Origin of the sequence: Pseudogemmobacter faecipullorum (genome assembly GCF_020539525.1) — a bacterium.
Taxonomy (GTDB): domain Bacteria; phylum Pseudomonadota; class Alphaproteobacteria; order Rhodobacterales; family Rhodobacteraceae; genus Pseudogemmobacter; species Pseudogemmobacter faecipullorum.
In genome coordinates this window covers 113975-170645 of record NZ_JACDXX010000007.1, presented here as the reverse complement: position 1 = coordinate 170645, position 56671 = coordinate 113975, and the positions used below count along the sequence as shown (strand labels likewise).

50 protein-coding genes, 3 tRNA genes and 1 other RNA gene (2 of these 54 cut by a window edge) are annotated in these 56671 nt (G+C 64.0%); 20 read left to right on the top strand and 34 right to left on the bottom strand.

Annotated features, from left to right (window positions below):
- The 5 genes from H0485_RS09585 to H0485_RS09565 form a co-directional block, all read right to left on the bottom strand.
- A protein-coding gene (locus H0485_RS09585; protein WP_226935147.1) for a hypothetical protein crosses the window boundary here: on the bottom strand, positions 1 to 15 show its 5' portion. It extends 177 nt beyond the left edge of the window; 15 of the gene's 192 nt are visible here — the first part of the coding sequence; its start codon is at positions 13 to 15; its stop codon lies off the left edge, out of view.
- On the bottom strand, positions 12 to 620 hold the full coding sequence (locus H0485_RS09580; RefSeq protein ID WP_226935146.1) for an N-acetylmuramoyl-L-alanine amidase: 609 nt from the start codon (positions 618 to 620) through the stop codon (positions 12 to 14). The genes H0485_RS09585 and H0485_RS09580 overlap by 4 nt, the downstream gene beginning before the upstream one ends.
- A gap of 563 nt (positions 621 to 1183) precedes the next feature.
- Entirely contained in the window at positions 1184 to 3508 is a 2325-nt protein-coding gene (locus H0485_RS09575; protein ID WP_226935145.1) for a Tex family protein, read from the bottom strand.
- 188 nt (positions 3509 to 3696) lie between these two features.
- Positions 3697 to 4011, bottom strand: a complete 315-nt coding sequence (locus H0485_RS09570; RefSeq protein WP_226935144.1) for a hypothetical protein — start codon at positions 4009 to 4011, stop codon at positions 3697 to 3699.
- A 443-nt stretch (positions 4012 to 4454) separates the two neighbouring features.
- Positions 4455 to 4531: transfer RNA gene (locus H0485_RS09565), tRNA-His, on the bottom strand.
- A 118-nt stretch (positions 4532 to 4649) separates the two neighbouring features.
- Here H0485_RS09565 and H0485_RS09560 point away from each other — a divergent pair.
- The gene (locus H0485_RS09560; protein WP_226935143.1) at positions 4650 to 4874 is read left to right on the top strand and encodes a DUF6324 family protein; all 225 of its coding nucleotides are present in this window, start codon (positions 4650 to 4652) and stop codon (positions 4872 to 4874) included.
- A gap of 1146 nt (positions 4875 to 6020) precedes the next feature.
- Here H0485_RS09560 and bmt read toward each other — a convergent pair.
- Both bmt and H0485_RS09550 read right to left on the bottom strand, forming a co-directional pair.
- Positions 6021 to 7034, bottom strand: coding sequence for a betaine--homocysteine S-methyltransferase (bmt, locus tag H0485_RS09555; RefSeq protein ID WP_226935142.1), 1014 nt, complete (start codon positions 7032 to 7034; stop codon positions 6021 to 6023).
- A 227-nt stretch (positions 7035 to 7261) separates the two neighbouring features.
- Complete coding sequence (locus H0485_RS09550; RefSeq protein ID WP_226935141.1) at positions 7262 to 7576, bottom strand: DUF1476 domain-containing protein; 315 nt, start codon at positions 7574 to 7576, stop codon at positions 7262 to 7264.
- Between the two features lie 282 nt (positions 7577 to 7858).
- Here H0485_RS09550 and H0485_RS09545 point away from each other — a divergent pair, with 282 nt between their 5' ends.
- A complete protein-coding gene (locus H0485_RS09545) occupies positions 7859 to 8641 on the top strand; it encodes a phosphoribosylaminoimidazolesuccinocarboxamide synthase (RefSeq protein ID WP_226935140.1) in 783 nt (260 codons plus the stop codon).
- Positions 8642 to 8729: 88 nt separating this feature from the next.
- A complete protein-coding gene (gene purS / locus H0485_RS09540; RefSeq protein WP_226935139.1) occupies positions 8730 to 8969 on the top strand; it encodes a phosphoribosylformylglycinamidine synthase subunit PurS in 240 nt (79 codons plus the stop codon).
- A gap of 172 nt (positions 8970 to 9141) precedes the next feature.
- Here the strand turns inward: purS and H0485_RS09535 are convergent, their stop codons facing one another.
- The 3 genes from H0485_RS09535 to H0485_RS09525 all read right to left on the bottom strand — a co-directional run bounded on the left by H0485_RS09535 (position 9142) and on the right by H0485_RS09525 (position 12575).
- Positions 9142 to 10509 carry a cytochrome P450 gene (locus tag H0485_RS09535; protein ID WP_226935138.1) on the bottom strand — a complete coding sequence of 456 codons (1368 nt, stop codon included), beginning with the start codon at positions 10507 to 10509 and terminating at the stop codon, positions 9142 to 9144.
- Positions 10506 to 11744: a hypothetical protein gene (locus tag H0485_RS09530; protein ID WP_226935196.1), complete on the bottom strand. Its 1239-nt coding sequence runs from the start codon at positions 11742 to 11744 to the stop codon at positions 10506 to 10508. Before H0485_RS09530 ends, H0485_RS09535 begins: the two co-directional genes overlap by 4 nt.
- A gap of 75 nt (positions 11745 to 11819) precedes the next feature.
- Positions 11820 to 12575: a cytochrome c biogenesis CcdA family protein gene (locus H0485_RS09525; RefSeq protein WP_226935137.1), complete on the bottom strand. Its 756-nt coding sequence runs from the start codon at positions 12573 to 12575 to the stop codon at positions 11820 to 11822.
- 101 nt (positions 12576 to 12676) lie between these two features.
- Between H0485_RS09525 and H0485_RS09520 the strand changes: the two genes are divergently transcribed.
- Positions 12677 to 12913 carry a sulfurtransferase TusA family protein gene (locus tag H0485_RS09520; protein ID WP_226935136.1) on the top strand — a complete coding sequence of 79 codons (237 nt, stop codon included), beginning with the start codon at positions 12677 to 12679 and terminating at the stop codon, positions 12911 to 12913.
- An 87-nt stretch (positions 12914 to 13000) separates the two neighbouring features.
- Here H0485_RS09520 and rnpB read toward each other — a convergent pair.
- The 5 genes from rnpB to gatC all read right to left on the bottom strand — a co-directional run bounded on the left by rnpB (position 13001) and on the right by gatC (position 16717).
- Positions 13001 to 13399, bottom strand: an RNA gene (gene rnpB / locus H0485_RS09515) — RNase P RNA component class A.
- A gap of 12 nt (positions 13400 to 13411) precedes the next feature.
- Positions 13412 to 14089: an N-acetylmuramoyl-L-alanine amidase gene (locus H0485_RS09510; protein WP_226935135.1), complete on the bottom strand. Its 678-nt coding sequence runs from the start codon at positions 14087 to 14089 to the stop codon at positions 13412 to 13414.
- A 9-nt stretch (positions 14090 to 14098) separates the two neighbouring features.
- Positions 14099 to 14842 carry a hypothetical protein gene (locus H0485_RS09505; protein WP_226935134.1) on the bottom strand — a complete coding sequence of 248 codons (744 nt, stop codon included), beginning with the start codon at positions 14840 to 14842 and terminating at the stop codon, positions 14099 to 14101.
- A gap of 112 nt (positions 14843 to 14954) precedes the next feature.
- Entirely contained in the window at positions 14955 to 16433 is a 1479-nt protein-coding gene (gene gatA / locus H0485_RS09500; RefSeq protein WP_226935133.1) for an Asp-tRNA(Asn)/Glu-tRNA(Gln) amidotransferase subunit GatA, read from the bottom strand.
- The gene (gene gatC, locus H0485_RS09495; RefSeq protein ID WP_226935132.1) at positions 16430 to 16717 is read right to left on the bottom strand and encodes an Asp-tRNA(Asn)/Glu-tRNA(Gln) amidotransferase subunit GatC; all 288 of its coding nucleotides are present in this window, start codon (positions 16715 to 16717) and stop codon (positions 16430 to 16432) included. Before gatC ends, gatA begins: the two co-directional genes overlap by 4 nt.
- Positions 16718 to 16892: 175 nt before the next feature.
- Here gatC and H0485_RS09490 point away from each other — a divergent pair, with 175 nt between their 5' ends.
- Complete coding sequence (locus tag H0485_RS09490) at positions 16893 to 17588, top strand: metal-dependent hydrolase (protein WP_226935131.1); 696 nt, start codon at positions 16893 to 16895, stop codon at positions 17586 to 17588.
- 87 nt (positions 17589 to 17675) lie between these two features.
- Here H0485_RS09490 and H0485_RS09485 read toward each other — a convergent pair whose 3' ends face one another.
- Positions 17676 to 18149 carry a nucleoside deaminase gene (locus tag H0485_RS09485; protein WP_255613466.1) on the bottom strand — a complete coding sequence of 158 codons (474 nt, stop codon included), beginning with the start codon at positions 18147 to 18149 and terminating at the stop codon, positions 17676 to 17678.
- Positions 18150 to 18237: 88 nt separating this feature from the next.
- Here H0485_RS09485 and H0485_RS09480 point away from each other — a divergent pair, with 88 nt between their 5' ends.
- From H0485_RS09480 to dtd, 9 genes are all read left to right on the top strand, one after another.
- Positions 18238 to 19905, top strand: a complete 1668-nt coding sequence (locus H0485_RS09480) for a pseudouridine synthase (protein WP_226935130.1) — start codon at positions 18238 to 18240, stop codon at positions 19903 to 19905.
- Between the two features lie 383 nt (positions 19906 to 20288).
- Positions 20289 to 21197, top strand: coding sequence for a 5-bromo-4-chloroindolyl phosphate hydrolysis family protein (locus tag H0485_RS09475; protein WP_226935129.1), 909 nt, complete (start codon positions 20289 to 20291; stop codon positions 21195 to 21197).
- Positions 21198 to 21220: 23 nt separating this feature from the next.
- Positions 21221 to 22402, top strand: coding sequence for a toxic anion resistance protein (locus H0485_RS09470; RefSeq protein ID WP_226935128.1), 1182 nt, complete (start codon positions 21221 to 21223; stop codon positions 22400 to 22402).
- 9 nt (positions 22403 to 22411) lie between these two features.
- A complete protein-coding gene (locus H0485_RS09465) occupies positions 22412 to 23371 on the top strand; it encodes a DUF2927 domain-containing protein (RefSeq protein WP_255613464.1) in 960 nt (319 codons plus the stop codon).
- A 121-nt stretch (positions 23372 to 23492) separates the two neighbouring features.
- The gene (locus tag H0485_RS09460; RefSeq protein ID WP_226935126.1) at positions 23493 to 24611 is read left to right on the top strand and encodes an SPFH domain-containing protein; all 1119 of its coding nucleotides are present in this window, start codon (positions 23493 to 23495) and stop codon (positions 24609 to 24611) included.
- A 3-nt stretch (positions 24612 to 24614) separates the two neighbouring features.
- Positions 24615 to 25703 carry a TFIIB-type zinc ribbon-containing protein gene (locus H0485_RS09455; RefSeq protein ID WP_226935125.1) on the top strand — a complete coding sequence of 363 codons (1089 nt, stop codon included), beginning with the start codon at positions 24615 to 24617 and terminating at the stop codon, positions 25701 to 25703.
- 118 nt (positions 25704 to 25821) lie between these two features.
- On the top strand, positions 25822 to 26802 hold the full coding sequence (locus H0485_RS09450; protein ID WP_226935124.1) for a phosphoribosylaminoimidazolesuccinocarboxamide synthase: 981 nt from the start codon (positions 25822 to 25824) through the stop codon (positions 26800 to 26802).
- Positions 26803 to 26863: 61 nt separating this feature from the next.
- Complete coding sequence (locus H0485_RS09445) at positions 26864 to 27790, top strand: carbohydrate kinase family protein (RefSeq protein ID WP_226935123.1); 927 nt, start codon at positions 26864 to 26866, stop codon at positions 27788 to 27790.
- The gene (dtd, locus tag H0485_RS09440) at positions 27787 to 28230 is read left to right on the top strand and encodes a D-aminoacyl-tRNA deacylase (RefSeq protein ID WP_226935122.1); all 444 of its coding nucleotides are present in this window, start codon (positions 27787 to 27789) and stop codon (positions 28228 to 28230) included. The genes H0485_RS09445 and dtd overlap by 4 nt, the downstream gene beginning before the upstream one ends.
- Positions 28231 to 28235: 5 nt before the next feature.
- On the opposite strand, the gene H0485_RS09435 is transcribed toward dtd, so the two are convergent.
- The 3 genes from H0485_RS09435 to H0485_RS09425 form a co-directional block, all read right to left on the bottom strand.
- Positions 28236 to 28805 carry a hypothetical protein gene (locus tag H0485_RS09435; RefSeq protein ID WP_226935121.1) on the bottom strand — a complete coding sequence of 190 codons (570 nt, stop codon included), beginning with the start codon at positions 28803 to 28805 and terminating at the stop codon, positions 28236 to 28238.
- Positions 28806 to 28956: 151 nt separating this feature from the next.
- Complete coding sequence (locus H0485_RS09430; protein WP_226935120.1) at positions 28957 to 30849, bottom strand: acyl-CoA synthetase; 1893 nt, start codon at positions 30847 to 30849, stop codon at positions 28957 to 28959.
- 153 nt (positions 30850 to 31002) lie between these two features.
- Positions 31003 to 32802, bottom strand: coding sequence for an ABC transporter transmembrane domain-containing protein (locus tag H0485_RS09425; RefSeq protein WP_226935119.1), 1800 nt, complete (start codon positions 32800 to 32802; stop codon positions 31003 to 31005).
- A gap of 214 nt (positions 32803 to 33016) precedes the next feature.
- On the opposite strand from H0485_RS09425, the gene H0485_RS09420 reads away from it, so the two are divergent.
- The 5 genes from H0485_RS09420 to H0485_RS09400 all read left to right on the top strand — a co-directional run bounded on the left by H0485_RS09420 (position 33017) and on the right by H0485_RS09400 (position 36083).
- Complete coding sequence (locus H0485_RS09420; protein ID WP_226935194.1) at positions 33017 to 33847, top strand: alpha/beta fold hydrolase; 831 nt, start codon at positions 33017 to 33019, stop codon at positions 33845 to 33847.
- Positions 33844 to 34842, top strand: a complete 999-nt coding sequence (locus tag H0485_RS09415) for a threonine ammonia-lyase (protein ID WP_226935118.1) — start codon at positions 33844 to 33846, stop codon at positions 34840 to 34842. Before H0485_RS09420 ends, H0485_RS09415 begins: the two co-directional genes overlap by 4 nt.
- A gap of 42 nt (positions 34843 to 34884) precedes the next feature.
- On the top strand, positions 34885 to 35670 hold the full coding sequence (locus tag H0485_RS09410; protein WP_226935117.1) for an alpha/beta fold hydrolase: 786 nt from the start codon (positions 34885 to 34887) through the stop codon (positions 35668 to 35670).
- 97 nt (positions 35671 to 35767) lie between these two features.
- A tRNA-Gly gene (locus H0485_RS09405) sits at positions 35768 to 35842 on the top strand.
- Between the two features lie 166 nt (positions 35843 to 36008).
- Positions 36009 to 36083, top strand: a tRNA-Gly gene (locus tag H0485_RS09400).
- A gap of 168 nt (positions 36084 to 36251) precedes the next feature.
- Here H0485_RS09400 and H0485_RS09395 read toward each other — a convergent pair.
- The 3 genes from H0485_RS09395 to H0485_RS09385 form a co-directional block, all read right to left on the bottom strand.
- A complete protein-coding gene (locus H0485_RS09395) occupies positions 36252 to 36905 on the bottom strand; it encodes a methionine ABC transporter permease (protein WP_226935193.1) in 654 nt (217 codons plus the stop codon).
- A gap of 19 nt (positions 36906 to 36924) precedes the next feature.
- Positions 36925 to 37989: a methionine ABC transporter ATP-binding protein gene (locus H0485_RS09390; protein WP_226935116.1), complete on the bottom strand. Its 1065-nt coding sequence runs from the start codon at positions 37987 to 37989 to the stop codon at positions 36925 to 36927.
- A gap of 72 nt (positions 37990 to 38061) precedes the next feature.
- Entirely contained in the window at positions 38062 to 38865 is an 804-nt protein-coding gene (locus H0485_RS09385) for a MetQ/NlpA family ABC transporter substrate-binding protein (protein WP_226935115.1), read from the bottom strand.
- Between the two features lie 336 nt (positions 38866 to 39201).
- Here H0485_RS09385 and H0485_RS09380 point away from each other — a divergent pair, with 336 nt between their 5' ends.
- Positions 39202 to 39558 (top strand): DMT family protein, encoded by a 357-nt coding sequence (locus H0485_RS09380; RefSeq protein WP_226935114.1) that lies wholly within the window; start codon positions 39202 to 39204, stop codon positions 39556 to 39558.
- A 79-nt stretch (positions 39559 to 39637) separates the two neighbouring features.
- Here the strand turns inward: H0485_RS09380 and H0485_RS09375 are convergent, their stop codons facing one another.
- From H0485_RS09375 to murB, 12 genes are all read right to left on the bottom strand, one after another.
- Complete coding sequence (locus H0485_RS09375) at positions 39638 to 42586, bottom strand: Rne/Rng family ribonuclease (RefSeq protein ID WP_226935113.1); 2949 nt, start codon at positions 42584 to 42586, stop codon at positions 39638 to 39640.
- 546 nt (positions 42587 to 43132) lie between these two features.
- Positions 43133 to 44461 carry a sigma-54-dependent transcriptional regulator gene (locus tag H0485_RS09370; RefSeq protein WP_226935112.1) on the bottom strand — a complete coding sequence of 443 codons (1329 nt, stop codon included), beginning with the start codon at positions 44459 to 44461 and terminating at the stop codon, positions 43133 to 43135.
- Between the two features lie 7 nt (positions 44462 to 44468).
- Positions 44469 to 46229 (bottom strand): sensor histidine kinase, encoded by a 1761-nt coding sequence (locus tag H0485_RS09365; protein WP_226935111.1) that lies wholly within the window; start codon positions 46227 to 46229, stop codon positions 44469 to 44471.
- Positions 46230 to 46275: 46 nt separating this feature from the next.
- Positions 46276 to 46944, bottom strand: a complete 669-nt coding sequence (purQ, locus tag H0485_RS09360; protein WP_226935110.1) for a phosphoribosylformylglycinamidine synthase subunit PurQ — start codon at positions 46942 to 46944, stop codon at positions 46276 to 46278.
- A 426-nt stretch (positions 46945 to 47370) separates the two neighbouring features.
- On the bottom strand, positions 47371 to 49041 hold the full coding sequence (gene recN, locus H0485_RS09355; protein WP_226935109.1) for a DNA repair protein RecN: 1671 nt from the start codon (positions 49039 to 49041) through the stop codon (positions 47371 to 47373).
- A gap of 83 nt (positions 49042 to 49124) precedes the next feature.
- Positions 49125 to 49973, bottom strand: a complete 849-nt coding sequence (locus tag H0485_RS09350) for an outer membrane protein assembly factor BamD (RefSeq protein ID WP_226935108.1) — start codon at positions 49971 to 49973, stop codon at positions 49125 to 49127.
- Positions 49974 to 50227: 254 nt separating this feature from the next.
- Complete coding sequence (gene lpxC, locus H0485_RS09345) at positions 50228 to 51172, bottom strand: UDP-3-O-acyl-N-acetylglucosamine deacetylase (protein WP_226935107.1); 945 nt, start codon at positions 51170 to 51172, stop codon at positions 50228 to 50230.
- A 225-nt stretch (positions 51173 to 51397) separates the two neighbouring features.
- Complete coding sequence (ftsZ, locus tag H0485_RS09340; RefSeq protein WP_226935106.1) at positions 51398 to 53116, bottom strand: cell division protein FtsZ; 1719 nt, start codon at positions 53114 to 53116, stop codon at positions 51398 to 51400.
- Positions 53117 to 53395: 279 nt separating this feature from the next.
- On the bottom strand, positions 53396 to 54730 hold the full coding sequence (gene ftsA, locus H0485_RS09335; protein WP_226935105.1) for a cell division protein FtsA: 1335 nt from the start codon (positions 54728 to 54730) through the stop codon (positions 53396 to 53398).
- Positions 54727 to 55680, bottom strand: coding sequence for a cell division protein FtsQ/DivIB (locus H0485_RS09330; RefSeq protein WP_226935104.1), 954 nt, complete (start codon positions 55678 to 55680; stop codon positions 54727 to 54729). The genes ftsA and H0485_RS09330 overlap by 4 nt, the downstream gene beginning before the upstream one ends.
- Complete coding sequence (locus tag H0485_RS09325) at positions 55668 to 56585, bottom strand: D-alanine--D-alanine ligase (RefSeq protein WP_226935103.1); 918 nt, start codon at positions 56583 to 56585, stop codon at positions 55668 to 55670. The genes H0485_RS09330 and H0485_RS09325 overlap by 13 nt, the downstream gene beginning before the upstream one ends.
- Positions 56586 to 56660: 75 nt before the next feature.
- A protein-coding gene (murB, locus tag H0485_RS09320) for a UDP-N-acetylmuramate dehydrogenase (RefSeq protein ID WP_226935102.1) crosses the window boundary here: on the bottom strand, positions 56661 to 56671 show its final stretch. Its footprint extends 913 nt past the window's final position; only the last 11 of its 924 coding nucleotides appear in the window; the start codon falls outside the window, past its right edge — the gene reads right to left on this strand; it ends in the stop codon at positions 56661 to 56663.

The window sequence follows — 56671 nt, the reverse complement described above, 5'->3', positions numbered from 1 at the left end:
CAGCACTGCGTTCATCTTCTGCCCTCCCCGGGGTTCTGCTGTACGGCCGCCGCCGCTGCTGCTTCGCGGGTTTTCTGCTCTGCGCTGCCTCCGCCCGCCAGCGGACGCAGGCCCGGGGGCAGCGCCGCCCCCTTCTGCCAGGCCACACCGATCATCTGGCGCAGCCTGTCACCAGCCAGGACCGGATCACCGGGCCGCTCCATCCCCGGCAGCCAGGTGATATCCCATTTGCCGCGCTGGACGATGCCCAGCACCGGCTGCACCTCGGCATGGGTCAGCACGGTTTCACGCCGCAGCGGAATGCCATATTCGTGCAGAAGAGCGGCACAAAGCCCGGCCAGAGCCGTGAGCTGGGTGGGCCGGACCGGGGCCGGGCCGGGATGAAAGGGTTGCTGGCGCGCGCCCTTCATCGCCGCCAGAGCCAGGCCGATCGCACCGGAATTTGCATTCAGTGTATGGGCGGCATAGCGGCCAGGCTGCAAAGGCGGCTGATTCGCACGGACCGGAAATTGCCCGGCACAGAGCGCACCGCTGCCATCGATAATATAGTGATAATGGCTGAGATCAGCGGGGCCAGGCTGATAACCCCCGCCGGTCCAGTGCAAAATGATCCGCTGCATGAGCCCTCTCCGCCGCGCTGAGCGGGAAAGACTGCCGGAGGAAAGCTAACATCTGGCAGCCACAGCGCCCGCCGCTGCACCGCCAGGTGCAACAGTGGCGCAATCTGTGACAGCCCGGGACCCGCACTGCGCCCCCGGGCCGTGCTTCAGGAGCGTGCTGCGCCAGACCCACGGCACCACACCGGGCCTGGGCTCCCGGCCTCGGCCATACCTCGCCTCTCAGCCCCCGCTGCGAAACAGGCCCCGGGCGCCAGCTGACTTACGGACAGTCCCTCAGAGAAGAGCGCTGCTCGAAAGAGACCGCTCCATCACCTGCGCAAAGCATCATCCTGCATCTTACATCAGCAAGTCCCGCCCACCGCGCCGAAGCCATGCCCCGACACGCTCCCTTCGATTGGAATCGTCACAGCCGCGCCCCGCAGCAGCTTTCAGCAGGCACTCCTCTGGAGAGGGTTGCCAGAAACGCGCCCTCACCCGACAGCGCCGAACAACTTCCTGCCAGGCCCCTCAGGCTGACCTCGCAGGCCCTGCCACCCGTGGCCCGGGCCCCGCAGCAAATCAGTTCAGCGCCCGAACTTACCCTTCAGCGCCTCGGCAAAAGCGCCACCACCTGTGGCGGCGTCACGCGGCGCGGCCGAGGTCGGAGCGCGCCCGCCACCGGGCTTTGCCCCCCGATCCGGCCGGCTGCCCCGCTCCTCGCGCTGCACCTTAGCCGAGGCACCGCCATCTTTTTTCATCGTCAGCCCGATACGTTTGCGCGGGACATCTACCTCAACCACGGTGACGCGCACGACATCGCCCGCCTTCACCACCTCATGCGGATCACTGACAAATTTATCCGCAAGCTGGCTGACATGCACCAGACCATCCTGATGCACCCCGATATCCACAAAGGCGCCAAAAGCGGCCACATTGGTCACCGTTCCTTCCAGCACCATGCCCGGCTTCAGATCCGAGATCGTCTCAACCCCTTCGGTGAAGCTCGCAGTCCTGAATTCCGGGCGGGGGTCACGTCCGGGCTTCTCCAGCTCGGCCAGAATATCCTTTACCGTGGGCAGGCCGAATTTTTCATCGACGAACTGCGCTGCATTCAGCTGGCGCAAAGCCGCCCCATCCCCCATCAGCTGCCGGATATCGCGGCCACAGGCAGCGATGATTTTTCGGGCAAGCTCATAGGCTTCGGGATGAACCGAGCTGGCATCCAGCGGCTCTTTGCCATCGGTGATCCGCAAAAATCCTGCGGCCTGCTCATAGGCTTTCGGGCCAAGTCTTGCCACTTTCAGCAGCTCACGCCGACTGACAAAGGGGCCATTGGTATTGCGATGCGTCACGATGCTCTCGGCAAGCGAGGGGCCAAGGCCCGAGACCCGGGCCAGCAACGGCGCCGAAGCGGTATTCACATCCACGCCGACCGCGTTCACCGCATCCTCGACCACCGCATCAAGGCTTTTTGCCAGGCGGTGCTGATCGACATCATGCTGATACTGGCCGACGCCAATCGACTTCGGCTCAATCTTTACCAGTTCTGCCAGCGGATCCTGCAGCCGCCGTGCAATCGAAACCGCGCCGCGCAGCGAGACATCCAGTTCCGGAAACTCGCGCGCTGCCAGCTCCGAGGCAGAATAGACTGAGGCCCCGGCCTCTGAGACCACCACTTTCAGCGGTTTCGCCTCACCCGCTGGCAGCAGCGCCAGCAGGTCTGCCACCATCTTTTCCGTCTCGCGCGAGGCCGTGCCATTGCCAATCGCGATCAGTTTCACCCCATGCGTGCCGATCAGCCTGGCGATCGCCACCTGAGCGCCGCGCAGATCGTTCTTAGGCTGGAAAGGATAGACGGTATCAGTTGCCAAAACCTTACCGGTAGCATCCGTCACCGCAATTTTCACCCCGGTCCGGATCCCCGGATCAAGCCCCATCGTCGCCTTGCCGCCTGCCGGGGCCGCGAGGAGCAGATCCTTGAGATTGCGGGCAAAAACCCGGATAGCTTCGGCCTCGGCCGCCTCGCGCAGCTCGCTCATCAGATCCAGGGTCAGCGTGGTTTTCAGCTTTACCCGCCAGGCCCAGGCCGCGGCATCGCGCAGGAATTTATCGCCCGGCCCCGACCCCGAGGCCTGCAGAACCGCACCGCAGGCCCGCTCGGAGGGCGATTCGCCGCGCGGCGCCTCGGGATCAGTTTCCAGATCGATATTCAGAACTTCTTCATTTCTGCCACGCAACATGGCGAGAACCCGGTGCGAAGGCGCGTCTTTAAAGGCTTCACTATGATCGAAATAATCCGAAAATTTAGCGCCGGCCTGTTCTTTTCCAGGCGCGACCGTGGCACGCAAACGCCCGGCTTTGCGCATATGCTCGCGCAAACGGCCCAGCAAAGCCGCATTTTCCGCCAGCGCCTCGGCGATAATATCACGCGCCCCCTCAAGCGCGGCTTTGGCTTCGGCAAAACCATCCGTCAGATAGCCCGCCGCCAGGGCCGAAGGATCGGCCTTACGATCGGCAAGAATCGCATCCACCAGGCCCTGCAGCCCGGCCTCGCGCGCGATCATCGCTTTGGTACGGCGCTTTGGCTTATAGGGAAGGTAGATATCCTCCAGTTCAGACTTGGTCTGCGCCGCGGCAATCGCCCTCGCCAGCCCCTCGTCCATCTTCCCCTGGCTGGTAATCTCACCAATAATCGCTTTGCGCCGCGCCTCCAGCTCACGCAGATAGACCAGCCGCTCCTCCAGCCGGCGCAACTGCGTGTCATCCAACCCGCCGGTTACCTCTTTGCGGTAGCGCGCGATAAAGGGCACGGTGGCCCCACCATCCAGCAATTCCGTCGCAGCCACGACCTGCCGTGGCAATGCACTGATTTCAGAAGCAATAATTTCGGAAATGCGGGCGGTACTCATGCGAATCCTCCGGAGCGCGTGCCTGGAACGGGCTGCGACCATAGCTGCCGCCGCGCGCGTGACAAGGCGGGAGGCGTTCTGAACCCGGCACATAGGCGGGCCGGTCCCCGGGGGCGGTTTTGCACGGGGCCAGCCCGCCTGCAATCATACTCAGGCGTGACCGGCCCGGCCTGGTGCAGCTGCGGCTGTCACTCACATGCGCTGATATGGTGAACTTTGTAGGTGGTCTTGCCCACCGCTTCCGGCAACTGCGGCAGCAGTTCCACCGAAAGCTCACAGCTGTCGGTGCTGATCCCCCAGACCGGATGCCCGTCCTCTGTCACTTCCCGGAACTGCAGCCCCCGCACCGGCAGTTGCGACAGAGCTTCGCCTGCCTCGGCCGAGGCGAGCAAAGCCGCGATCTGTTCGCCGCTGTCATAAAAGCCCGAAAGCGCGGCGGCAGCCGGATTGACGGCAAGCAAGGCAATAAAGCCAAGGCTGACGAGCGGGATGGTCGGACGCATCTTTTCCTCCGGAATGGTCTGGCTTTCACAGAAGAAAGGATCACGAGGCGTTTGTCAGCTCTGGAATGCGGGGCTGCGGGTCAGGTTTTGCAATCACAATTACATAGTGCTCCGGCGAATCGCCTGCGCAATCATCCCTCCGGGAAAGCGCGCGCAAGTGACGCTGTGCCTTGCCCCGGGGCGGGACGGGCCCTGATCAGCGAAAGCGCAGCTCCGGCTGGGAGGTGACACAGGGCAAACTGCGCAGGACAGACAGTTTCGCAAAGATGCCAGGCAATATCAGCAGGCGCTCTTCCTGCCAGCGTCCTGTGCAGGCCGCAGATGGCGCGGCCCCTCTACGGCCAGGCGGAACGCGTGCAAAGATATGCAAGGCAATACCGGGGCATAAACCGCGATTCACACAAGCCCTGAGCGGCTTTAGCAAATATAAATCTGAAGGGAGATGGTACCGCTTCCCCGGCTCGAACGGGGGACCTCTAGATCCACAATCTAGCGCTCTAACCAACTGAGCTAAAGCGGCACTGGGGGCGAGATACCCCCCGTCGCGAGGGATTGCAAGAGGGGAATGTAAGAGAAATGTCGTCTTGAAGACAAAGCCTTGCGGCGCTAGTCGGGTTTATCCAGAGCCGGAGGGCAGAATGAGTATCAATAAGCAAAGCGAGATCGCCGCAAATCTGCAGATCGGTCCGACCGACGCCGGAATGGTACGGATTTACGTCGAGGCAGAGGGTGGCGTTGAACTGCCACTGGATTTCGATCCCGATGAGGCCGATGAAATTGCCGAGGAATTGCGCGCCGCTGCCGAGGCTGCCCGCGGCATGGGCTCGGCGCCCGGCCCGGCTGGCAAAGGCAAACGCCGCTGAGCATCGGCCCGGCCCCGACCTGGCCGGAGTAGCAGATTGTAAAAGGGACCGGATCGCCGCGATTCTGGTCCCTTTTGCTTTACCCTCTCCGCCCGGCAGGCCCGGCTGTAACTCAAGCAGCATCGCCTGGCCGCTGGTCAGTGCCGCCCGGACCGGCTGCGAGCCCCCGGGCGCGAGGTGGGCGGTGAGCGGTGAGCGGTGAGCGGTGAGCGGTGAGCGGTGAGCGGTGAGCGGTGAGCGGTGAGCGGTGAGCGGTGAGCGGTGAGCGGTGAGCGGTGAGGACACATCTCACTGCGGCGACATCGGCCACAAGCCCTCAACCACCTGGCAGGTTCGGACGTATTCCTCCGGATGTTCTGATTGCGTGATGCAGTTCCTCCGCCCCGGCGCACAGCCCCGGCGGAACTGGCTTTGGGGCTGGCTGAAACAGCTATGGTCGGGGGCATTTCGTCAGCTGATCGTCAGCTGATCGAGGAAGTCGACAGCCAGGATAAAGGCCTGGAGACCCGGATGTCGGCCATTGTCAGGCCTTGCCGCCTGACAGGCCCACAGGCTGTCGCGCTGGATTGGTCAGCCAGGCAGTCTCAGACAGTCTGATATTTCAGCGCTGAGGCCTGACGCCCGCCACAGACCAGGTGATGCGGCTGGCCCATCATAGCCCCTGCTCTCACAAATGCGCGGCATCCGCCCGAAGCAGGCTAAATCCGACAAAGCCCCCGCCCCCAATCAGGGGAGAAGCCCGCGCCCCGGTGTCAGCAAGACCCTTGCTTTGCCTTTATATAGCCGGGCAAATTTCACGCAAAACAGTTCGGCGCTACAGAGGGACCGCGCCCCGGTTCAGCTATCGCTGCGATGCGCTTGCTGCTCCATATAGCTTCTACTGTCACAAGGCGGCGCGCACGCCCCGCCCTACAGGCTGCAAGGCCAGCCGCGCTTCTGACCATGTCCCGGGCCTTACTGCCCCCGCTCCGGACACAGTCTGCAGACCGCAGTCAATCCCGCCGCTGAAAACCTGGCCCGCAGCTCGCCAGCATCCCGATCAGGCGCGAAAGCGCGAGGCTGATGCAGCGGTGGCCGGACACGCTGCCCGGTCCGCCATAAGATCCGCGGGTGCTGGCCTGTCAGACAGGGTGCCCGCAGCAGGGCTCAGCCGCGACGGCCGCGACGCTCGCGCTTTGGCGGGGCATCATCGCCGGTGCCATCCGAGGCCGAAGAAAAGGCGCCCAGCTTTGCCGCAATCTCTTCCAGCGAGGGGGCCGGTCCGGGCGGTGTCTCCTCCAGCGCCCGGCGCATGGCGCGCAGATGTTCGGGCATGGTGCCACAGCAGCCACCGATAATCCGCGCCCCCGCGTCGCGCGCCAGAACCGCATAGCTGCCCATCAGCGCGGGCGTGCCATCATAGTGAATATGCCCGTCGTGATATTTCGGGATCCCGGCATTGCCCTTGGCCACCACCGGCACAGCGCTGCCCGTGGCGACAAAACCCATCACCGTGCGCAGCAGATCCGAGGCGCCAACGCCACAATTGGCGCCAAAGGCCAACGGCGGGCGGGCCATTTTGCCGACCAGCGCCGCCATCGAGGCCGAGGTCACGCCCATCATCGTCCGCCCGGCGGTGTCAAAGCTCATCGTGCCGACCCAGGGCATATCGGCCCGCTCTGCCGCCTCGGCCGCGGCCAGATATTCCTCGGGGGCCGAGATCGTCTCTACCCAGAGCACATCAGCCCCGCCCGCTTTCAGCCCCTCGGCCTGTTCGTGGAACATCTCAACCGCCAGGGCATGGGTCAGCGTGCCCATCGGCTCAAAAATATCGCCGGTTGGCCCGACCGAGCCCGCCACCACCACTTTGCGGCCCGAGGCATCGGCAATCTCGCGCCCCAGCGCCGCCCCGACCCGGTTCAGCTCATGCACACGGCTCTGCGCATTATGCAGCTTCAGCCGCGAGGCATTGCCGCCAAAAGTATTGGTCAGGAAAATATCCGAACCCGCCTCGACAGCATTGCGATAGAGGCTGCGGATATTGTCCGGCCGGTCAACATTCCAGAATTCCGGCGGCTCACCGGATTCGAGACCCATGTTGAAAAGATTGGTGCCGGTCGCCCCATCGGCCATCAGCCAGTCCCGCTCGCTCAGCAGCTGGCTCAATGCATCCTTGCTCATCACAACAGCCTCTCTCTGGCAGCCGGAGCTGCTCTGTCCCGCTTTGGAGAATTTAGTCGCATGGGGGGCAGTGCAGCACAACGCGAAATCCGTCAGCTCAGGCCCCAGGTTGCCCTCCCGACCCACGCGCGCCTAGGCGCCGCCGCCGCTTCCTGCGCGGCGGCTGGGCCCATCCGTACCGCGCCGCGCAGCACCGGCCCCGCCCGGCGACGCGGCGCGCAGCTTGTTCAGACCTCGCCCAGCAGCTGTGCCTTGGCCTCGACCAGCAGTTCGGCCATTTTTGCGCGGATCTGCGCATCCGAGGCCCGCTCGCCCAGATCCGCGGTCAGTTTGCGCAGCACATCGCCGTCGCCCGCCTCTTCAAAATCAGCGGCGACCACTTCAAGCGCATAGGCCTGGGCCTCAGCATCGGATTTCCCCAGAAGCCCGGCAGCCCAGAGCCCGGCCAGCTTGTTTCGCCGCGCTTCGGCGCGGAACTGCATTTCACTGTCATGGGCAAATTTTGCTTCAAAAGCATTTTCGCGATCGTCAAAAAGGGTCATCTCTCGCTCCGGTTCACTAGGCAGTCCCGAAATATATGAGCACGCCCGGGCGCGGCTGCAAGATAAAGCCGCCGCCCTGTACTGCGACCGGGGCTCTGCGGCCTGGAATGTTATGCCCGCGCCGGGCTGAGCGGAGAGGGCCACACCGGCCACTCAGCTGCGACCTGAAGACCCGCCAGCCGTGCCGCGCTTGCGAAGGCCGCGCCTCTCGGCTATCAGGCCCCGAGGCAGCAGGACGGCGGTTCTTGCGGCCCCTATGCTTATTTCCGCTCAGAGGCATCGATGGCACGTCGCAAGAAGGTCTATGAGGGCAAAGCCAAGATCCTCTTTGAAGGTCCGGAACCGGGCACGCTGATCCAGTATTACAAGGATGACGAGGCCTCAAAGGCCGATGGCCTGACCAGCACGGCCAATGTTGCGCCGATCTCGGTCGCTTCGGAAGGCAAAGGCGTGCTGAACAACCGCCTGTCTGAATTCTTCATGACCGGGCTGAACAATATCGGTGTGCCGACGCATTTCATGCGCCGCCTGAATATGCGCGAGCAGCTGGTGCGGATGGTCGAGATCATCCCGGTTGAGGTTGTGGTGCGCAATTTCGCCGCCGGTGGCATTTCCAACCGCCTCGGCATTCCCGAAGGTATGGCCCTGCCGCGCCCGATCGTTGAATATTATTTCAAGGATGACAAACTCGGCAATCCGATGGTGTCGGAAGAGCATATCATCGCCTTTGGCTGGGCCGCCCAGCAGGATCTCGATGATATGATCGCCCTCGCTTTGCGGGTGAATGATTTCCTCTCAGGCGTCATGCTCGGTGTGGGCGTGCGGCTGATGGATTTCCGCCTCGAGATCGGCCGGATCTGGGAGGGCGATTATATGCGCCTGATGATCGCCGATGAGATCAGCCCCGATTCGATGCGGCTCTGGGATCTGCGTCAGGCCGAGCGCGCTGATGGCACCGTACCCGAGCCCGGACCGATGGCGGATGTCTATGCGGAACTGGCGCGCCGCATCGGGGTTCTGCCCTCGAATGTGACCCATCCGGCGAAAGCCTCGCTGATCAACTGACCCTGAGCTGCCGCCCCATATTGCCCCGGCCGCCTCGCGGGGCTATCAGGGCGGCAATCTGCAATTCCACTGCCCCGGAGGCCGCCCCATGAAAGCCCGCGTCACCGTCATGCTGAAAAACGGCGTTCTCGACCCTCAGGGTGAGGCCATCCGCCATGCGCTCGGCACGCTGGGCTTTGCCGGCGTCGAAGGCGTGCGTCAGGGCAAGGTCATCGAGCTGGACCTGAGCGCCACCGATAAAGCCGCCGCCGAGACCGAAGTCAAAGCAATGTGCGAAAAGATGCTCGCCAATACCGTGATCGAAAGCTACCGCGTCGAGATCCTCTGAGCTCGCCGCTTTTCTAAGACCGCGCCGGGGGGCGCTGCCCCCCGATGCGCCTTTGCAGGCGCCTCTCCGCCCCGGGATATTTCCTGAAGGGGAATAGAACGGCGCAGCGCCCTTCCCCCCTTTTTTCCGATATCCGCTGGTGAACCGGCAGGCGGCCTGAACGCGGCTCGCGCTACCCGCGCGCTGTCACGCGCAGCCTGATCCCCTCTTTCGCCCGGACCGTCAGATGCGCCACCGGCACCGGATCCCGGCCAGGGATGCGCTCAAAGCGGAAGGCACGCGCCAGCAGCGCCAGCAGCAGCACCCCTTCGATCATGGCAAATCCTGCCCCCGGACAGACCCGCGTGCCCTGCGAGAAAGGCATATAGGCCTCGCGCGCCGAGGCGCGGCCCCCTGCGGTTTGCCAGCGCTCCGGACAGAAAGCATCGGGCTGATCCCAGAGCCGCTCATGGCGCTGCAGATGCCAGGGCGAGAGCACCACCTGCGCCCCGGGCCTGACATTGCGGGTGCGGAACTGCTCGGGGCAGCGGTTTTCGCGCACCATCATCGGCACCGGCGGATACAGGCGAAGCGCCTCGCGGAATACATCACGGGTATAGCGCAGCCGGCTGACGGCGCTGAAATCCGGGGCCTCGCCCAGATCTGCCGCCTCGGCTGCCACCCGCTGCTGCACTTCGGGATAAAGCGCCAGCAGATAGAGCGACCAGGCCAGAGCCGAGGCGCTGGTCTCATGCCCGGCGAGGAAGAAAATCGCCACCTGATCGACCATTTCGCCAGGGCTGAAACGCGCGCCGGTCAGCGGATCGGGCGTGGTCATGATCTTCGTCGCCAGATCATCAGGCGCCCGGCCCGCCGTGATCAGCCCGGCCCGCGCTTCGGTCAGCCGGGTGATCAGCGCCCGGATCTGCCGCGCCGCCTTGCGGGTGCGGCTGCGGTGCAGGCGCGGAAACCAGCGCGGCAGCGGCAGAAAGGCGGCGAGGTTCAGGATCGGCTGGCTGCGCTGATAGGCGCGGAACTGCTCAAACACTTCCGTTGCCAGCGCATCTTCGATCGGGATCGAGAACAGGGTGCGGAAAATCACATCCGCTGCCGCATGCGACATTTCGGCCTCGACCTCGATCTCCCCCCCGGCCAGGCGCTGCATCCGCGCCACCGCCGCCTCGCCCGCCGCCAGCATGGCCGGATAGCTGTCTTTCAGCCGCCCGCCTTCAAAAGCCGGATCAATGATACGGCGCTGCCGCTTCCAGGTCTCGCCATTGGTGACAAAGACCGACTGGCCCAGCAAAGGCTCAAGCCCGGCGCTGATACGGTCCGATTTCGGAAAATCATCGGGCCGCTGTTTCAGCACCAGATCCAGCAGTTTTGGATCATTGCACAGATATGAGCGGAAAAACGGCGTGCGGAACTCGGCCATCCAGGCCCGATAGAGCCGCGCAGGCTGGGCCGAGAGGATATCGCGCCGGAACAGCCGCAGATAGGTCAGCAGCGAAACCCTGTCGGCCCGTACCGGGGGTTTCGGCGGCATCGGGCAGCCGTTCATGGTGCCAGATCCTGATAGCGGTTCAGCAAAGCCTCCTTGCGGCTGCGCGAGGGCTGGCGCGCCCCGAGCCGGGCCGCAAGGCTCAAAGGCCCGGCAGTGATGCGGAAATAATCATAATCATCCACCCTGCCCGGCAGCTGATCAAAGGCGCAGAGATACTGGAAATGCAGCCGGAACCAGCGCCAGCGCAAAGCCTGCCAGCGCGCCGGGCTCAGCGTCCGGGTGAAAGCCGCGGAAAGCACCAGCGGCCAGCGCCTGCCCTCTGGCACAGGCACCGAGACCGAAACCGGGTCACAAAGCGCGAAGGAACAGCCATCGCCCGGGGCGCTGACATCGATCCAGGTCAGGTCCTGTGAGGATGCGAGAAACTGCAGATCCGCGCGCAGCCGCTGCGCCTTCGGCAGATATGAGACCATCGGCACCACCTGACCCAGCGAGAGAAAAGACAGCTCCCGCCCCGGCCTGGCAGGGCACTCGCGCAAAAGATCGGCCAGAACCGAGACCCCGAGATAGGCCCCCGAGGAATGGCCCACCACCAGCACCTCATCGGCGGGATCCGCCTCTTCGAGAGCGGCGCGAATGCGGGCGCAAAACGCCGCGAGCCGCGCTTCCAGCGCCCTGGGATAGGCGCCGTAATGCTGCGCCGACCAGGCGTAATCATGCATCAGATACCAGGCAAAGACCCTGTTATCCTTGGCGCGAAACCAGCGCAGCACCAGCCAGAGCACCAGCGGCGCGGCGAGCAGCCCCGCCAGCCGGTGCAGAAGACTGCCCAGCACCATCCCCGCCCCTGCCGCCAGCGCCAGCGCGAGCAGCAGCTGCAACAGCAAAAACAGCACCGGATAGAGCGCGGCAATGGTCGGCCCCTTGCGCAGCCGGGTCAGCCGCCACAAAGCGCCGGTGCTGAGATAGATCCAGGCGGTGCGCAGCAGCTGCGCATAGGTCGCAGCAATGCTGTCGGACATGCTGGCTTTGACGATATCCGACCAGACCAGCACCTCGATCCAGCTTTCGCAGACCGCCCCCTCAATGCTGGCCGTAACCTGCCAGCCATAACGGTCATCTTTCGGCGAGGGTCGCAGCGCGATCTCATAGCCGCAAAGCCGGGCCTGTTCGGCGCCTTCCTTGCGGTAAAGCTCGCGGTAGCGGCGTGGATGAAAGGGATCATAACCCGGAAGATAGAACACCCGGCGACGGCGGATCCGCTGACCGCCCTCTATCCCTTCCGCCGCCATTGCCTCGCCTGCTGACACCAGATTCCCCGCATTGCCGCGGGCCAGTCTAGCGGAAATTCCGGCAGAAATAAGGGATTAACCCGGCAGCGGGATGCCAAGTGCGGTAAAGATCTCTACCAGCCACCAGCTGAAATCGGTGAAAGCGCCGGTCAGCATCATCACGCCCACGATCAGCAGCAGCCCGCCCATGGCGCGCTCGATCCATTTCATATGGCGTTTAAGCCGGTTCATCACCGAAATCGCCCGGGTGATGAACAGAGCCGAGAGCAGGAACGGCAGTCCAAGCCCCACGGCATAGATGCCGAGCAGGAAGGTACCGCGTGAGACTGACCCCTCCTGGGCGGCAAGGCTGAGAATGGTGCCAAGCTGCGGCCCGATACAGGGCGTCCAGCCTGCGGCAAAGGCCAGGCCAAGCACGAAAGCGCCAAAGGCCGATCCGCCCTGATCCCCGGCATCCACCCTGATATCGCGGTCGAGCATCGGAATGCGGAACAGGCCCAGAAAATGCAGGCCGAAAACAATGATCACCCCCCCGGCGATCTGCGCGAACAGCACCTGATTTTGCAGGAAAAACGCCCCGAAGGCCGAGGCGGTGAAGCCCAGCAGCAGGAAAATGACCGACAGGCCCAGCACGAAGAACAAAGCCGGCAGCAATACGCGGCGCCACGCCTTGCCCTCGCGCATCTCGCCCATCGAGATCCCGCTCATATAGGCCAGATAGGGCGGCACCACCGGCAGAACGCAGGGCGACAGAAAGGACAGGATACCCGCCACCAGGGCGACGAGGCTGGCAGGTCCAAGCCCTGCGTCGAAGAGATCAATGCCAAACATATGCCGCTTCTAGCCGCTCGGGCGGCGCGCGTCATCTCCCGGGCACTCACATTGCCGGGATAGCTCTGTCACAAATCGCCGCAACCGGCTATCACCCCGGCATGGAACCGGAAATCACCCTTGAGATTGATGCCGAAGGGCTCCTTTGCCCGCTGCCGGTGCTGCGCGCGCGCAAAAAGCTGCTGGCCCTGCGCCCCGGCGAGGTGCTGGCCATCCGCACCACCGATGCCATGGCGCAGATTGATCTTCCGCATTTCTGCGCCCAGTCCGGCCATGCCTATCTGGGCGCCACCACCTCAGGCAGCGTCACCCGTCACCTGTTGCGCCGCGGGCTCTGATTTCATCTGTCCCTAAATATCCCGGGGGAGAGGCGCCATGGCGCCCCGGGGGCAGCGCCCCCTTTTTTCAGACCCCGAAAGTCTTAATTGCGCGGATGGCCTGTAAGCCGGATTCTGTCCCGGGACTGACGTCCCATAGATGACCATTCCTCTGGTCCCACCGTTACCGGGGGGATCTGGCTGCCAACCCGGACCTCTCGGGCTGAAGCTCCCTGCGGCGATATCGGACGGATCCGATCATGCCCCGCGCGAGGTCCCTATTCGGCATTGCTCCGGGCGGGGCTTGCCTTGCCATTCCTGTTACCAGGACCGCGGTGGTCTCTTACTCCACCGTTTCACCCTTACCTGCAAAATTGCAGGCGGTCTCTTCTCTGTTGCGCTTTCCCTCGGGTTACCCCGGCCGGGAGTTACCCGGCGCCCTTTCTTCATGGAGTCCGGACTTTCCTCGACAGGCTTAACACCCGCCGCGGTCATCCGGCCATCCGCGCGAGGCGGGACTTAGGCCCCTGCCCCTGCCACGTCAACGTCAAATCGTGCCAGGGCCGCGGCAAGCGCGAGATCGGCCGGCGCAAGCGGGCCGGTGGCACTCTGACGCCAGCGCAGCCGGAAGGCCTGCAGAAGATCACCGTCACCGGCCCCGGGCGCATAGCCGATCCGGCAGGCAAGGCGGCGAAAATCATCGCCGGGTTCAGGCGCAACCGGAATGGGGCGGGCAAGGGCCAGGCCCTGACGCTCCAGCCGCTGCCAGTCGAAATGCAGACCGGGATCAATTTTGCGCCCCGGAGCAATATCGGAATGCGCCAGAACCCCCGCCGGAGCGATGTTCCAGCGCGTCATAATCCCGCCCAGCAGCTGTTCCAGCGCCGCCATCTGCGGCTCGGGGAAAGGGGCGCGGGCATTATTTGCCAGCTCAATGCCGATCGAATGGCTGTTGATATCATCGCGGCCCCGCCAGAAGGACTGGCCCGCATGCCAGGCGCGCTGCGCCTCATCAACCAGAGCCTCGGCCGCGCCCTGTTCAGAAATCAGCCAATGCGCCGAAACCTCGGCCAGCGGATCGCAAAGCCGGGCCCGGGCCGCCTCGCAGCTTTGCATGGCGGTATAATGGATCACGATCAGCGAGGGGCGGTGCCCGCCGCGCCGCGCGGTGAAATTCGGCGAAAGAAAGCCCGTCACCGGGACGCCTTACTGCAGCGCGGTGCGGAACGGGCGCGGATCCCAGCCACAGGCGAAGCCGTCACCATCGGGATCAAGGCCGTTACGGTCCTTATCCGGGCCGCCGCGTGCGAGGAAATCCTGCTGCGCCAGATCGGGCGAGGCATAGCGGGCGCAGGCCGCCGTCGCATCCCTGGCGCGACCACGTTTATACATCTGCACGCCCGGCGCATGGGTGGTGGCAAGGGCGAACTGCACGATATTCGGGCCGCTTTCGCCCTGACGCACCGGGATCGCCCCGGGCTGGACCACGACATATTCCGACCGGTTGCGGGCAATACGCTGCGCATCCGACTCAATGGTTTCGCGGGATGCAACGGCGTTAAAGTCATTCTCATCCGAGATCCCCGGATTGGAATGGATCACTTCGCCATTCTCAACCTTAATCCCAGCCGGAGCATCGCCGCGCGGACGGATGCCGGTATTCGCAGGCGGCAGGCCAGCCATCGGCGCGGCCATCGGCGGGGTGGTGAGCGGGGCAGAAACGCCTTCGGCGCGGTCAATGGCCGCCGCTGCGGCTGCCGGGTCAAAGCCGGTCGGGGCTGCGGCTGCGGGGGCGGCGCTGACGCCCGCCGGGCTGCTGCCGGAATAGCTGTTACGGATATAGGAATTATAATCCTGGAAGCCGACGCCCGCCCCGGAATCCGGGACCGAGGGCGCACATGCAGCAACGAAGGCACAAAGGCTCAGCAGGCTCAGCGGGCGGGCAGTCATTCGGGGGCCTCATCAGAGAACAGGCAAGGCCCCCGGAGCTGATCATCCCGGGCAGAGAGACGAATCCCTGCCCGGTCTCAGCCCGCTCAGGCCAGCGACATTTCGCTGGCGATTACCACCATTTTTGCGGCTTGGCTACAAATCCTGCCGCCTGCTCCAGCACATAGGCGTGATTGAGAAGCCCGGCCTCATCCCAGGGACGACCGATCAGCTGCAGCCCCATCGGCAGGCCGTCGCGGTTCAGCGCCACCGGCACCTGAACCCCGGGCAGACCGGCGAGGTTCAGCGTCACGGTGAAAACGTCATTGAGATACATTTCCACCGGATCGGCCGAGCCCTGCTCGCCCAGACCAAAGGCCGCCGAAGGCGTGGTCGGGGCAAGGATCGCATCAACCCCCGCCTCAAAGGCCAGTTCAAAATCACGCTTGATCAGCGCGCGCACTTTACGGGCCCGGTTGTAATAGGCGTCATAGAAGCCCGCCGAGAGCACATAGGTGCCGAGCATGATCCGGCGCTGCACTTCCGGGCCAAAGCCCTCGGCGCGGGTCTTCTCATACATCTCGGTAATGCCATCGCCCGGCCCGAGTTTGGCGCGGTGACCATAGCGCACCCCGTCATAGCGGGCGAGGTTCGACGAGGCCTCGGCGGGCGCGATCACATAATAGGCCGGCAGAGCATATTTGCTGTGCGGCAGGCTGATTTCGCGAATCTCAGCCCCGGCGGCGCGCAGCATCTCAATGCCTTTGTCCCAGAGCGCCGAAACCTCTTCATTCAGCCCGTCGAGCCGGTATTCTTTCGGAATACCAATGACCTTGCCACGGATATCGCCGGTCAGAGCCGCCTCAAAATCCGGCACTGCGATATCGGCGCTGGTCGAATCTTTCGGGTCATGCCCGGCCATCGACTGCAGGAAGATCGCCGCATCGCCCACGGTCTTGGTCATCGGACCAGCCTGATCGAGCGAGGAAGCATAGGCGATAATGCCCCAGCGCGACACGCGGCCATAGGTCGGCTTGATGCCGACAATGCCGGTGAAGGCGGCGGGCTGGCGGATCGAGCCGCCGGTATCGGTGCCGGTCGCCGCGATGCAGAGATCGCCTGCCACCGCCGCCGCCGAGCCACCCGAAGAGCCGCCCGGGGTCAGCTTGCGCTCATCGATCTTCCAGGGGTTCACCGCCGGGCCATAGACCGAGCTTTCATTGGAGGAGCCCATCGCGAACTCATCCATATTCAGCTTGCCCAGCATGACCGCGCCATCGGCGAACAGCTTCGAGGTCACGGTGGATTCATATTCAGGCTTAAAGCCCTTCAGAATGCCCGAAGCCGCCTGCGAGCCGACACCTTTGGTGCAGAACAGGTCTTTGATCCCCAGAGGAATACCGCAGAGCGAGGGCGCATCCCCCTGTTTCAGCCTTGCATCCGCCGCCCGCGCCTGTTCCAGCGCGATTTCCGGGGTTTTATGGACAAAGGCGCCCAGAGCCTCCCCCGCATCCATCGCGGTGAGGCAGGACATGGTCAGATCGACGGCAGAAATCTCGCCCTTGCGCAAAGCGTCGCGGGCTTTTTCGATCGTCCAGGTATTCGCGCTCATTCCACCACCTTCGGCACGGCAAAGAAGCCTTCGCGGGCTTCGGGGGCGTTTTTCAGGACTTCAGCCTGAAGATTGCCATCGGTCACAACATCCTGACGCCGCTTGAGGCGCATTGGCGTGACCGAGACCATCGGCTCGATTCCGTCAACGTCAACCTCGTTCAGCTGCTCCATAAAGGTCAGGATGCCAGACAGTTCACGTGCAAGCGCCGGCAGCGCTTCCTCCTCGACGCGGATACGGGCGAGTTTCGCCACTTTCCGCGCGGTATCGATGTCAATCGACATGGGCAGACCCTCTGAAAGCTTTGGCTTCGTTTAGCTTCCACCGTCCCGGGGCGCAAGGCCAGGCCTGGCGCCAGCCGGGGTCAGGACAGCAGTCCCGCAGGAAAAACACCTGGATTCCTGTAACAAAGCGCGGTTATTCTCCGCCCCTCTTAGAATTATGTTGCAGGAGAGCGTGATGAAAATCATCTGGTTGGGCCATTCCGGGTTTCGGATTGAGATTGAAGACGCTGTCCTGCTGATCGACCCCTGGCTCACCGGCAATCCGGTCTTTCCCGCCGCGCGCCGCGCCGAAGCCATCAAAGGCGCGACCCATATTCTGCTGACCCATGCCCATGGCGATCATGCCGCAGATGCGGCGGCGCTGTCGCAGGAGCTTTCGGTGCCGGTTGCCTGCATTCATGAAGCTTCGGTGTTTTTGCAGGGCCAGGGCGCCGAGGTGATCGGCTTTGGCAAAGGTGGCACCATCAGCTGCGGCGGTGCAAAGGTGACCATGGTCAATGCCAGCCATTCGGCCTCGATCGACTTTGGCGATAAGGGGCTGCTGCCCGCCGGTTCGGCGGCGGGCTTTATGATCGCGGGCGAGGGCCAGGTGATCTATGTCTCGGGCGATACCGATATCATGGCCGATATGGCCTGGATGGGAGAGCTGCATCAGCCGGGTATCGGCATTCTCTCCGCCGGGGGGCATTACACCATGGATATGGCGCGCGCGGCCTGGGCGGCGCGGAAATATTTCAACTTCCGCACCATTATTCCCTGCCATTACAAAACCTTCCCGCTGCTGGCGCAGAATGCCGATGCCCTGCGCGCCGGGCTGCAGCCGGGCGTCGAGGTGATCGAGCCGGAAGTGCTGCAGGTGATCGAACTCTGAGCGCTGCCCCCGCCTGCCCCCGCTGCCTGCCCCGGACTGATCCTTTCGGACCCGGGGCAGGCAGGGAGGGGGCAGGCAGGGGGCGTTTCAGAATCCCTCGCGCGGCTCACGGCGCGCGGCAAAAAACCGCGTCAGCAGCGCCGAGGCCTCGCGCTCGCCCACCCCGTCGATGACCTCCGGGCGGTGATGGCACTGGCTGTGGCTGAACAGGCGCGGCCCGACCGAGACTCCGCCGGATTTCGGATCATCCGCGCCATAGACCAGCCGCGCGATCCGGGCCGCACCGATCACCGCCGCGCACATCGGGCAGGGTTCCAGCGTGACATAAAGCACATGGCCCGGCAGGCGCTCGGATTTCAGCGCGGCGCAGGCGGCGCGGATCACCAGCATCTCGGCATGGGCGCTGGGGTCAGAAAACTCGCGGGTGCGGTTTCCGGCACGCGCCAGCACCTCGCCCCCGGGCGAGACCAGCACCGCACCAACCGGAACCTCGCCCCGGGCTGCGGCCATTTGCGCCTCTTCCAGCGCCAGATCCATGTAAGAGCGGAAAACCACCCGCATTGCCCTTTCATCAGCCGTGAAATATTATATCCGATCCGGAGGCAGAGGCGCCCCCGGGGTTGGCCACCCCGTGCCAAGGATCAATACCATGGCACCGAAAGACAAACCGTTTTCCGCCGACAGCCGCAAGACCGCTGTCCCGGCCAGCAACAAAACCACCGCTCATGAAGGCGAGCGCATCGCCAAAGTACTGTCACGCCGGGGCATTGCCTCGCGCCGCGATGCCGAGCGGCTGATCGAGACCGGCGAAGTCCGCGTCAATGGCAAGATCATCACCAGCCCGGCGCTGAATGTGACCGCCAGCGACAGAATCGTGGTCTCGGGCCGCCCGCTGCCTGCCGAAGAACCGGCGCGGCTGTGGCTTTACTATAAGCCCGAGGGCCTGGTGACCTCGGCCTCGGATGAAAAAGGCCGCGACACCGTTTTTGACCATCTGCCCGAAGATATGCCGCGGGTGATGTCGGTTGGCCGGCTCGACCTGAATTCCGAAGGTCTGCTGCTGCTGACCAATGATGGCGAGCTCAAGCGCCGGCTGGAGCTGCCCTCGACCGGCTGGCTGCGCAAATACCGCGTCCGGGTCAATGGCACGGCCGATGATCTGCGCCTGCAGATTCTGCGCGAGGGCATCACCATCGACGGCGAGAAATTCAAGCCGATGCAGGTAACGATTGACCGCCAGCAGGGCGCCAATGCCTGGCTGACCGTGGGCCTGCGCGAGGGCAAAAACCGCGAGATCCGCCGCGCGATGAATGAGATCGGCCTCTATGTGAACCGGCTGATCCGCGTCTCCTATGGCCCGTTCCGTCTGGGCGAGCTGCGCCCGGGTGAGGTGGAAGAGGTCAAGGCCCGGGTGTTGCGCGACCAGCTCGGCGAGCAGCTGAGCGATGTGGCGCCCGAGCCGCTCGAGGCCACCCCCTCCCGCCCTGCTGCGCCGCGCGGCGCGTCTGGCCCGAAATCCGCCGCGCCGCGCCCGCGTCGTGAGGCCGCTGGCGAGAGCGGCGCAGAGGCCAGACGTCCGGCCCGCAGCCCTAATACTGGCACTGGCACTGGTACTGGCAGCAGCCGGACCCCTTCCCGCGCCCCGGCCCGCGAAGGCGATGGCCTGCGCACGCTGTCGCGCAGCTGGAGCGAGGCCACCACGCCACGCCCGGGCCCGAAGGTCCGGGTCAGCCATAGCGGCGCGGCCAAACGCGCCGGGCGCGGCGATACTTATATGGGCGAAAGCGCCTCGGCGGAGCGCAGCTACAACGAAACTGGCGCGCCTTCGCGGGGCCGCAGCCCCGCCGCTTCGCGCGGTGAGGCCCCCTCCTATGGTCGCCGCTCCTCCGGCCCTGCCAGCGCAGACAGCAAGGCTCCGGCCCGCCGCAGCCCGGGCTTTGCAGCTGAGACCAGCGCCCGCCCCGCCGCGCGTGGCCGGGACAGCGACAGCCGCGAGGCCGAGCGTGGCGCGGGAAAGGGCTTTGCCGGCGGCAAGAGTTTCGGCGCGAATAAAACCTTCGCTTCCGCCGCCCGCGGTTCGGATCCGGCCAGCAAGGCTCCGGGCGCAAAAGCCCCGGCCCGGCGTGGCCCGGGCTTTGCCGGCAGCGACAGGCCCGCCGCAGGCGGCCGCGACAGCGAGAGCGCAGCCGGCGGGCGCAGCTTCGGGGCAAAGCCTGGTGCCGCACCGCGCAGCAGCCGCCCCGGCAGCGAAAGCCGCAGCGACAGGCCGCGCAGCCCCTCGGGCAAACCAGGCCCGAAACGCCCGCCACGGGGCTGAGCCAGGCCCTGAAATCTTCCGCTCCGGGGAGAGAGATCTTCCCGGAGCGCGCCGCCTGGCCGCAGCACCAGCCCGGTTCTGCCAGGGCGACAACCCGCAGCGCGCTCTGCCCGATCCGGCCGGGCACTTTTCTCCCTCTCCCCCACCTCTGACGGCGCCGCACAGCAGTCCGGGTGCGGCGGTCCTACGGTCCGGGCGCAAACCTTCGGCGAATTGATCGCAATCGCGCCCGGCTCTGTTGGCAAGTCGCTGAAATTCAGGTTAGGTTCGCTCTGCACGCCCCTGAACCGGAAGCTGTCAATGTCCCCATCCGGCCTTCGCACCCTGTCGCTTGCGCTGCTGATCGCGCTGATTTTCTATGTATCCGGCTCGGGAGGCATGTAATGGCAGCACAGCGTTTTGGCGGCAAATACAGCCCCGGTGGTCCCTCCGGCGATCTGCCTGGTGGCCAGCCGCGCGCCCCGATCCCGCGTGCCACCCCCGGCAAACAAAAGCCAAAGGGCAGCTGGCGCGCCACGCTGCTGTTTCTGACCGCCTTCACCTTCCTCTTTCCCGCCTTTGGCGAAGAGCCTGACGCCATGCTGCTCAGCCTGCTGGCCGGGGGGATGCTGATCCTGTCAGGCTGGCTGACCCGCGAGGGGATGAAGGCGCGCGAGGCCTTTGAGGCAAGGCGTGCCGCGCGCCGCCCGGCGATCCCGCGTATTCTGTTCGGCGCGGTGGCCACCGGCGCGGCTTTGTTCACCGGCGGGCTGATCGGCTATGGCATCTCGGCCTATCCGCTGCTGTTCGCGGCGGCGGGCGCGGCTTTGCATCTCGGCGCCTTTGGCTTTGACCCGATGCGCGATAAGGGGATGGAAGGTATCGACCGCTATCAGACCGAGCGGGTCGCGCGCACGCTCGCCGAGGCTGAAAAGATCCTCGCCCAGATGAAAGATGCCATACTGCGCGCCCGCGACCGCCGGCTCGAAGCCCGGGTCGATCAGTTCATCAGCCAGGCCCGCGGGCTGATGGAGCGGGTCGAGCAGGATCCCGGCGATCTGACCGCCGCGCGCAAATATCTTTCGGTCTATCTGGAGGGGGCGCGCGATGCGACGATCAAATTCGCCGATCTCTGGGCCGCCCGCCCTGACCCTGAGGCGCGCGCCACCTATGAGGCGCTGCTCAACGACCTGGAAACCACCTTTGCCTCGCGCTCTGAGCGGCTTTTGGGCAATGATCGCGACAGTCTCGACATTGAGATTGAAGTTTTGCGCGACCGGCTGAAATTTGAGACACCCCTGCCCCGGCAATAACCGCTTTTAGTGAGAGATCCGTTATGACCACCGAGAACACCCGCACGGAAGCCGCCGCATTGCTGGCGGAAGTGGAAAAAGTCTCTGCTGCGATCCTGCCCGAGCCTACGGGCGAAGTGGTGGCGCTGGACCAGGCCGCGCCCGATAAAGCGGCGGCAATTGAAAAGCGCATGGGCGAGCTGGATCTCTCGAACACCCAGTCGATCATCTCCTTCGGCTCCTCGGCCCAGGCCGAGCTGCAGGTGATCAGCCAGGAAATGCTGCAGGATGTGAAGAATAAGGATCTCGGCCCGGCCGGGGATTCGTTGCGCAAAATGGTCTCGACCATCCGCGGCTTCTCGACCGATGAGCTGGATTTGCGCCGCGAAACCTCATGGTGGGAGCGCCTGCTGGGCCGCGCGGCGCCTTTCGCGGAATTCGTCGCCAAATATGAGGATGTGCAGGATCAGATTGATAAGGTCACCGGCGAACTGCTGGGCCATGAGACCAGATTGCTGAAAGACATCAAATCGCTGGATCTGCTCTATGCCAAGACCCTCGATTTCTACAATGAGCTGGCGCTCTATATCTCGGCCGGTGAGGCCAAGCTGAAAGAAGTCGACAGCGTGACCATCCCGGCGCGCGAGGCTGCGGTGGCCGCTGCCGCCGAGAATGATCAGGTGCTGCGCGCCCAGGAGCTGCGCGATCTGCGCGCCGCGCGCGATGATCTGGAGCGCCGGGTGCATGATCTGAAGCTGACGCGCCAGGTGACGATGCAGTCGCTGCCCTCGATCCGTCTGGTCCAGGAAAACGACAAATCGCTGGTCACCAAGATCAATTCGACCCTCGTCAATACCGTGCCGCTCTGGGAGACCCAGCTGGCCCAGGCGGTGACCATCCAGCGCTCACGCGAGGCGGCCGGATCGATCCGCGATGCCAATGATCTGACCAATCAGCTGCTGGAATCCAATTCGAAGAACCTCCAGGAGGCCAACCGCACCGTGCGGCAGGAAATGGAGCGCGGCGTCTTTGACATCGAAACGGTGAAACGCGCCAATGACACGCTGATCGCCACCATCAATGAAAGCCTCGCCATCGCGGATGAGGGCAAGGCACGCCGTGCGGCTGCCGAGGAGGAGCTGGTGAAGATGGAGGCTGAACTGCGCGATACTCTTGCCTCGGCCCGGGCGCGCGAGATCAGATCCGCTGCCGCTCCGCAGGCCTGAGCCCGCTCTATGCGCCGAGGACGGCCCCCGCGCCCGCGCCTGATCCCCGTTGCCCTGCTGGCGGCGGGGCTGATGGCGGCATGTGTGCCGAAATCTCCGCCGGCGGGCGAGCGGATGACACCGCCGCCGCCGCGCCCCGAACGCCCCCAGGCCCCAAGCCCGGTCAGCCCCAGAAGCGCTGCTGCCAGCGCCTATTATGCCGAGATCCAGCGCTCGCTGCTGGCCCAGGGGCTGCTGCGCACCGATGGCGGCGGGCCTGATACCCCCTTTGATGACCGGCATCTGGCCGAGAACTTCATCCGCATCGCGCTTTATGACGAATATTCGCGCCAGAACGGGCTGTTCACCCGGGGCGAGACCAGTTCGACCCTGCGCCGCTGGGAGCAGCCGATCCGTTTCCGCATTATTTTTGGCGATTCGGTGCCACCCGAGCGCCGCGCCACCGACCGGGCGCGGATCGCTTCCTATCTCGCGCGGCTGTCGCAGCTGACCGGACATCCGATCAGCCTGGTCGAACAGGGCGGCAATTTCACCTTTTATATGGTCTCGGAGGATGAGCGCGAGGCGCTTGGTCCGGCGCTTAAGCGCGATATGCCGGGGCTGAGCCCGCGCGATATTGCCGATGTCACCGCCATGGCCCCGACCACCTATTGCATGGTCTATGCCCTTTCCGAGGGAAATTCGGGCCGCTACAGCCGCGCCCTGGCGGTGGTGCGTGCCGAACATCCCGATCTGCTGCGCCAGTCCTGCATTCATGAAGAGATCGCCCAGGGGCTGGGCCTTGCCAATGACAGCCCGCGCGCCCGCCCCTCGATCTTCAATGATGATGAGGAATTCGCTTTGCTCACCCGCCAGGATGAGCTTTTGCTGAAAATGCTCTACAGCCCGGATCTGCGCACCGGGATGACCGAGGCCGAAGCCGTGCCGGTCGTGCGCCGCCTGGCGCGACAATGGCTGGGCGGGGCCTGACAGTTTTTTTTATAGGGCTGCTCTTCACAGCGCCGCCCTCCCGGTTATCTTAAGAGCTGACGGGCGGGGCGCGCGAGATCCTGACCGCGGCGGGCAAGCATCAGTAAAAAGGCTGCACAGCATGGTCTTCGATTTCCTCAGGGGCGAATTCATCGATGTCATCTCCTGGCTTGATGACACGCGCGACACCATGGTCTGGCGCTTTGAGCGGCGCGGCCAGGCGATCAAAATGGGGGCCAAGCTGACGGTGCGCGAGGGCCAGGCGGCGGTCTTCATCCATGAGGGTCAGCTTGCCGATGTCTTCGGCCCCGGTCTCTATCAGCTTGAGACCAATAATATGCCGATCATGACCACGCTGCAGCACTGGGACCATGGTTTCCAGTCGCCGTTCCAGTCCGAGGTCTATTTCGTCTCGACCACCCGCTTTAACGACCAGAAATGGGGCACGAAAAACCCGATCATGGCGCGCGATCCGGAATTCGGCCCGGTGCGGCTGCGCGCCTTCGGCACCTATACGATGCGGATCACCGATCCCGGTAAATTCATGACCGAGATCGTCGGCACCGATGGCGAATTCACCACCGATGAAGTGTCGAACCAGATCCGCAATATGATCGTTCAGGCGGCAAGCCAGGCCCTGGCCTCCTCGGGGATTCCGGTGCTGGATATGGCCGCGAATACCGAAGATCTGGGCAAGGTCATCGCCCAGGCCATCGCGCCGAAAGTCGCGGAATACGGGCTGTCGATCCCGGAATTCTACATCGAGAACATAAGCCTGCCCGAAGAGGTGGAAAAGGCGCTCGACCGGCGCACCTCGATGGGCGTGGTCGGTGATCTGAATAAATATATGCAGTTCCAGTCGGCCGAGGCGATGGGCAACCCCGCTTCAGGCGCAGGCTCGGCCATGGCCACCGGCGCCGGAATGGCGATGGGCATGGGCATGGCGCAGAATATGGGCCCCTGGGGCGCCCAGCCGGCACAGCAGCCCGCACAGCAGGCTCCGGCAGCTGCCGCTCCGCCGCCTCCCCCCGCCCCTGGCCGGGAATGGCATCTGGCCGAGAATGGCGCCACGAAAGGCCCCTATGGCGAGGCGCAGCTGCAGGGCCTGATCGGCTCGGGCCAGCTGACGCGTGCCACCCTTGTCTGGTCCGCCGGGATGGAGGGCTGGAAGCCTGCTGCTGAGACCGGGCTGGCGCCGCTCTTTGCCAATGTCCCGCCGCCGCTGCCGCCTGCGCTCTGATCCATGGCTTCGTCTGGTTTTCACCGCTGGCCCTGCAGCGAATGCGGCGCGCAGCTGCGTTTTGCTCCCGGGCAATATGAGTTGCGCTGCGATCACTGTGGCAATCTGCAGCAGCTGCCCGAGGCCGCGCCGGAAGAAAATGACGCCGCGCTGACCGAGCATGATCTGGCGCGCGGCCTTGCCGATAATCTGCCCGGGGCGGAGATGGAGCTGGTGCGCACCTCCCGCTGCACCTCCTGCGGGGCGCTGATCGAATTTCAGGGCGCCACCCATGCCACCGAATGCCCCTTCTGTGCCACGCCGGTGGTCACCGGCACCGGTGAGACCCGGCAGATCAAACCCCAGGCCCTGGTGCCCTTTGTCTGTTCCGAGCGGCAGGCCCGCGAGCAGCTGGTGAAATGGCTGGGCAGCCTGTGGTTCGCGCCGAATAAGCTGCTGCAATATACCCGGCGCGGCCGGGCGATGAACGGCGTCTATGTGCCCTATTGGACCTTTGATGCCGAGACCCGCTCGCGCTATACCGGCCAGCGTGGCGATGCCTATTATGAGACCCGCACCGTGGTGATCGACGGCAAGCGTCAGTCGCGTCAGGAGCGTAAGATCCGCTGGTCGCATGCCTCAGGCCGGGTGGCGCGGGATTTTGATGATGTGCTGGTGCTGGGTTCGCTCAGCCTGCCAGAACGCTATGCCAATGCGCTTGAGCCCTGGGATCTGGGCGCACTCCTGCCCTATAGCCCCGATTATCTCGCCGGTTTCACTGCCGAGGGCTATACTGTGGCGCTGGCCGATGCCGAGCCCCGCTCAAAACAGCTGATGGCACAGGTGATTGCCGGGGATGTGCGCCACGACATCGGCGGCGATGAGCAGCGGATCTCTTCGGTCGAAACCGATTACCGGGGCGAGACCTTCAAGCATATCCTGCTGCCGGTCTGGATGGCGGCCTATAAATACAACGGTAAAAGCTATCGCTTTCTGGTCAATGGCCAGACCGGTGAGGTTCAGGGCGAGCGGCCCTGGTCGGTCTGGAAGATCACTTTTGCCACCATTGCCCTGGCGATTATTCTGGCGGGCGTATTCTACGCAACCAAATAGCCTCAGCGGCCCCTCTGCGGGCCGCTCATGCCCGCCTCTGGCCGCCTTCCGCCGTTGACACTCGCGCCCCCCGCGCTCATAGCAACCGCGCACCTAACCCGTCAGAGCAGGGCAAACCATGCAGATCGACCTCTCCCGCCGTCTTCCCGATGCGAAAATCCCGGAGCTGCCCTCCCCCTATTTCGGAAAAGTGCGTGATTGCTATGATCTGCCCGCCGATGCCGAATTCCCCAATGGCCGCCGCATCCTGATCTCATCGGACCGGATCTCGGCCTTTGACATCATCCTTGCGGTGATCCCCTGGAAGGGCCAGGTGCTGACCCAGGTGGCGCGCTGGTGGTTTGACCGCACCGCCGATATCTGCCCCAACCATGTCACCGCCTATCCCGATGCCAATGCGGTGATCGGCAGGCGGGTTGAGATCCTGCCGGTTGAGGTCGTGGTACGCGGCTATCTGGCCGGAACCACCTCCACCTCAGTGCTGACCCAGTATAAGGCGGGCAAGCGCGAGATGTATGGCCATGTGCTGCCCGAGGGTCTGCGCGATAATGCGGCCCTGCCCGAGGCGATCATCACCCCCACCTCGAAAGCCTTTGACGGCGGCCATGACGAGCCGCTGACGGCGGAAGAGATCGTCTCGCAGGGCCTGCTGACCCAGGCGCAATGGGATGAAGTCTCGGATAAAGCCCTGAAACTATTTGCTTTCGGCCAGAAGGTCGCGGCAGAGCGCGGGTTGATCCTGGTCGATACCAAATATGAATTCGGTCTCGATGAGCATGGCAATATCCTGCTGGCCGATGAGATCCATACTCCCGACAGCAGCCGCTACTGGATTGCCGATGGCTATCAGCAAGCGCTGGAGAACGGCACCCGCCCGCCCTCTTTCGATAAGGATGTGATCCGCTCCTGGGTCGCCTCGCGCTGCGATCCCTATAAGGATCCGATCCCCGAAATCCCGGATGAGATGATCGCTCAGACCGCTGGCATCTATATCGAGGCCTATGAGCGGATCACCGGCGAGAAATTTGTGCCGGATATGTCGGGCGCCACCCCGCTTGAACGCCTGCGCGCCAATCTGGCGCCCTACTTCACCGCCTGAAGCTGCGTTTGCGCTAACATAAGCGGGCGTCTAGTCTCACCTCAGATTTCTGGAGCGTGTGATGATTCTCTGCTGTGGTGAAGCCCTGATCGATATGTTGCCCCGCCTTTCCACCGAAGGCGAGGCAGCCTTTGCCCCCAAAGCCGGGGGCGCGGTGTTCAATACCGCCATTGCCCTTGGCCGCCTCGGGGAAGAGGTCAGCTTCTTCTCGGGGGTCTCGACCGATATGCTGGGCGAGATCCTTGTCGGGACGCTGAGCGCCTCACAGGTCGATACCGCTCTTCTCGCCCGTTCCAACCGCCCGACCACCGTGGCTTTTGTGAAACTGGTCAATGGTCAGGCCAGCTATGCTTTCTATGATGAGGCCAGCGCCGGGCGGCTGCTGAGCGCGGCTGACCTGCCCGCGCTGACCGAAAAGACCCGCGCTTTGTTCTTCGGTGGCATCTCTTTGGTGAATGATCCTGCTGCCTCGGCCTATGAGGCGCTGCTGAACCGCGAGGCCGATAGCCGGCTGATCATGCTCGACCCCAATATCCGCCCCGGATTCCTCGTCGGAAAAGAGGCGGATTACCGCGCCCGGATCGACCGGATGATCGCAAAGGCCGATATTGTGAAACTCTCGGATGAGGATCTGCACTGGCTGGAGGGCGAGGGCCGGATTGCCGATCTGGCCCAGGGCATCCTCGCACGCGGGCCTGAACTGGTGCTGATCACCGAAGGCGCGAAGGGGGCCACGGCCTTCAGCGCCCGGGGCGGCGCCCGCCAGCGCCCCGCCCCTGTGGTCAGCGTTGCCGATACGGTGGGTGCAGGCGACACCTTTAACGCGGGCTTTCTGGCCGGGCTGTCGCGCGCCGGCAAAGCGGATAAGGCCGGGCTCAGCCAGCTCAGCCCGGAAGAGCTGGATGCCTGCCTTGATCTGGGCATCCGCGCTGCAGCCATTACCGTCTCGCGCGCCGGCGCCAATCCCCCCTGGAAGCATGAAATATGAGAGCAGTTCTGCAACGTATCACCGAGGCCCGGGTCGAGGTTGGCGGTGAGGTGGTGGGCCGCTCAGGCCCGGGGCTGATGATCCTGATCTGCGCCATGCAGGGCGACAGCATGGCGACGGCCGAAAAGGTGGCTGCCAAAATCGCTAAAATGCGCATCTTCCGCGACGATCAGGATAAGATGAACCTCTCGGTGAAAGACATTGGCGGCACGGCGCTGGTGATCAGCCAGTTCACCCTCGCCGCCGATCTGCGCGGCAACCGCCCCGGCTTTTCCACCGCCTGCGGCCCTGAGGAGGGCAAAGCGCTTTACGAGCATTTCGCCGAAAGTCTGGCCCGCGAAGGCGTGCCGAATGAGCGCGGCATTTTCGGCGCCGATATGGCAGTCAGCCTGACCAATGACGGGCCGGTCACCATCTGGATCGACAGTGACCGGCTCTGACCGCTTCACTTAAACGGGTTTGACGGCGCCGGGCTGGCGCTGCCCGTGCCGGTGCCGGTGCCGGTGCCGGAACTGCCCGAAATCGCATTGCCGCATTCCAGCAGTTTATCGATCGAGGCGCGCGAGCCTGCGAGCGAGTAATTCTGCACATCCTTGCCATCTTTCGCCCGCAGATAGAGCTTGCTGCCCTGAGCGATTTCCATGACGAAATTCACCGCAGCATCATTGTCGGGCAGGTTAAATTCGACCGAATTCTGGCTCAGCCGCGCATTGGTCAGATCCCAGCGCTCACGTTTATCGATCTGCAGCTGCAGATCAGCGAACTGCTCGGCGCCAAAGGCCCAGGAGGTTGAGAAGAACTGCAGCTGGATCGAGCCATTCTGGAAGATCCAGATCGAAAAGCTCTCGCGGTCTGAGCCGACAATCGCGCGACAGCCGATCTCGCCATCATCCCAGCCGTGGATATCGACTTTCCAGTTTTTATGCTCAAACAAAACATCGGTTTCATAGGCCGATGCGGGCAGGGACAGCCCGGCTGTGATCAGAAAAGCTGCACAAAAGCCGCGAAACCACATATTAAAATTCCTTTCTCACACTGGCGTCAGAGTGCTGTGAAAGCCGGAAACAGGCAAATGAAAACTCCCGTCATCTTTCGACAACGGGAGCCCTGGCCCCAAAGCGGCCCATGAAGCGGCCCGGAGGGGCCCCAGCCGCAGCCTCTGTATTTTACTTCTGCCATTCCCAGGGCCGGGTAAAGCTGCCCAGCACCGCATCCACCGCCTGGTCCCCGATCACGCCGGTGGTTTTCAGCCGGGCGACCAGGCCGCGTTTTTTATCCTCAAACACCTCATCGACGCTGACCGGCAGACCGGCCTTCTGCAGGGCGCCATCATAGATCCGGGTGATCGCCATACGGCGCAGATCGGGCTTGAACACCTTGCCCACCGCGGTTTTCGGCAGTTCGGGCAGGATCTCGATATATTTCGGCACGGCGGCGCGCTCAGAAATATGGCTCTCGGCATATTCCATCAGCTCGGCCACGCTGGTATTCGCCCCCGCCACCAGCTCGATATAGGCTGCAGGCAGCTCACCCGCATGGGCATCGGGCTGACCGATGGCACCGACCACGGCGACAGAGGGATGGCCGGTCAGCGCCTCTTCGATCACGGCAGGATCGATATTATGGCCGCCGCGAATGATCAGATCCTTGGCCCGGCCGGTGATGAAAAGATAGCCATCGGCATCGATCCGCCCCAGATCGCCGGTGCGCAGGAAACGCCCTTCGGCAAAGAGATCCTTGTTCTTATCAATCTCGGTATAGGTCGAGCCCTCAAACACGCCGGGGTTTGAGACGCAGATCTCCCCAACCTCATCGGTAGCCGCCTCGGTGAAACCGCCCATTCCGTCGCGGTTCAGGATGCGCACATGGGTATGCGGGAAGGGCAGCCCGACCGAGCCGATCTTCTTCACCCCCGAAGGCGGGTTGATCGAGACCAGACAGGTGCATTCGGTCAGGCCATAGCCCTCAACGATCTCGACCCCGGTCTCTTTCTTAAAGCGGTTATACAGCTCAACCGGCAGCGGGGCTGAACCCGAGAAGCCGCTTTTCAGACTGGTGATATCGGCATTGACCGGGCGCTGCATCAGCGCGGCCAGCGCGGTGGGTACGGTGATCAGATAGGTCGACTGATAGCGCTCGATCAGCTTCCACAGATTGTCGAACACCCCCTCGCCGCGATAGCCCGCCGGGGTCGGCAGCACGATATGCGCCCCCGCCTGAATCACCGACATCAGGATCGGATAGACCGCGAAAACGTGGAACAGCGGCAAGGGGCACATGATCACATCATCTTCGTGAAACAGCAAAGACGCGCCGAGCCAGCCATTATAGATCATGCCCGAGACTTTATGCTGCGCCACTTTCGGCATGCCGGTGGTGCCGCCGGTATGGAAATAAGCCGCCACCCGGTCTTCGGGCGGATCAGCAAAGGTCAGCCGGTCGCCGGGCTGTCTGGCCAGCGCGCTGTGGAAATTATGCACATTGGCGGTGTGATGCACCGGGTTTTTCGGCCGCACCAGCGGCACGATGAATTTCTTCACCCCGCTCAGATAGGTCAGCAGGTCAATCTCAAGCACATGTTTCACGCCCGGGGCATGGCGCACGGCCTCGGCAACCTTCTGGCCGATATCGGTTTTCGGGAAGGCGCGCAGAGTGACCACCACTTTGGCATTGGTCTCGCGCAGGATCGAGGAGATCTGGCCGGCCTCCAGCAGCGGATTGATCGGATTGACGATGCCCGCAACCATTCCCCCGAGCAAAGTCACTGCGGTTTCCATGGTATTTGGCAGCACATAGGCCACCACATCCCCGGGCCCGATGCCAAGCGAGCGGAACAGATTGGCCGCGCGTGTCACATCGCTGTGCAGCTCGCCCCAGCTCCGGGTGACCTTTGGCGCATCCGGCGCCGATAGCAGCTGATAGCTGATCGCGGGACGCGTGCCATGGGCCGATCTGGCGCGGCTGAGCGCCTCATAGATGGTCTTGGCGACATCCCGGTCTGCCCAGGCGCTCTGGGCCTCAATCGCTTTCAGATCCGCCAGAGTAGCGCAGCTGGTCATATATCCCCTCCCCTGTCCCGGTCTCCCGTCCGGGTTTGGATAAAAATGGCTGGTGGGATAAGCCTTGCCAACCATTATTCACCGCGAAAACGCAACGTCAGAGCGCGGAACCATGCCGCGCTCTGGTTTTCCATACCCGGTTCAGCACCCGGCTCAGGCCGCCGCACCTGCGGTAAACTGCAGCCGGGCCAGGCGCGCATAAAGCCCGCCACCCTCCACCAGCTCATCATGGCTGCCCTCAGCCACGATACGGCCATGCTCAAACACCAGGATCCGGTCGGCGCGCTTCACCGTGGCAAGGCGATGCGCCACCACAAGCGTGGTGCGGCCCTGCGAGAGCTGCTCCACCGCCTGCTGCACCGCCGCCTCGCTCTCGGCATCCAAAGCCGAGGTCGCCTCATCGAGCAGCAGCACCGGCGCGTCGCGCAGAATGGCGCGGGCAATGGCAATGCGCTGGCGCTGACCACCTGAGAGCATCACCCCCCGCTCGCCCAGCGGGCTGTCATAGCCCTTGGGCAGCGCCGCAATGAAATCATGCGCGGCGGCGGCACGCGCGGCGGCCTCGACCTCGGCATCCGAGGCTTCGGGCCGGCCGAAACGGATATTCTCGCGCGCCGAGGCGGCAAAGATCACCGGATCCTGCGGCACCAGCGCCATGGCCTGACGGAAATCGGGGCGTGACATGGCAGCCAGATCCTGGCCATCCAGCGTGATCCGGCCCTGCTGCGGATCATAGAAGCGCAGCAAAAGCTGCAGCATAGTGGATTTGCCTGCGCCCGACGGGCCAACCAGCGCCACGGTCTCGCCCGGACGGATGGTCAGGCTGATGCCGTCGAGCGCCGAAACCTCGGGCCGCGCGGGATAGCGGAAGCTGACATCCTCAAAGCGGATCTCACCCGCGACCGGGCGCGGCAGGGCCAGCGGCGCGGCCGGATCCTGCAGCGGATCCTCGGTCTCGAGCAATTCGGCCAGCCGCTCGGTAGCGCCCGCCGCGCGCTGCAGCTCGCCCCAGATCTCGGACAAAGCACCGACCGAACCCGCCACCAGCACCGCATAGATCACGAACTGGATCAGCTCGCCCACGCTCATCATGCCCGAGCGCACATCGCGCGCGCCGATCCACAGCACTCCGACCACCCCGGCAAAGACGAGGAAGATCACGATCACCGTCATCACCGCCCTTGTGCTGATCCGGGTCTTTGCCGAGCGGAAGCTCTCTTCAGTGACCCGGGCAAATTCTGCGCGGGTGACGGCCTCATGCGCATTGGCCTGAATGGTCTGAACCGCGCCAAGTGCCTCGGAGGCCATGCCCGAGCTCTGGGCAATCCAGTCCTGGTTCTCACGCGACAAGCGGCGCAGACGGCGGCCCAGTACGATGATCGGCACCACCACTGCCGGGACCAGCAGGAAGACCAGACCGGTCAGTTTGGCCGAGGTCAGAAACAGCATCACCATGCCGCCGAGCAGCATCAGCAGATTGCGCAAGGCGACCGAGACCGAAGAGCCGATCACCGAAAGGATCAGCGTGGTGTCGGTGGTGATGCGCGACAGCACCTCACCGGTCAGGGTCTTTTCAAAGAAGGCCGGCGAAAAGCCGGTCACCCGGTCAAATACCGCGCGCCGGATATCGGCGACCACACGCTCGCCAAGCCGGGTTACCACATAATAGCGCAGGCCGGTGCCAAGCGCGAGCAAAGCGGCAATGGCAAGGAAAGAGCCGAAGTAATCGTCGAGCAGCTCAAGCTGGCTGTGGCCAAAGCTGTCGACCACCCGGCGCACCGCCAGCGGCAGCACCAGGCTGACCGAGGCGGTCAGCACCAGCGCGGCAAAGGCCAGCACCACCATGGCACGATAGGGCCGCAGGAAGGGCGCGAGGCCAGCCAGGGCTGACACTTTGCGCGAGCTTGCGCGTTGCTCTGCTCCGTTAGGGGCGGTGACTGGCTTTCGGGCCATCGGCTTCTCCTGCACGTTCAGATCAGCGCGAGGGGAAGGGCCGCTGGGGCCCGCGATCGCTCAGTCGCTGATTCACCGGGGGTCTAAGGTGCAAACCCCCGCCGGGCAAGCGCGTCATTGCCGCTGCCCCCTTCCCCTCCGGCTTTCTCCACGCCAATCTGCGCTGAAACCCACCTTAAGGCTGAGGGGGAGTGCAGCTTTGCCGCAAAACCACATCACAGGCTATTTCACCGCCTCGGACGGGGCGCGCCTCGCCTATCTCGATGAGGGCGAGGGGCTGGCGCTGCTCTGCCTCGCCGGACTGACCCGCACCAAAGAGGATTTCGACCCCGCCCTGCCGGCGCTGCAGGGCTGCCGGGTGATCCGGATGGATTACCGTGGGCGCGGCGAAAGCGATTATACCGGCGCCGCCAGCTACAGCCTGCCGCGCGAAAGCCAGGACGCGCTGGAACTGATGGACCATCTCGGCATCGCGCGTTTTGCTTTGCTCGGCACTTCGCGCGGCGGGCTGATCGGGCTGGGGCTGGCCCGGTTTCACAAAGAACGCCTGCTCGGGCTTTGCCTCAATGATATCGGCCCGGAGATTGAACGCGCCGGGCTGGAGGCCATTGCCACCCGCATCGGCAAAACGCCGCAGGCTGCGAGCCTTGCGGAAATGGCAGAGCTGCTGGGCCGCACACCGGGCTTTGCCGGGGTCACGGATGAGGCCTGGCGCGCCATGGCCGGGCGGCTATACCACAGCCTGCCCGGCGGCGGCCTGAAGGCGCGCTATGACCCCGCGCTGCGCGAGGCCTTTCTCGCGGCCCTGAACGATCCCGCCCCGCCGCCCGATCTCTGGCCGTTCTGGCAGGCCACAGATCCGCTGCCGGTGGCGCTGATCCGCGGCGCGCATTCGGACCTGCTCAGCCAGGCGACCGCCGCGCGGATGCTGCAGATCCGCCCCGATACGATTTTTGCCGAAATCCCGGACCGTGCCCATGTGCCCTTTCTCGACGAGGAAGCGGCGCAGGCGGCCTTGCGGGCCTGGCTGGAGAAGATGCGATGACCCCTGCCCTGATTGATGCCGCCCATACCCGCGCGCAGGGACATCTGGCGCTGACCCCTTTGCTGAATGCGCCGCTGCTCGACCGTCTGGCGGGGCGGCGGATCTTTGTGAAAGCCGAATGTCTGCAGGTGACCGGCTCATTCAAGGCGCGCGGCGGCTGGGCGGCGGTCTCGGCCCTCGCCGGATCCTGCGCCGGGGTGCTGGCCATGTCCTCGGGCAATCACGCCCAGGGGGTGGCGCGGGCGGCGGCGGCGCATCACCTCGCTGCGGTGATCCTGATGCCCGAGGATGCGCCGGAGATTAAGATCGCCAATACAAAGGCCTGGGGAGCCGAGGTGGTGCCCTATAACCGTGCCACCACCGACCGTGATGCCCTGGCACGCGAGATTGCCGAGCGCCGGGGCTATGCCATGATCCCGCCCTATGACCATCCCGAGGTGATCGCCGGTCAGGCCTCGGTCGGGCTGGAGCTGGCCGAGCAGGCCCGGGCGGCCGGGGTGAGCGAGGCCGAGGTGCTGGTGCCCTGCGGCGGCGGCGGGCTTGCCGCCGGGATTGCCCTGGCCCTGGCGACGCGCGCCCCGGGGCTGCGGCTGCGCACGGTTGAGCCACGGGGCTTTGACGATATGGCCCGCTCGCTGGCCACGGGGACTGCCGCGCGCAATGCGCGGCTCTCGGGCTCGCTCTGCGATGCGATCCTGACGCCCACCCCGGGCCGCTTGACCCTGCCGCTGCTGCAGGATCTGGCAGGGCCCGGCCTTGTGGTCAGCGATGATCAGGCGCTTGCCGCCATGGCGCTGGCGTTTCGCAGCCTGCGCATCGTGCTCGAGCCGGGCGGTGCCGTCGCGCTCGCCGCAGCTTTGTTCAGCCCCGATCTGCCCGCGACAGTGATCTGCATTGCCTCTGGCGGCAATGTCGACGAACAGGTCTTTACCGAGGCGCTGCGCCGTCATCCGCATCAGTCCCATTCGCCTGAACAAAGCCCGCCTGCCTGCTAAGCCCCCGCTGCCTGATAAAGCCATCTGCCCGAAAAGACTGTTATGCCGCTGATTTACCTGCCTGAGCTGCGCCTTCACGCCCATGTAACCGGACCGGAGAACGGCGCGCCGCTGCTGCTGATCCATGGGCTTGGCCAGGATCACCAGCTGTGGCAAAGCCTGTGCGACCGGCTGCCGGGACACCGCATCCTCAGCTATGATCTGCGCGGCCATGGCGCCAGCGACTGCCCGCCCGCCCCCTATTCCATGGGCAGCCTGATCCGCGATGCCGAGCGGCTTTGTGAGCATATCGGTCTGAAAGAGACGGTGGTGATCGGCCATGGGCTTGGCGGTCTGGTGGCCCAGGGCCTGGCGGTGAAGCGGCTCGATCTGGTGCGCGGCCTTGTGCTGTCCCACACTGCCGCGCGGATCGGCTTCTCCAGCCAGTGGCAGGACCGGATCGCAAAAATCCGCGAAGGCGGGATGGCGGCTTTGCATGATCAGGTGATGGAGCGCTGGTTTGGCCGGGCCTGGCGCGATGCCCCCGGCCTCGAAGCGGTCTCGGCCCGTTTCCTGGCCACCCCGGCCGAGGGCTGGGCCGGTTGTGCCGCCGCCCTTTCGGGCAGTGATTTTTACCAGACCACCGCCACATTGCGCCTGCCCTGTCTGGCACTGGCCGGCACCGGGGATGGCGCCACCCCGGCCGATCTGGTGCGCGAGACTGCAGAGCTGATTCCAGGGCATCGATTCGGGCTGATCCGGGGCGCCGACCATCTGCCGATGCTCGGACGGGCCGATGAATATGCCAATGCTATCAAAACCTTCCTGTCAGAGATCGGCCATATCTGAGGAAAAACCCGCTTCGCGCATTTTTCACAGCCATCGGTGACATTTCCCTCTTGCGGCGCTCCGGCAGCTCGCCTAAACAGCCTCTCACCGAAACGGTGCGGGCGTAGCTCAGGGGTAGAGCATAACCTTGCCAAGGTTAGGGTCGGGCGTTCGAATCGCCTCGCCCGCTCCATTTCGGTCAAAAGCAAGGGCGCCTCAGGGCGCCCTTTTTGCTTTCTGATCCGCTGCTCCGGCGCGCCGTCGGATAAAATTGCCCGGCAAAGAAACTGCGCCTGACCTGCTCCGGCCCTCTTGCGCCCGTCTGCTGCCTAGCCTAAACACTGCCTCACCGAAACGGTGCGGGCGTAGCTCAGGGGTAGAGCATAACCTTGCCAAGGTTAGGGTCGGGCGTTCGAATCGCCTCGCCCGCTCCATTTCGGTCAAAAGCAAGGGCGCCCCAGGGTGCCCTTTTTGCTTTCCGCCTCCCCCGTTTTCCCCTGCTGTCGCAGCCCCTTGCCGGGCTGTGCTCATCCATTGCGCCGATAGAAAAACCCGCCTGCTTTGCAGCGGGCGGGTCGGATCAGTGCCGGTCTCTGCCGGTCTCAGCGGTGATCGATGCGCCGCGCCAGGGCATCACCGGCCCATTGCATCAGCGAGACCATAACAATCAGCACGATGACCACCGCCACCATGATCGCGGTCTCAAAGCGCTGATAGCCATAGCGGATCGCAATATCGCCCAGCCCGCCTGCCCCGACAGCGCCGGCCATAGCCGAAGCCCCGATCAGCGTCACCATGGTCACGGTAAAGCCCGAAACAATACCCGGCAGCGCCTCCGGGATCAGCACCTCGCGCAGGATGGTCATCCGGCTTGCCCCCATCGCACGCGCGGCATCGACCAGAGCGCGGTCAACCTCGCGCAGCGAGACCTCGGCCACCCGGGCGAAATAGGGCGCTGCGGCCAGGGTCAGCGGCACAATCGCGGCGCTGATGCCGATCGCACTGCCGACAATCAGCCGGGTCAGCGGGATGGCGGCGACCAGCAGGATGATGAAGGGCACCGAGCGCAGAGCATTCACCACCCAGCCCAGGCTGCGGTTGATGAACAGGTTCTGGAAGATACCGCCCCGGTCTGTGGTGACCAGGATCAGCGCCAGCGGCAGGCCGATCACAAAGGACAACAGCCCCGAGACCCCGGTCATGACGATGGTTTCCCAGGCCCCTTTGACCAGTAGGTCAAACATCGGCCGGGTCATGGCCCAGCCCAGCAGGGTCTCAAACATCTGCGGGGACATAGCCGAGCACCTCCGTCGCGGTGGTTTCAGGTTTCAGTTGTGCCAGCACCCGGGCCACAGCCCCGGCCTCAGCCGTGCCAATGGCGAGGAACAGACGGCCATAGGGCTCGCCCTGAACATCATTCAGCCCGCCATGCAGCAGCCGTGCCGGACGGCCGGTGATGGATTCGATCCCGGTCAGCAGCGGGCGGCGGGCCGCCTGGCCATAGACATCAACGCGCAGCAAAGCCTGCAGGCCAGGTGCGGCTTCGGCGCGGATCTGGGTCGCAATATCGGCAGGCAGCACCGGCGAGAGCCCACGCAGCAACGAGCGGGTGGTCTCAGCCTGGGGGCTGGCCAGAACCTTTGCCACCGGCCCCTGTTCGACGATCCGGCCAGCATCGAGCACCAGAACCCGGGTGGCAATCTGCCGCACCACTTCCATCTCATGGGTGATCATCAGAATGGTCACGCCAAGCTGGCGGTTCACATCTTTCAAGAGCTCAAGAATGGCCTGAGTCGTCTCGGGATCCAGCGCCGAGGTCGCCTCATCCGAGAGCAGCAGCAGGGGCTCGGGGGCCAGCGCCCGGGCAATGCCGATGCGCTGTTTCTGCCCGCCTGACAGCTGGGCCGGATAGCTCGCGGCCTTATCGGCAAGGCCGACGAGGTCGAGCAGCTCCATCACCCGCTTCATCCGCTGCGCGCGCGGCTGGCCGGCGATTTTCAGCGGCAGCGCGATATTCTCGGCCACAGTCTTGGCGGAGAGCAGGTTGAAATGCTGGAAAATCATCCCGATACGGCGCCGCACCGGGTTCAGAGCCTGTTCTGACAGGCCGGTAATATCCTGACCTGCGATGATCACACGGCCCGCCTGGGGCCGGTCCAGCCCGTTCAGGCAGCGGATCAGCGTTGATTTCCCCGCCCCCGAGCGCCCGATCAGACCGACGATCTCGCCGCGTTTCAGCTCGAGTGAAATATTATCGAGCGCCGGCCGGTCCGAAAACCGCCGCTCTACATTTTCCAGTCGCACAACCGCTCCGGTCGCGCCTGTCTCTGCCAGCACCATGGCCTGCCCCTTCAAACAATCAGGGCGTCCGGAGCCTCCGGACGCCCTGAGTTATTTATTTATAGCCGCGTTTTACCAGGAGGTCACGGCTGCGCCCTTATAGGCATCCGCATAGGATTGCTTGACCGCATCCGACTGGAAAGCCTGTTTCAGGCTGGCGACCCAGGCGGCATCCTTATCTTCGCTGCGAATGGCAATGAAGTTCATATAGGGGTTATTCTCGCCCGATTCCTCGGCGATGCGGCTGTCGAGCAGCTCGGCTTTGGCGGCCCAGTCGGTGTTCACAACGGCGGCGTCGAGATCGTCAATCGCGCGGCCAACCACACCGGCGTCAAGCTCACGCAGGTCATAGCCTTTGGGGTTTTCGCTGACATCAATCACCGTGGCGAGGATACCGGCTTCCGGTCTGACTTTGATCAGCCCCAGCTGCTCGAGCACTTTGAGCGCACGGCCGCCATTCGACGGGTCATTCGGCACGCCGATCACCGCGCCATCCGGCAGTTCGGCCAGCGAGGCATATTTCTTAGAATAGACACCGATCGGGAAGATCGCCGTGTCGATGGCAATCTCGATCTCATAGCCATGCGCCTCTTTCTGGGCCTCCAGATAGGGGCCGTGCTGGAAGGCATTGGCATCGATCTCTTTACGCGCCAGCGCCTCATTCGGCTGGGTGTAATCATTGAAGATCACGATTTCGACATCGAGGCCAAGCGGTTTGGCCTGCTCAGCCACGGTGGCCCAGACGGTCTCATCCTCGCCGCCCATGATGCCGACTTTCAGCGCGGTATTTTCAGCCAGAGCAGCGACAGGAGCAAAGAAAGCGGCGGTCGCCAGAGCGAGCGCACCACGACGGGAGAGAGAGAAAAGCGCGGACATAGCAGCCTCGGTTTTAATCACGGCACGACGGACCAGCCCGTCGCCATTGCAGAGAATATCCTTCCCCTGAAGCGCAGATGCAAGCGTATCTGCCGGAAAAGGATTTCAAAATTTCCCGCAAGGAGAGAACGAAGCTGCTGTATTCTGCCCTTATGGGCGATTTTGGTCTGCCGCAGGAAAATCGCCCGCAAAAGCCGCGATTCCCAGGATCTGCAGCTGCCCTAACGGCAGGCGCCCCCCCTTCCGCAGGCGGCGGCGAAAGTTTAGCCTCAGCGCAGATCCCGCGCCCGGCGCGGCCCGCTTTACCGCCCTTCCCCTCGCACCAAGGTATCCGCCATGTTTGGCCTTCCCGTCCCGCTTGTGACCATCCTGCTTTTGCTCGGCTCAAATATTTTCATGACCTTCGCCTGGTATGGCCATCTGAAAGACGGCAATGAGGTGCCGATCTTCAAAGTGATCCTGATTTCCTGGGGCATCGCTTTCTTCGAATATTGCCTGATGGTTCCGGCGAACCGCATTGGCTATAGCCATTTCAACGCCGCCCAGCTGAAGACCATCCAGGAGGTGATCACCCTCACGGTCTTTGCGGCTTTCTCGGTGCTTTATCTGAAAGAGCCGCTGATGTGGAACCACCTGCTGGGCTTTGCCTTTATCGGCCTTGGCGCGTTTTTCATTTTTCACAAATGGGTCTGAACCGGCCCGCGCGGCGGTTCAGGCAGAATTAAAAAAGGGGGCCAGACGGCCCCCTTTTTTAATCTTCTGTCAGAGGGTCTCAGCGACCTGCCGACCACCAGCCCTTGCGGCGCGGCGCATTGCTCTCGGCGCTGTCTGCTTCGGCAGCAGGTACAGCTGCTTCCTGGGCCGGCGCTTCCTGGGCTGCCACTTCCTTGGCTGGGGCAGCCACCGGGGCCGGAGCAGCCGCCGGGGTCCCGGCGACAGGTGCAGTCTCACTCACCACAGCTGCAGCGGCGGTTTCCGCCCCCGGTTCAGCGGCGGTGACTTTTTTCGCACGGCTGCGGGTTGCCTTCGGCTTCACCGGCTTTTCGGCCGGTTCGGCAGCGGCCTCAGCCTCGGCAGTGACAGCCGGTTTGGCTTTAGCACGGCTGCGACGGGCAGCGGGCTTTTTCGCGGGGGGTTCTGCGGCCGCGGCAGGCACTGCTTCGGGCGCTTCCACTGCCTCAGCGACGACCGGTGCAGCTGCTGCGGCAGGCGCTGCTTCGGTTGCGGCTTCCGGGGCTACAGCCTCCACCGCCACATCCTCAGCGGCGCTCACCGGGCTGGCAGCGAGTTCTTCAGCCTTAACAGCCCCCTTGCGGCTGCGCGGCGCGCGGCGGCGCTTGGGTGCAGCCCCGGCTTCCGGCGCCTCAGCCGGCTCTGCCGCAACCGGAGCATCCGCAACCGGCTCAGCCCCGACCGGAGCCACCGCGGTTTCGGCGCTGGCCTCAGCAGCCTCATCCTCGCCCTCTTCGCCCTCGTCGCCATCATCTTCGGCCGAGGTTTCCGCGCCCTGCTCATCACGGCTGCCACCGCGACGACGACGGCGACGACGACGGCGTTTCTTGCCACCATCTCCATTCGGATCGCCAGCCTCGGCACGCTCGGCCTGGGTCTCCCCGGCCTCGGCGGCTTCCACAACCTCTTCGGCCTCTTCGATTTCTTCCTCGAAGGCCTCGTCGATCAGATCCTCGTCCTCATCCTCGGCCACCGGCGCGCCCATCAGACCGGCATGGCCCGAGATCACCGTGCCGGGTTCCGGCAGAGCACGGGTCGCGGTCTTGAACTTCTCGATCGAATAATCGGGCGAGATCAGCGAAGGATCGGCTTCCATCCGCACAGCCATGCCATAACGCGCCTCGATCAGGGCGATATGCTCACGCTTATGGTTGAACAAATAGTTAATGATGCTGACCGGGGCCTTGAGCAGCACCTCTTTCGAGCGCTTGCGCGTGCCCTCTTCTTCCAGAGCCCGCAGGATGGTCAGCGCCATGCTGTCATCCGAGCGGATCAGACCAGTGCCATGGCAATGGGCGCAGGGCTGGGTGGTCGATTCCAGCATACCCGGACGCAGGCGCTGACGCGACATTTCCATCAGGCCAAAGCCCGAGATACGGCCGATCTGAATACGGGCGCGGTCGGTTTTCAGCTTGTCTTTCAGGCGCTTCTCGACGGCGGCGTTATTCTTACGCTCTTCCATATCGATGAAGTCGATCACGATCAGACCGGCAAGGTCGCGCAGACGCAGCTGGCGTGCCACCTCATCGCAGGCCTCAAGGTTGGTCTTGAGCGCAGTATCCTCGATCGAGCCTTCCTTGGTGGCACGGCCCGAGTTCACATCGATGGCAACCAGGGCCTCGGTGATGCCTATAACGATATAGCCGCCCGATTTCAGCTGCACCACCGGGTTGAACATGCCACCGAGGTAGCTTTCGACCTGGAAGCGCGCGAACAGCGGCATCGGCTCATCATAGCGTTTCACCTGACGGGCATGGGCCGGCATGATCATGCGCATAAAGTCTTTGGCGGTGCGGTAGCCCGCCTCGCCCTCGACCAGCACTTCCTCGATCTCGCGCGAATAGAGATCGCGGATCGTGCGCTTGATCAGATCGCCCTCTTCATAGATCGCGGCAGGCGCGACCGAGCGCAGGGTCAGATCGCGGATCTGCTCCCAGAGCCGCATCAGATATTCGTAATCGCGGCGGATCTCGGGCTTGGTGCGCTTGGCACCGGCGGTGCGGATGATCAGGCCTGCGCCTTCCGGCACCTCCAGCTCGCCCGCGATTTCTTTCAGCTTCTTGCGGTCAGCCGCCACGGTGATCTTGCGCGAAATGCCACCGCCACGCGCGGTATTCGGCATCAGCACGCAGTAACGACCGGCGAGCGAAAGATAGGTGGTGAGCGCTGCGCCTTTATTGCCGCGCTCTTCTTTCACCACCTGGACCAGCATGATCTGCCGGACCTTGATCACTTCCTGGATTTTATAGCGACGTGCGCGCGGACGGCGCGGCGCCGAGATTTCCTCGGCCACATCCTCGTCAGCGATCGATTCAATCTCATCGGCAGCATCGGCAGCAGCCTCGCCGCTGGTATCCTCAGCGTGATCCTCTGGACCGGCAGCGGAGGGAGCCTCTGCTGCTTCTGCAGCGGCTTCAGCGTCAACCTCTGCCGGAGCGACAGCCGCTTCAACCGGGGCTGCAATCGCCTCAGCCGCTGCCTCACCGCCAAAGGGCGCACCAAGGGCATCAACCGCCCCTTCCGGGGCCTGGGCCGCATCATCGCTCAGATCGATGACATCCATCGCGCCGGTGCCGGGCTGATCGCTGCCCCGCACATCGCCCGAAACCACCGGATCGGCGGCGGCGCGTTCGGGGCGCGGCGAGCCGGATTTGCGGCGGCGCGACGAGCGGTGATTTTCTTCTTCTTCTTCCTCACGCGCAGCAGCGCGCTCTTCTTCAAGAAGCGCGCGGCGGTCAGCGACCGGGATCTGGTAATAATCCGGGTGGATTTCGGCAAATGCCAGGAAACCGTGACGGTTTCCGCCGTAATCCACAAAGGCCGCCTGCAGCGAGGGTTCGACCCGCGTCACCTTTGCGAGATAGATATTCCCCGCCAGCTGACGCTTGTTCAGGGTTTCAAAATCGAATTCCTCGACTTTGTTTCCGTCCACGACAACCACGCGGGTCTCTTCCGCATGGGTGGCGTCGATGAGCATTTTCTTAGCCATAGTGTTCCATTGCGCCCCGGGCGCAAAACAGCCCTCGCCCGCCGTTCAGACGGGTCGGGAGGGACATCATAGGGTGCGGGGCGGCTTGTCTGAGCGCAGGCAGCAGGCACAGACAGCCGGGCCCTGCCACTGGGGCAGGCCTCGTTATTTGCTGCAGTGCTTACGCGCCTCATCGCGGTTTACTTTCCGGAGGCCTGCGGCCGCCGTTCGTTCGAGCCATCCGAGGCCGACGCTGACGCGCGACATCTGTCCGGCAATGTGCACAGCCTTACGGCCGATCCGGCTCCCCGCCCCTGCAGCGCGGCTGAGCGCGCCAGGCAGTCGGGATGGGAGAGAATTCCTGTGACCATCAGCGATGGCCATGGGCGGAAACTTACGTCCAAAGGTAAGGAGAGAGCAATCAAAATTTCACCAACCCCCCCCTCGCAGCCCGCAACACCCGCCGCCACAGGCCTGATTTCCGCCTGGTGCCGCAAGCTCCCGGCATGAAAAAAGGCAGGGATGGCTGCGCATCCCTGCCCCCGGTTTCTGCCCTGCGCGCCCGGCTCAGACGTAATCCGAGCGCTGCAAAGCGTATTTCGCCATTTTCTCATTCAGGGTGCGGCGCGGCAGGCAAAGCTCCTCCATCACCGCCACGATCGAGCCCTTATGGCGGCGCATGGTATTATCGATCAGCATGCGCTCAAAGGCCTCGACATATTCCTTCAGCGGCTTGCCCTCGGTGGTCATTGCCGGGCCGGTGGCCTCGTTATCGGCCATCAGCAGCGAGGCAATCGAGCCCGATCCGCGCCGGTTCTGCAACACGGCACGCTCGGCAATATTGACCATCTGCCGCACATTGCCCGGCCAGGGCGCCTGCAAGAGCTGCGCCGCCTCCTGCGCGGTGACCTGCGGCGCGTCACAGCCATATTCCTCGGAGAACTGTTCCGAGAGACGGGTGAAGAGCTGCAGAATATCCTCGCCCCGCGCGCGCAGCGGCGGCAGGACGATGATCATCGCACCAAGCCGGTAGAACAGATCGGGGCGCAAGGCCTGTTCCAGTGTGATATCAGCCGCATGCTGGTTGCGGATCGCGATAATCCGGGTCTCGGGCGGGGTGCCCTGATCATTGATAAAGGTCAGCAGCCTTGCCTGCAGCCCCTGGCTCAGCGCCTCGATATCCTCAAGGCAGAGCGTGCCGCCACGCGCCTCTTCGACCAGCGGGATCGCGCCATCCTCGCCCGGGCCAAACAGCCGGGCCGAAAGCTGATCCTCGGACCAGGCGGCGCAGGAGATCGAGACGAATTTCTTCGAGGCACGCGGCCCGACCGCATGGAGCGCATGGGCCACCAGGGTCTTGCCGGTGCCGGTCTCGCCATCGATCAGCACATGGCTGTCGGCCTGGCCGAGATCGAGAATATCCTCGCGCAGCCGCTCCATCGCCGGCGAGGTGCCGACCAGTTTTTGCATGATGGTCGAGCCATCCGACAGCTCTTTGCGCAAAGCCCGGCTGTCGAGCGTCATGCGCCGTGCCTGGGTGGCTTTCTTGGCCAGTTCGGTCATCCGGTCGGGGTTAAACGGCTTTTCCAGGAAGTCAAAAGCACCGACCCGCATCGCCTCTACCGCCATCGGCACATCGCCATGGCCGGTGATCATGATCACCGGCAGGCCGGAATCGAGGCTCATCAGCTTTTTCAGGAAGGCCATGCCATCCATGCCGGGCATCTTAATATCAGACACCACCACACCCGAGAAATCGGGGCCGAGGGATTTCAGCGCCTCCTCAGCCGAGCCATAGGTTTCGGTATCAAAGCCCGAGAGCGCCAGCCACTGGCTGATCGAGGCCCGCATATCCGCCTCGTCATCGACAATCGCCACTTTCATCGCTCGTGCCATTCAGCCCTCACTCTGCTGCTTGCTGACCAGACGACAGGATCGGCAGCTGCATTTCGAACACTGCACCGCCCTCTTCGCCATTATGGGCGGTCAGGCGACCCCCCAAGTCTGTTACAATGCCCGAGGAGATTGCGAGGCCAAGGCCCACCCCTTCCCCGGGTTTTTTGGTCGTGTAGAAAGGCTCAAACAGATTATCGAGATCGATAATCCCATGGCCGTTATCGCGCACTGTCAGCGTCGCGGTCTCACCTGCCGACAAAAGCATGTCGATCTGGGGCGCATTCACATCGCGGATTGCATCCAGTGCATTTCTCAGAAGATTAATAATAACCTGCTCAAGACGGATCCGGTCTGCCATGACCATCACCGGCTGGCGCGGCAGCCCGCGCGTGATCTTCACAACGCGACTTTTCAGCTGCGGTTCCATCATCGCCAGAGCCGAGGAGACGCACATCCTGAGATCCACCGGCTCAAAGGCCTCGCCGCCCTTGCGGGCATAGCTTTTCAGCTGACGGGTGATCGATCCCATCCGCTCGATCAGATCATCAATGCGCTGGAACGAGGACAGAGCCTCATCGGGGCGTTTGCGCTGCAACAGCAGACGCGCCCCCGCCAGATAGGTTTTCATCGCGGCCAGCGGCTGGTTCAGCTCATGACTGACCGCTGCCGACATCTCGCCCAGCACCGCCAGTTTTGAGCTTTGCTCCAGCGTCTGCTCGGCGACCTGCAGATTGGCCTCGACCTTCTCGCGCTCGGCAATCTCGCGCTGCAGCCGGGCATTGAGCGCCCGCAGTTCCGCCGATTCCCGCTGCAGCGACAGCGAGCGCGACCAGGCCCGGCGGGTCAGGAAATAGAAGGCGATCGACATCACGATGGCAAAGCCCATGATCTCGAGCGCCAGAATGGAATTCACCTTCTCACGCACCTGGGCATAGTCGACGAAAGTGACGATGCGCCAGCCCCGGAACGGGATCCGCGCCTCGGTCTTCATCACCGGCGTGCCCTGCATCCAGGCCTCGGGCGCCGGGCGGGCCCAGTCGGTCGAGGCCTGCCAGGCCTGCTCAATCGCTGAAGGCGGCTCGGTCTCGGCCATGGCCTCGGTCAGCGAGCGGCCGCGCCATGCCGGAACCGTGGTCAGAATGACCGTGCCTTCCGAATTGGTGACCACCACCGCATCATTCAGCCCCGACCAGGCGCGCTCATATTTCAGCAGATCGACCGAGACGACGATGACGCCGAGCACTTTGCCATCGGCGCGCAAAGCCCGGGAATAACTGAAATCATAGCCGCCGGTCTCGCGCGGGCTGGCGGTGAAAATGGTCTCATTGGTGCGCTGCGCATCGACGAAATAGCTCTCCGAGCGGAAAATCGTCGACAGGATATTGCGGTTGGTCGCGCCCACCACCCGGCCATTCACATCCAATAGCCGGATCGAGGCGACGCCGATCTCGGCCTGCAGCGCGATCAGCTTGGCCGAGGTGCGCGAGAAATTGCCGTCGCGCAGAGCCTGCAGCAGATCCGGGTCGCGCGACAGCAGCAAGGGCACCACCGAGGTGCGCTGCAGTTCCGAGACCAGGTTGCCCGAGTAAAGCGCGAGGCGCACGTCGGAGCGGCCGCGTGCGCCATCGCTGAAGCGGTCGTTCAGCCAGCGGTTCGACACCAGCACCACGCCGATTGCGGCAATGATCAGCAGGATCACCACAGCCTTCACCCGCCAGGGCAGGCCCTGCGGTCTTTCACTGCTGTCGGCTGAGCGGTCGCTGATCATGGCCGCAGATTAAGTTGCCCCCAGGCGCCCCTCAAGGCAGAGGCGCTCAGGCGAGCGCCAACCCGCCCATCAGCGCCGCAAACAATGCCGCGCCATCGGCCGAGCCATGCAGCGGCTCAAAAGCGCGCTCGGGATGCGGCATCATGCCCAGCACCCGGCGGTTTTGCGAAAGCACGCCGGCAATATCGCCCATCGAGCCATTCGGATTGTCGCTATAGGTAAAGGCGATACGGTCCTGATCGCGCAGCGCTTTCAGCTCTTCCGCCTCCAGCGTGTAATTGCCGTCATGATGCGCGATCGGCACCCGGATTTCCTGGCCGAGGCTGTAACCGGAAGTGAAATCCGAAGCGGTGGTGGCGACCTTCAGGCCAATGGTGCGGCAGATATACTGCAGGCCCTTATTGCGCATCAGCGCACCGGGCAGCAGGCGCATCTCGGTCAGGATCTGGAAGCCATTGCAGATACCGATGGCATAGCCACCCTTTTCGGCATGGGCCTTGACCGCGCTGCTGATCGGCGATTGCGCTGCAATTGCGCCGCAGCGCAGATAATCGCCATAAGAGAAACCACCCGGCACGCCGACGATATCGGTGCCGGCGGGCAGCTCGCTGTCTTTGTGCCAGACGCGGGCAACCTCAAAGCCAGCCTTTTCAAAGGCTACGGCGAGGTCGCGGTCGCAGTTGGATCCGGGGAAGGTGATGACGGCGGCTTTCATGGCGCTCTCCGATACGGGGCCGGGTCTGGCGCAGGCCCGCTATGCCGAGGGAATGCCCCCTCTTAGCGCAAGGCTCTGCCGGGTTCCAGAGCCGAAGCGGCCTCAGGACTGCCGCCGGGCCGCAGGCGATCAGCCTTTGGCCGAGGCCCGGATCGGACGCTCATAGGCATCATCCGAGGGCATGATCCGCGGCAGATACGAGGACAGAAGGCGCGACAGAAACGCGGCAAACATGGGAAAACTCCAACAGGTCGGGACAGAAAACATCCTGCCCCGATCCTAGCACTTGCTGCGGCGCAGAAAAATATGCCGCAAATGCAAAGCCGCCCCGGCACAAGGGCATAGCTCGGCCTGAAAACGCTGAGAAATCAATAAAGCCCCGGAGGATAAGCCAGAGGCGGCGCAGAGCCGCGCCAGGCCAGCCTTTCAGGTGCCGGGAATCAGCGCCAGCGCCGCCTGGCGTGCCGCATCGGTGACCCGGTCCCCGGCCAGCATGCGCGCGATCTCCTCGACGCGCTCTTCCATTGCCAGCGGCACCACGGTCGAAAGCGTGATTTCCTGGCCCGCGCGGCTGACCACAGATTTCTGCACCCGCCAGTGATGCGCCCCCAGCGCCGCCACCTGGGGCGAATGGGTCACCACCAGCACCTGGGCATTTTCCGACAAGGCCTGCAGCCGCCGCCCGACCGCATCGGCAGTGGCGCCGCCGACGCCGCGGTCGATTTCGTCGAAAATCATCGTCAGCCCCGCGCCACCGCCGGTCAGACAGACCTTCAGCGCCAGCAGGAAGCGCGACAGCTCGCCGCCGGAGGCAATTTTGTTCAGCGCGCCGGGCGGTGCGCCCGGATTGGTGGCGACGGTGAAGGTCACCTGATCCTGACCATCGGGGCCAGGCTCGGCTGCGGTGATCACGCTGCGAAACACCGCGCGCTCCATCTTCAGCGGTGCCAGTTCGGCCGCCATCGCCGTATCGAGCTGGCTGGCCGCAACCGCACGCTTACCGCTGATCAGCGCGGCCTCATCTGCATAGACCGCCTCGGCCGCCTTCAGATCCGCGTTCAGCTGCGCCAGCCCGGCCTCGCCCGCATCCAGCGCATTAAGCCGCGCCCTGAGGCTGTCGGCCTCACGCGCCAGATCATCAGGGGCCGTGCCATATTTGCGCGCCAGCGCCCGGATGGCGAAGAGCCGCTCTTCGCAGGCTTCCAGCTCGGCAGGATTGAAATCCAGCGCATGCAAGGCCGATTCGACGCCGGACTGGGCCTCGGAAAGTTCGATTAATGCACGTGACAATGCCGCCAGCGGCTCATCAAGCCGCCCTTCGGCCCGGTCAGACACCCCCTCCAGCCAGCGGGTGGCATCGCGCATCCGGCCTTCAGCCCCCTCCTCGGCCAGCGAGGCCAGCGCGCGCGAGACATCCTCACGGATCCGCGCCGCACCCTGCATCATCCGCCGCTTAGCGTCGAGCACCGCCTCCTCGCCCGGTTGCGGCGCCAGCTTATCGAGCTCACCCACGGCATGGCGCAGGAATTCCTCTTCGGTCCGGGCGCGGGCGATCGCCTGTTCTGCCGCCTCCAGCGCCTCCGCTGCCTGGCGGCGCTGCCCCCAGAAAGTGCGTAAAGGCGCCAGATCATAGCCACCGAAAGCATCGAGCAGCGCCCGGTGGCCGCGCGGGTTCAGCAGGCCCCGATCATCATGCTGACCATGCAGCTCAACCAGGCTTTCCGAGAGATTGCGCAGCACCTCGGCCGAGACGCGGCGGTCATTGGCCCAAGCCTGACGGCGGCCATCGCTATGTGCAAGCCGGCGCAGGATCAGCTCGCCCCCCACCTCGCCCCCGACCTCAACCCCGGCCTCTTCCAGCACCTGCACCGCCGGATGGCCCGGCGGCAGGTCGAAGACTGCGGTGACCTCGCCTTTTTCCGCGCCCTGGCGCACCAGATCGGCCCGGCCCTTCCAGCCCAGCACCATACCAAGCGCATCGAGCAGGATGGATTTCCCCGCCCCGGTTTCTCCGGTCAGGACATTCAGCCCCGGGCCGAGCGCCAGCGACAGCCGGTCAATGATCAGAATGTCGCGAATATCGAGCGAAATCAGCATGGAGGCACCAGAACGCAGGCAAATGCAGGTTGGTCCGGAACAAATCAGAAACAGAGGCGCATGTCACGCCCCTGTCTGCCTGATCAGAGCCATTCGCCGCGGATCATCTGCCGATAGGCTTTGGACAGCCAGGAATTGCCTTTGGCCTCGGGCGAAAGCCCCCTGCCCTTCAGCAGGTTATAGCCGTCCTGATAGAAGGGCGAAGACTGGTAGTTATGGCCCAGGATCGCACCGGCGGTCTGGGCCTCGGCCTCAAATCCAAGCGCCAGATAGGCCTCGATCAGGCGATAGAGCGCCTCGGCGGTATGGCTGGTGGTCTGGAAATCCTGAACCACGGTGCGGAACCGGTTCAGCGCCGCAGTGTAATGGCGCCGCTTCAGATAAAAGCGCCCGATTTCCATTTCTTTCGCCGCCAGATGGTCGAAGGCGAGATCGAATTTCAGGATCGCCGAGCTGGAATATTCGCTGTCGGGATATCTTTCGATCACATCACGCAACGAGACCAGCGCCTGGAAGGTCAGGCCCTGATCGCGGCCGACATCCTCGATCTGGTCATAATAGCTCAGCGCCATCAGATAGGCGGCATAGGGCGCTTCTTCATCATCGGGGTAGAAATCGAGGAAGCGCTGCGCGGCGGCGCGGGCCTCTTCGTATTTCTTCGCCTTATGATTGGCGAAGGCCTGCATGATCAGGGCACGGCGGGCATATTGGGTATAGGGATAGAGGCGCTCGACCTCTTCGAAATATTTAAGAGAATCAGCGGGGCGGCGCCCGGTTTCGAGCTTGATCTCGCCCTGACGGTAGATTTCCTCTGCCGTCATCGCGCCAAAGTCTTCGCTGCCGCCGGAGCTGTTTTTGCTGCCACAAGCCGCCAGCACACCCGAGAGTAGCATGACCGCTGCGAAATGCAGTCCCGGTGCCTTGCCTGCCATCTTCCGCCTACCCCAACCTGACTTCCTTTAGCGGAGCCGACCGTAAGACGGCTTCCGTGCCCGCAGCCTTTCCGGGACAGGGGATCGGTGCCTGGGCTGAAGGCGCCGGGGCCCAAACCTGCCCGGGCAATGCCCGGCGATTTGTTTGTGTCCTAGCACAGAAAAATCGGCTGCGCAAAACGCCTTTCTTCCGGTGAGCAAGGAAGCAGGCTCTGCGCCCGGCCCCGGGTCGGGGGCCCGGCACGACCGGAGCGTCAGGCGGCCTGGCGACGCAGCGAGGGCAGATCACCGGCATGCACGCCGGCACCGGGCAATTTACCATTAATGCCGGCAGCGGCGCGCTCGATACGGTAATTGGCCGGATCCTCGAACAGCGCGCGCAGCAGGCGGTTGGTCATGGCATGACCCGCGCGCAGCCCGGTATAGCGGCCAAGGATCGGGCCACCGGCCAGCGCCAGATCACCGACCGCGTCGAGCATCTTATGGCGCACCGGCTCGTCCTTGTGGCGCAGACCACCCGGCGAGACCACGCGAGCCCCGTCAAAGACCACGGCATTATGCACCGTGCCCCCCAGCGCCAGGCCACGCTCACGCATCGCATCCACATCGGACTGGCGGCAGAAGGTGCGGCTGTCCGAAAGTTCGCGCACGAAAGCGCCATTCGACAGTTTCAGGCTGCGCTCCTGGACGCCGATCGCAGCCTCCTCAAATTCGATACGGAAGTCGATTTCCAGCATCTCGGCAGGCTCAAGCCGGGCCACAGCCTCGCCTTCGCGCACCTCTACCGCCCTGAGCACCCGCACGGCACTGACCGGGGTTTCCAGCGAGACCAGGCCCACCTTCAGGAAGGCAGCAACAAAGGGTTCCGAGGAGCCATCGAGGATCGGCACTTCGCCGCCATCGATGCGCACCAGCGCGTTATGAATACCCATGCCGGCAAAAGCCGCCATCAGATGCTCAATCGTCGAGACCGAAACCCCATCTTCATTCTCGACCACAGTGCACAGCCGCGACGGCGTCACCGCGCTCCAGATCGCCGGGATCTCAGCATTTTTGTCAGAGCCTGCGGCGATAAGATCGCTGCGCAGGAAGCGAATTCCATGGTCTGCCGGGGCCGGAAGCACAACCATACGCACCGGCCGGCCGGTGTGGAGACCCACGCCGACGAAGCTGACCGAACATTTAACTGTGTTTTGCACCTCAGTGCCTTCCATTCTGCTTAAACCAGGAGAAGCCGCGCCGGATCGGATCTGCTCACGATCCTGTGCCGCCCTCGTTAATCTTAGTTAGTCAATGGTCACCGGAAGCTCAATTCACCTTTTGCAACGGTTTGTGACACTGGGTGTCACAATTCCAAATCATTGATTCAAAAGAAAAAGGGGCCGAAAATCGGCCCCTTCCCCTTCAGTTTCTTCTGCCTGTAATCAATTGGCCTGGCGGCGCAGGAAGGCCGGGATCTCGATCCGGTCCTGATCTGCACCGGCTTCCGGCTCCTCGTCATAAGAGGTGACCGGCGGCTGATGGCGGGCCGGCGGGGCGCTGGCGCGCTCGGCCTGGGCGGTGTCGAGATGGCCTGCCATCCGGTTGATCAGCGAGCCGATACCAAAGCGCGGACGCGCCGCTGCGGCCGGGGCCTGGGGCTCAGGCGCACGCTGCTGCGGCGCGGCCGGAGCAGCAGCCGAAGGCGTCTTGCGCACAGCGGCCTGAAGGCGCGCCATGGCTTCCGGCGTCGGCTGACCCGGGGTGCGCGGACGCGGCGCAACGAAGCCGGCCGCATCAGCATCAATCGCCGAAGGTGCCGGACGGGCGGCCTGGCCTACCGGAGCCTGCGGGCGATAGGCCGGCGGCGGCAGATCGTGACCGGCATTCGGATCTTCATACTGATCGGCCTGGGGATGGAAGGCCGGGGCCTCCACCTCGCCTGCCGAGAACAGATCAGCCTCGGGCTGCGGCTGGCGCGGCGCTGGTGCAGCCTGCTGGGCGGGCTGCTGGAAATAGGCCTGTTGCGGAGCAGGCTGATAGGCCGGCTGCGCCGCGGGCTGATAGTTTTGCTGCGGTGCGGGCTGCCAGGCCGGCTGCGGCGCTGCCTGACGCGGAGCGGCTGCCGGGGCCGGATCAAGCTGCAACGGCTGCGCCATCGGGCGACGGGCGACCGGCTGTTCGGGCTTGGCCTGGCTCATATCGATGCCCGTGGCAACGACCGAAACCCGGATCCGGCCTTCCATGGTGTTATCAAGCGTCGAGCCGACGATGATATTGGCCTCCGGATCGACTTTCTCGCGGATGATATTCGCCGCCTCGTCCAGTTCGAACAGGGTCAGATCATGGCCGCCGGTGATATTGATCAGCACACCGCGTGCGCCATTCAGGCTGATCTCATCAAGCAGCGGGTTGGCGATGGCCTTCTCGGCGGCCTGAACGGCGCGATCATCGCCCTCGGCCTCACCGGTGCCCATCATCGCCTTGCCCATCTCATCCATCACCGAACGGACATCGGCGAAGTCGAGGTTGATCACGCCCGGGCGCACCATAAGATCGGTCACGCCTTTGACGCCCTGATAGAGCACATCATCAGCAAGCGCGAAGGCCTCGGTGAAGGTGGTGCGCTCATTTGCGAGGCGGAACAGGTTCTGGTTCGGAATGATGATCAGCGTGTCGACGACCTTCTGCAGCGCTTCCAGACCCTCTTCGGCCTGACGCATCCGCTTGCCGCCCTCAAACTGGAACGGCTTGGTCACCACACCAACGGTCAGCACCCCCAGCTCACGCGCCGCCTGGGCGATGATCGGGGCCGCACCGGTGCCGGTGCCGCCGCCCATGCCGGCGGTGATGAAGCACATATGCGCGCCTGCGAGGTGATCGACGATCTCTTCGATCGATTCCTCGGCCGCGGCCGCGCCCACGCTCGGGCGTGCGCCCGCGCCCAGACCCTCGGTCACTTTAAGGCCGATCTGGATCCGCGAATGCGCAAGAGATTGCTGCAACGCCTGGGCGTCGGTATTCGCCACCACGAATTCGCAGCCCTCGAGCTGTTTTGCGATCATGTTATTGACCGCATTCCCGCCCGCGCCGCCCACACCAAAGACGGTGATGCGCGGCTTCAGCTCTTCGCGCTGGTTCGCCATCGTCAGATTGAGTGCCATGGTTTCGCCTGTCCGTTTTTTATGCCGCTGCGGCCTGTCTTCTCGTGTCGCCCCTTCCCGGTCCCGTAGCTGCGAGCCGCCGGATCTGCATCCATCAGCATCGGGCCAGAGGTTTTGGGTGAAGACCGGACCTGTCCCGGGGCCGGTCTTACGGGATATTCAGGAAACTCTACTGCCATAGAGGAAGGAGGTCACGAGAAAAAATCCCGCGACCTACAAAATATGGGGGAATCCCGCCGCAAATCGGCGGAATGTCGATAAATTCTCTGTATCCTGGGGTTACCAGTTGTCCTTGAACCACCTGAATGCCCTTCGCAAAGAACGCGCCGGATATCTCTCGGCAGGAACCTCGAAGTCCCACCATTCATCCTGGGGATGGGCCGCGAAAAGGCAAAGCCCCACCGCCGAGGCAAAAGCCGCGCCGGTGGCCGCCTGAGGCAGGCCCTGAACCCGCAAAGGCCGACCCAGCCGGACCCTGTGGCCAAGGATCCTCTGGGCCAGCATATCCAGCCCCGGGATCTGGCTGCCGCCACCGGTCAGCACGATCTGCTGGCTGGGCAGATGGTCAAAGCCCGCCGCATCCAGAACCGACCGGGTCTCCTCGAGAATTTCCTCGACGCGCGGGCGCATGATGCCGATCAGCTCGGTGCGGCTGATCTGGCGGCGGTCCTTCTCCCAGTCGCCGCTCTCGCCACCGAGCTCGATCAGCTCGCGGTCATCCATACCGGTGGCGAACAGCCCGCCGTGCCGGGTCTTGATCCGCTCGGCATCGCCGATCGGGATATAAAGGCCCTTGGAAATATCCGAAGTCACATGATCGCCGCCCATCCGCACGGTATCGGCATAGATCATGTGCTTTTTCATAAAGATCGACAGGCCGGTCGCACCGCCGCCGAAATCAATGCAGGCCGCGCCCAGCTCCTGCTCATCCTCCACCAGCGAGGAGATCGCCGAGGCATAGGCCGAAGAGGCAATCCCCGCCAGTTCGAGATCGCAGCGCCGGATGCAGTAGAGCAGGTTCTGAATGGCCGAGGCATCAACCGAGAGTATATGCATATCACAGGTCAGCCGGTGGCCGATCTGGCCACGCGGATCGGCCAGACCCGACCGGTGGTCGAGCGCGAAATTGACCGGCTGCGCATGCAGCACCTCGCGCCCCGGCCCGATATCGGGCACGTCGCAGGCCGCCAGCACCCGGGCGATATCCTGCTCGGTCACCACATTATCGGCGAGATCAATCTCACCGGCGAGGCCGTAGCTGCGCGGCTCGGCACCTGAGAAACAGGCAATCACATGGTCAACCCGGACGCTGGCCATTTTCTGCGCCGCCTGCACCGCGGTGCGGATGGCGCGCTCGGTCTCATTCATCACCGAAATCTCGCCAAAGCGCACCCCGCGCGAGCGGGTGGTGGCGGCACCGATGATGCGGAACTGTGACTGGCCCGCCATCGGCCCCACCCCCTCAACCTCGCGCAGACGGGCCTCGCCGTCAAAGCGCAGGATGAGGCAGGCAATTTTAGAGCTGCCGACATCGAGAATGGCAATCACGCCCCGCTGCATGGCAGCGCGGCGCATATTTCGCATGGCACGTTGTGTCTGGTAGAGGTCGGTCACAATTCGGTCTCCACGATAGCAAGCCCCTTGGCGCGGCGAAGTTCATTCATCGCATAGGAGGTAAGGCGAAGCGTCGGTCTTGCAGCGATCCGCAGATCCACCGCCGTCAGATCACGGGCGAGAATATTCTGGGCATGATCCAGCGCCAGCAACCGCTCAAGCGCCCGCACCGGCTGGGTTTCGGGCAGCATGATGCGCTGGCCGCGATCAAGCGCCAGATCCCAGCGGCGCTCGCCGATGCGGATCAGGCCGCGGATCCGGCTGGACACCGGGCCTGCGGCTGCGAGAATTTCCAGCGCCTCGGCGGCATGAAGATCGGCGCCCTCGCCGGCAATCAGCGGCAGATCGGCCCGGTCGCCGCGCTCAATCAGGCTGGCCACCCGGTGACCGCCGTCATCAAGCAGCGTCAGCCCCTCTGCCGTGCGCCAGACCAGCACCGGCTGGCGCTCGGTGATCAGCACCTGCAGCACCCCGCCCGAGCGCACACGCAGCTCGGCCGTCTTCACCGCATCCAGCGCCTCAAGCCGGCCCCGGGCGGCATCGAGATCGAGATCAAACGAGCTTTGCGGCAGATTCAGATTCAGCCGCGCCCGCACCGCCTCAGACAGTTCAGGCGAGCCCCCCTCCACCGAGGCGAGCGCGACCATAAATTCGGGTCTTTGCTCGAACTTCTGGCGCAGATCGGTAAAGACCTGGATCACCCCGGCCCGACGCGCATCATCGGCAATATAGAGGCCGGCGGCAAAGAGCAGAACAAAAACCGGCAGCCCGACCCGCAGCAAAGCGCGCAGATAGGGGGTCAGCATGATCCGCTGCATCCGGTAGGCCCAGAGCGAGGGCGAGGGATCGTGACGGATCACCGGGCGGCGGGTCAGTGGCGGTTCGGCCCGGCCATAGCGGGGATCTGGGCGTCTTGCAGGAAGGATGCGAAACGGGATCAGCGATCGCATGTCGCATCCCTCACAAGCCGGTCACAGAGCTCGGGGAAAGAAATGCCGCAAAGAGCCGCCTGTTCGGGGGCCAGGGAAGTGGGGGTCATGCCCGGCTGGGTATTGACCTCAAGAATGATCAGCCCCGCCAGACCACGCGCATCATCATAGCGGAAATCGACCCGGGCCAGCCCACGGCAGCCAAGCACCGCGCAGGCTTTTTCCGAGATTGTCAGGCAGGCTTCGGTGATCTCTCTGGGCAGTTCGGCCGGAAGCACATGGCGTGAGCCGCCGGTTTTGTATTTGGCGTCGTAATCATACCAGCCATCGGTGATGATATCGGTGACGCAGAGCGCCTTACCATCGAGCACCGCCACGGTCATTTCGCGGCCCGGCGCATAGGCCTCGACCAGCACCTGTTCAGGCATGGTCTCAGCCAGGCGCGGCGCGTTTGAGCCCTCGCGCACGATATAGACCCCGACCGACGAGCCCTCAGAATTCGGTTTGACCACATAGGGCGGCGGCAGGACATGGCCCTCGGCCACCGCCTCACGCGAGACGATCACCCCATGCGGCACCGGCAGACCGGCCTCACGCAGGGCATCCTTGGCCCGGGTCTTATCCATGGCCAGCGCAGAGGCGAGCACCCCGGAATGGGTATAGGGAATGCGCAGCCATTCGAGCAGGCCCTGAACGCAGCCATCCTCGCCCCAGCGGCCATGCAATGCATTGAAAACAACTTCGGGAGGGTTATCCATCAGGCGGCGCGGCAGATCCGGACCCGCGTCCAGCCCTTCCGCCTCATAACCCGCCGCGCGCAACGCTTTGAGGCATTCCGCACCGGACGAGAGGGAGACCTCACGTTCGGCCGAAAGGCCACCCATCAATACCGTTACGCGGGGCAATCTGCCCGATCCACCCGCCATCACTGCCTCACAGGGTCTTTGCGACCCTTATCTTGATTATTAACGGCTTTTTTCGCCGTTACGCCTGCCATTCTTTCATGCGGATT

Bases quoted from the DNA above. Each gene is read 5' to 3' on its own strand.
- H0485_RS09580 (WP_226935146.1), bottom strand. From the start codon at position 620: ATGCAGCGGATCATTTTGCACTGGACCGGCGGGGGTTATCAGCCTGGC.
- H0485_RS09575 (WP_226935145.1), bottom strand. From the start codon at position 3,508: ATGAGTACCGCCCGCATTTCCGAAATTATTGCTTCTGAAATCAGTGCA.
- H0485_RS09570 (WP_226935144.1), bottom strand. From the start codon at position 4,011: ATGCGTCCGACCATCCCGCTCGTCAGCCTTGGCTTTATTGCCTTGCTT.
- H0485_RS09560 (WP_226935143.1), top strand. From the start codon at position 4,650: ATGAGTATCAATAAGCAAAGCGAGATCGCCGCAAATCTGCAGATCGGT.
- bmt (WP_226935142.1), bottom strand. From the start codon at position 7,034: ATGAGCAAGGATGCATTGAGCCAGCTGCTGAGCGAGCGGGACTGGCTG.
- H0485_RS09550 (WP_226935141.1), bottom strand. From the start codon at position 7,576: ATGACCCTTTTTGACGATCGCGAAAATGCTTTTGAAGCAAAATTTGCC.
- H0485_RS09545 (WP_226935140.1), top strand. From the start codon at position 7,859: ATGGCACGTCGCAAGAAGGTCTATGAGGGCAAAGCCAAGATCCTCTTT.
- purS (WP_226935139.1), top strand. From the start codon at position 8,730: ATGAAAGCCCGCGTCACCGTCATGCTGAAAAACGGCGTTCTCGACCCT.
- H0485_RS09535 (WP_226935138.1), bottom strand. From the start codon at position 10,509: ATGAACGGCTGCCCGATGCCGCCGAAACCCCCGGTACGGGCCGACAGG.
- H0485_RS09530 (WP_226935196.1), bottom strand. From the start codon at position 11,744: ATGGCGGCGGAAGGGATAGAGGGCGGTCAGCGGATCCGCCGTCGCCGG.
- H0485_RS09525 (WP_226935137.1), bottom strand. From the start codon at position 12,575: ATGTTTGGCATTGATCTCTTCGACGCAGGGCTTGGACCTGCCAGCCTC.
- H0485_RS09520 (WP_226935136.1), top strand. From the start codon at position 12,677: ATGGAACCGGAAATCACCCTTGAGATTGATGCCGAAGGGCTCCTTTGC.
- H0485_RS09505 (WP_226935134.1), bottom strand. From the start codon at position 14,842: ATGACTGCCCGCCCGCTGAGCCTGCTGAGCCTTTGTGCCTTCGTTGCT.
- gatA (WP_226935133.1), bottom strand. From the start codon at position 16,433: ATGAGCGCGAATACCTGGACGATCGAAAAAGCCCGCGACGCTTTGCGC.
- gatC (WP_226935132.1), bottom strand. From the start codon at position 16,717: ATGTCGATTGACATCGATACCGCGCGGAAAGTGGCGAAACTCGCCCGT.
- H0485_RS09490 (WP_226935131.1), top strand. From the start codon at position 16,893: ATGAAAATCATCTGGTTGGGCCATTCCGGGTTTCGGATTGAGATTGAA.
- H0485_RS09485 (WP_255613466.1), bottom strand. From the start codon at position 18,149: ATGCGGGTGGTTTTCCGCTCTTACATGGATCTGGCGCTGGAAGAGGCG.
- H0485_RS09480 (WP_226935130.1), top strand. From the start codon at position 18,238: ATGGCACCGAAAGACAAACCGTTTTCCGCCGACAGCCGCAAGACCGCT.
- H0485_RS09475 (WP_226935129.1), top strand. From the start codon at position 20,289: ATGGCAGCACAGCGTTTTGGCGGCAAATACAGCCCCGGTGGTCCCTCC.
- H0485_RS09470 (WP_226935128.1), top strand. From the start codon at position 21,221: ATGACCACCGAGAACACCCGCACGGAAGCCGCCGCATTGCTGGCGGAA.
- H0485_RS09465 (WP_255613464.1), top strand. From the start codon at position 22,412: ATGCGCCGAGGACGGCCCCCGCGCCCGCGCCTGATCCCCGTTGCCCTG.
- H0485_RS09460 (WP_226935126.1), top strand. From the start codon at position 23,493: ATGGTCTTCGATTTCCTCAGGGGCGAATTCATCGATGTCATCTCCTGG.
- H0485_RS09455 (WP_226935125.1), top strand. From the start codon at position 24,615: ATGGCTTCGTCTGGTTTTCACCGCTGGCCCTGCAGCGAATGCGGCGCG.
- H0485_RS09450 (WP_226935124.1), top strand. From the start codon at position 25,822: ATGCAGATCGACCTCTCCCGCCGTCTTCCCGATGCGAAAATCCCGGAG.
- H0485_RS09445 (WP_226935123.1), top strand. From the start codon at position 26,864: ATGATTCTCTGCTGTGGTGAAGCCCTGATCGATATGTTGCCCCGCCTT.
- dtd (WP_226935122.1), top strand. From the start codon at position 27,787: ATGAGAGCAGTTCTGCAACGTATCACCGAGGCCCGGGTCGAGGTTGGC.
- H0485_RS09435 (WP_226935121.1), bottom strand. From the start codon at position 28,805: ATGTGGTTTCGCGGCTTTTGTGCAGCTTTTCTGATCACAGCCGGGCTG.
- H0485_RS09430 (WP_226935120.1), bottom strand. From the start codon at position 30,849: ATGACCAGCTGCGCTACTCTGGCGGATCTGAAAGCGATTGAGGCCCAG.
- H0485_RS09425 (WP_226935119.1), bottom strand. From the start codon at position 32,802: ATGGCCCGAAAGCCAGTCACCGCCCCTAACGGAGCAGAGCAACGCGCA.
- H0485_RS09415 (WP_226935118.1), top strand. From the start codon at position 33,844: ATGACCCCTGCCCTGATTGATGCCGCCCATACCCGCGCGCAGGGACAT.
- H0485_RS09410 (WP_226935117.1), top strand. From the start codon at position 34,885: ATGCCGCTGATTTACCTGCCTGAGCTGCGCCTTCACGCCCATGTAACC.
- H0485_RS09395 (WP_226935193.1), bottom strand. From the start codon at position 36,905: ATGACCCGGCCGATGTTTGACCTACTGGTCAAAGGGGCCTGGGAAACC.
- H0485_RS09390 (WP_226935116.1), bottom strand. From the start codon at position 37,989: ATGGTGCTGGCAGAGACAGGCGCGACCGGAGCGGTTGTGCGACTGGAA.
- H0485_RS09385 (WP_226935115.1), bottom strand. From the start codon at position 38,865: ATGTCCGCGCTTTTCTCTCTCTCCCGTCGTGGTGCGCTCGCTCTGGCG.
- H0485_RS09380 (WP_226935114.1), top strand. From the start codon at position 39,202: ATGTTTGGCCTTCCCGTCCCGCTTGTGACCATCCTGCTTTTGCTCGGC.
- H0485_RS09375 (WP_226935113.1), bottom strand. From the start codon at position 42,586: ATGGCTAAGAAAATGCTCATCGACGCCACCCATGCGGAAGAGACCCGC.
- H0485_RS09370 (WP_226935112.1), bottom strand. From the start codon at position 44,461: ATGGCACGAGCGATGAAAGTGGCGATTGTCGATGACGAGGCGGATATG.
- H0485_RS09365 (WP_226935111.1), bottom strand. From the start codon at position 46,229: ATGATCAGCGACCGCTCAGCCGACAGCAGTGAAAGACCGCAGGGCCTG.
- purQ (WP_226935110.1), bottom strand. From the start codon at position 46,944: ATGAAAGCCGCCGTCATCACCTTCCCCGGATCCAACTGCGACCGCGAC.
- recN (WP_226935109.1), bottom strand. From the start codon at position 49,041: ATGCTGATTTCGCTCGATATTCGCGACATTCTGATCATTGACCGGCTG.
- H0485_RS09350 (WP_226935108.1), bottom strand. From the start codon at position 49,973: ATGGCAGGCAAGGCACCGGGACTGCATTTCGCAGCGGTCATGCTACTC.
- ftsZ (WP_226935106.1), bottom strand. From the start codon at position 53,116: ATGGCACTCAATCTGACGATGGCGAACCAGCGCGAAGAGCTGAAGCCG.
- H0485_RS09330 (WP_226935104.1), bottom strand. From the start codon at position 55,680: ATGCGATCGCTGATCCCGTTTCGCATCCTTCCTGCAAGACGCCCAGAT.
- H0485_RS09325 (WP_226935103.1), bottom strand. From the start codon at position 56,585: ATGGCGGGTGGATCGGGCAGATTGCCCCGCGTAACGGTATTGATGGGT.